At 65.5% G+C, this 56,944-nt stretch carries 50 protein-coding genes, 1 pseudogene and 1 riboswitch (1 of these 52 cut by a window edge); of the genes and pseudogenes, 24 read left to right on the top strand and 27 right to left on the bottom strand.

Translation table 11 applies throughout. The features are described from left to right. Window positions 1–252: 252 nt before the first annotated feature. Both J2T21_RS04855 and J2T21_RS04850 read right to left on the bottom strand, forming a co-directional pair. Window positions 253–426, bottom strand: a complete 174-nt coding sequence (locus tag J2T21_RS04855; protein ID WP_307579049.1) for a hypothetical protein — start codon at window positions 424–426, stop codon at window positions 253–255. Between the two features lie 125 nt (window positions 427–551). Beyond that, the gene (locus J2T21_RS04850) at window positions 552–812 is read right to left on the bottom strand and encodes a hypothetical protein (protein WP_307579047.1); all 261 of its coding nucleotides are present in this window, start codon (window positions 810–812) and stop codon (window positions 552–554) included. 152 nt (window positions 813–964) lie between these two features. Then, a riboswitch (glycine riboswitch) is annotated at window positions 965–1,055 on the top strand. Window positions 1,056–1,225: 170 nt separating this feature from the next. On the opposite strand from J2T21_RS04850, the gene J2T21_RS04845 reads away from it, so the two are divergent. From J2T21_RS04845 to J2T21_RS04825, 5 genes are all read left to right on the top strand, one after another. Next, window positions 1,226–1,975, top strand: a complete 750-nt coding sequence (locus tag J2T21_RS04845) for a DUF5058 family protein (protein ID WP_307579045.1) — start codon at window positions 1,226–1,228, stop codon at window positions 1,973–1,975. Window positions 1,976–2,003: 28 nt separating this feature from the next. After that, on the top strand, window positions 2,004–2,747 hold the full coding sequence (locus J2T21_RS04840) for a hypothetical protein (RefSeq protein WP_307579044.1): 744 nt from the start codon (window positions 2,004–2,006) through the stop codon (window positions 2,745–2,747). A gap of 115 nt (window positions 2,748–2,862) precedes the next feature. Continuing rightward, window positions 2,863–4,095 carry an amidohydrolase gene (locus tag J2T21_RS04835; RefSeq protein ID WP_307579042.1) on the top strand — a complete coding sequence of 411 codons (1,233 nt, stop codon included), beginning with the start codon at window positions 2,863–2,865 and terminating at the stop codon, window positions 4,093–4,095. 228 nt (window positions 4,096–4,323) lie between these two features. Continuing rightward, the gene (locus tag J2T21_RS04830) at window positions 4,324–4,746 is read left to right on the top strand and encodes a hypothetical protein (RefSeq protein ID WP_307579039.1); all 423 of its coding nucleotides are present in this window, start codon (window positions 4,324–4,326) and stop codon (window positions 4,744–4,746) included. After that, on the top strand, window positions 4,724–4,930 hold the full coding sequence (locus tag J2T21_RS04825; protein ID WP_307579037.1) for a hypothetical protein: 207 nt from the start codon (window positions 4,724–4,726) through the stop codon (window positions 4,928–4,930). The genes J2T21_RS04830 and J2T21_RS04825 overlap by 23 nt, the downstream gene beginning before the upstream one ends. 471 nt (window positions 4,931–5,401) lie before the next feature. Here the strand turns inward: J2T21_RS04825 and J2T21_RS04820 are convergent, their stop codons facing one another. Next, complete coding sequence (locus J2T21_RS04820; protein ID WP_307579035.1) at window positions 5,402–6,499, bottom strand: NAD(P)-dependent alcohol dehydrogenase; 1,098 nt, start codon at window positions 6,497–6,499, stop codon at window positions 5,402–5,404. A gap of 267 nt (window positions 6,500–6,766) precedes the next feature. After that, window positions 6,767–7,570, bottom strand: coding sequence for an SDR family oxidoreductase (locus J2T21_RS04815; RefSeq protein WP_307579034.1), 804 nt, complete (start codon window positions 7,568–7,570; stop codon window positions 6,767–6,769). A gap of 81 nt (window positions 7,571–7,651) precedes the next feature. On the opposite strand from J2T21_RS04815, the gene J2T21_RS04810 reads away from it, so the two are divergent. Beyond that, entirely contained in the window at window positions 7,652–8,527 is an 876-nt protein-coding gene (locus J2T21_RS04810; protein WP_307579032.1) for a sigma-70 family RNA polymerase sigma factor, read from the top strand. 132 nt (window positions 8,528–8,659) lie between these two features. Continuing rightward, complete coding sequence (locus J2T21_RS04805; protein WP_307579030.1) at window positions 8,660–9,103, top strand: UPF0158 family protein; 444 nt, start codon at window positions 8,660–8,662, stop codon at window positions 9,101–9,103. A 78-nt stretch (window positions 9,104–9,181) separates the two neighbouring features. On the opposite strand, the gene J2T21_RS04800 is transcribed toward J2T21_RS04805, so the two are convergent. Genes J2T21_RS04800 through J2T21_RS04785 form a run of 4 tightly spaced genes read right to left on the bottom strand, consistent with a single transcriptional unit; the run spans window position 9,182 to window position 12,612 of the window. Further along, window positions 9,182–10,018 carry an MBL fold metallo-hydrolase gene (locus J2T21_RS04800; RefSeq protein ID WP_307579028.1) on the bottom strand — a complete coding sequence of 279 codons (837 nt, stop codon included), beginning with the start codon at window positions 10,016–10,018 and terminating at the stop codon, window positions 9,182–9,184. 31 nt (window positions 10,019–10,049) lie between these two features. After that, complete coding sequence (locus tag J2T21_RS04795) at window positions 10,050–10,817, bottom strand: amino acid ABC transporter ATP-binding protein (protein ID WP_307579026.1); 768 nt, start codon at window positions 10,815–10,817, stop codon at window positions 10,050–10,052. A 2-nt stretch (window positions 10,818–10,819) separates the two neighbouring features. Further along, window positions 10,820–11,704: an amino acid ABC transporter permease gene (locus J2T21_RS04790; protein WP_307579024.1), complete on the bottom strand. Its 885-nt coding sequence runs from the start codon at window positions 11,702–11,704 to the stop codon at window positions 10,820–10,822. Beyond that, window positions 11,701–12,612 carry an ABC transporter substrate-binding protein gene (locus tag J2T21_RS04785; protein ID WP_307579022.1) on the bottom strand — a complete coding sequence of 304 codons (912 nt, stop codon included), beginning with the start codon at window positions 12,610–12,612 and terminating at the stop codon, window positions 11,701–11,703. Before J2T21_RS04785 ends, J2T21_RS04790 begins: the two co-directional genes overlap by 4 nt. A 132-nt stretch (window positions 12,613–12,744) precedes the next feature. Between J2T21_RS04785 and J2T21_RS04780 the strand changes: the two genes are divergently transcribed. Continuing rightward, entirely contained in the window at window positions 12,745–13,506 is a 762-nt protein-coding gene (locus tag J2T21_RS04780) for an IclR family transcriptional regulator domain-containing protein (RefSeq protein WP_307579020.1), read from the top strand. 162 nt (window positions 13,507–13,668) lie between these two features. On the opposite strand, the gene J2T21_RS04775 is transcribed toward J2T21_RS04780, so the two are convergent. From J2T21_RS04775 to J2T21_RS04755, 5 genes are all read right to left on the bottom strand, one after another. Next, window positions 13,669–15,117, bottom strand: a complete 1,449-nt coding sequence (locus tag J2T21_RS04775) for an SLC13 family permease (protein ID WP_307579018.1) — start codon at window positions 15,115–15,117, stop codon at window positions 13,669–13,671. An 11-nt stretch (window positions 15,118–15,128) separates the two neighbouring features. Continuing rightward, window positions 15,129–16,244 (bottom strand): PrpF domain-containing protein, encoded by a 1,116-nt coding sequence (locus tag J2T21_RS04770; RefSeq protein WP_307579016.1) that lies wholly within the window; start codon window positions 16,242–16,244, stop codon window positions 15,129–15,131. Between the two features lie 434 nt (window positions 16,245–16,678). After that, window positions 16,679–17,053, bottom strand: coding sequence for a universal stress protein (locus tag J2T21_RS04765; protein WP_307579014.1), 375 nt, complete (start codon window positions 17,051–17,053; stop codon window positions 16,679–16,681). Window positions 17,054–17,076: 23 nt separating this feature from the next. Continuing rightward, a complete protein-coding gene (locus J2T21_RS04760) occupies window positions 17,077–19,185 on the bottom strand; it encodes a tripartite tricarboxylate transporter permease (RefSeq protein ID WP_307579013.1) in 2,109 nt (702 codons plus the stop codon). Between the two features lie 10 nt (window positions 19,186–19,195). Next, window positions 19,196–21,535 (bottom strand): PrpF domain-containing protein, encoded by a 2,340-nt coding sequence (locus J2T21_RS04755; protein WP_307579011.1) that lies wholly within the window; start codon window positions 21,533–21,535, stop codon window positions 19,196–19,198. A gap of 272 nt (window positions 21,536–21,807) precedes the next feature. Here J2T21_RS04755 and J2T21_RS04750 point away from each other — a divergent pair, with 272 nt between their 5' ends. Further along, window positions 21,808–22,758, top strand: a complete 951-nt coding sequence (locus tag J2T21_RS04750) for a LysR family transcriptional regulator (protein WP_307579009.1) — start codon at window positions 21,808–21,810, stop codon at window positions 22,756–22,758. Window positions 22,759–22,885: 127 nt separating this feature from the next. On the opposite strand, the gene J2T21_RS04745 is transcribed toward J2T21_RS04750, so the two are convergent. Next, window positions 22,886–23,035 (bottom strand): hypothetical protein, encoded by a 150-nt coding sequence (locus tag J2T21_RS04745; RefSeq protein ID WP_307579007.1) that lies wholly within the window; start codon window positions 23,033–23,035, stop codon window positions 22,886–22,888. A 325-nt stretch (window positions 23,036–23,360) separates the two neighbouring features. On the opposite strand from J2T21_RS04745, the gene J2T21_RS04740 reads away from it, so the two are divergent. Continuing rightward, on the top strand, window positions 23,361–25,853 hold the full coding sequence (locus tag J2T21_RS04740) for a DUF5129 domain-containing protein (protein ID WP_307579005.1): 2,493 nt from the start codon (window positions 23,361–23,363) through the stop codon (window positions 25,851–25,853). A 158-nt stretch (window positions 25,854–26,011) separates the two neighbouring features. Here J2T21_RS04740 and J2T21_RS04735 read toward each other — a convergent pair whose 3' ends face one another. Genes J2T21_RS04735 through J2T21_RS04715 form a run of 5 tightly spaced genes read right to left on the bottom strand, consistent with a single transcriptional unit; the run spans window position 26,012 to window position 31,828 of the window. Next, window positions 26,012–27,091: an ABC transporter ATP-binding protein gene (locus tag J2T21_RS04735; RefSeq protein WP_307579003.1), complete on the bottom strand. Its 1,080-nt coding sequence runs from the start codon at window positions 27,089–27,091 to the stop codon at window positions 26,012–26,014. Then, on the bottom strand, window positions 27,088–28,164 hold the full coding sequence (locus tag J2T21_RS04730; RefSeq protein ID WP_307579001.1) for an ABC transporter ATP-binding protein: 1,077 nt from the start codon (window positions 28,162–28,164) through the stop codon (window positions 27,088–27,090). Before J2T21_RS04730 ends, J2T21_RS04735 begins: the two co-directional genes overlap by 4 nt. Further along, the gene (locus J2T21_RS04725; RefSeq protein WP_307578999.1) at window positions 28,164–29,138 is read right to left on the bottom strand and encodes an ABC transporter permease; all 975 of its coding nucleotides are present in this window, start codon (window positions 29,136–29,138) and stop codon (window positions 28,164–28,166) included. The genes J2T21_RS04730 and J2T21_RS04725 overlap by 1 nt, the downstream gene beginning before the upstream one ends. Before the next feature lie 8 nt (window positions 29,139–29,146). Beyond that, the gene (locus tag J2T21_RS04720) at window positions 29,147–30,166 is read right to left on the bottom strand and encodes an ABC transporter permease (protein ID WP_307578998.1); all 1,020 of its coding nucleotides are present in this window, start codon (window positions 30,164–30,166) and stop codon (window positions 29,147–29,149) included. Between the two features lie 60 nt (window positions 30,167–30,226). Then, entirely contained in the window at window positions 30,227–31,828 is a 1,602-nt protein-coding gene (locus J2T21_RS04715; protein WP_307578997.1) for an ABC transporter substrate-binding protein, read from the bottom strand. A 286-nt stretch (window positions 31,829–32,114) separates the two neighbouring features. Here J2T21_RS04715 and J2T21_RS04710 point away from each other — a divergent pair, with 286 nt between their 5' ends. From J2T21_RS04710 to mqo, 5 genes are all read left to right on the top strand, one after another. Further along, window positions 32,115–33,107 carry a 2-hydroxyacid dehydrogenase gene (locus tag J2T21_RS04710; RefSeq protein ID WP_307578995.1) on the top strand — a complete coding sequence of 331 codons (993 nt, stop codon included), beginning with the start codon at window positions 32,115–32,117 and terminating at the stop codon, window positions 33,105–33,107. 374 nt (window positions 33,108–33,481) lie between these two features. Next, entirely contained in the window at window positions 33,482–34,102 is a 621-nt protein-coding gene (locus J2T21_RS04705) for a hypothetical protein (protein ID WP_307578993.1), read from the top strand. A gap of 270 nt (window positions 34,103–34,372) precedes the next feature. After that, complete coding sequence (locus tag J2T21_RS04700) at window positions 34,373–35,506, top strand: L-talarate/galactarate dehydratase (protein WP_307578991.1); 1,134 nt, start codon at window positions 34,373–34,375, stop codon at window positions 35,504–35,506. A 36-nt stretch (window positions 35,507–35,542) separates the two neighbouring features. Further along, window positions 35,543–36,247 (top strand): FadR/GntR family transcriptional regulator, encoded by a 705-nt coding sequence (locus tag J2T21_RS04695; RefSeq protein ID WP_307578989.1) that lies wholly within the window; start codon window positions 35,543–35,545, stop codon window positions 36,245–36,247. Between the two features lie 38 nt (window positions 36,248–36,285). Beyond that, the gene (mqo, locus tag J2T21_RS04690; RefSeq protein ID WP_307578987.1) at window positions 36,286–37,767 is read left to right on the top strand and encodes a malate dehydrogenase (quinone); all 1,482 of its coding nucleotides are present in this window, start codon (window positions 36,286–36,288) and stop codon (window positions 37,765–37,767) included. 122 nt (window positions 37,768–37,889) lie between these two features. On the opposite strand, the gene J2T21_RS04685 is transcribed toward mqo, so the two are convergent. The 4 genes from J2T21_RS04685 to J2T21_RS04670 form a co-directional block, all read right to left on the bottom strand. Continuing rightward, on the bottom strand, window positions 37,890–38,288 hold the full coding sequence (locus J2T21_RS04685; RefSeq protein ID WP_307578984.1) for a universal stress protein: 399 nt from the start codon (window positions 38,286–38,288) through the stop codon (window positions 37,890–37,892). After that, a complete protein-coding gene (locus J2T21_RS04680; RefSeq protein ID WP_307578982.1) occupies window positions 38,285–39,814 on the bottom strand; it encodes a tripartite tricarboxylate transporter permease in 1,530 nt (509 codons plus the stop codon). Before J2T21_RS04680 ends, J2T21_RS04685 begins: the two co-directional genes overlap by 4 nt. Before the next feature lie 23 nt (window positions 39,815–39,837). Further along, complete coding sequence (locus tag J2T21_RS04675) at window positions 39,838–40,398, bottom strand: tripartite tricarboxylate transporter TctB family protein (RefSeq protein ID WP_307578980.1); 561 nt, start codon at window positions 40,396–40,398, stop codon at window positions 39,838–39,840. A gap of 68 nt (window positions 40,399–40,466) precedes the next feature. Next, entirely contained in the window at window positions 40,467–41,468 is a 1,002-nt protein-coding gene (locus J2T21_RS04670) for a Bug family tripartite tricarboxylate transporter substrate binding protein (protein WP_307578978.1), read from the bottom strand. A 152-nt stretch (window positions 41,469–41,620) separates the two neighbouring features. Between J2T21_RS04670 and J2T21_RS04665 the strand changes: the two genes are divergently transcribed. From J2T21_RS04665 to J2T21_RS04645, 5 genes are all read left to right on the top strand, one after another. Further along, entirely contained in the window at window positions 41,621–42,508 is an 888-nt protein-coding gene (locus J2T21_RS04665; protein ID WP_307578976.1) for a LysR family transcriptional regulator, read from the top strand. Between the two features lie 189 nt (window positions 42,509–42,697). Then, window positions 42,698–43,636, top strand: coding sequence for a 5-dehydro-4-deoxyglucarate dehydratase (gene kdgD / locus J2T21_RS04660; protein WP_307578974.1), 939 nt, complete (start codon window positions 42,698–42,700; stop codon window positions 43,634–43,636). Window positions 43,637–43,699: 63 nt separating this feature from the next. Next, window positions 43,700–45,307, top strand: a complete 1,608-nt coding sequence (locus J2T21_RS04655) for an aldehyde dehydrogenase (NADP(+)) (protein WP_307578972.1) — start codon at window positions 43,700–43,702, stop codon at window positions 45,305–45,307. Further along, the gene (locus J2T21_RS04650; RefSeq protein ID WP_307578970.1) at window positions 45,304–46,635 is read left to right on the top strand and encodes an enolase C-terminal domain-like protein; all 1,332 of its coding nucleotides are present in this window, start codon (window positions 45,304–45,306) and stop codon (window positions 46,633–46,635) included. Before J2T21_RS04655 ends, J2T21_RS04650 begins: the two co-directional genes overlap by 4 nt. Window positions 46,636–46,799: 164 nt before the next feature. After that, the gene (locus J2T21_RS04645; RefSeq protein ID WP_307578968.1) at window positions 46,800–47,711 is read left to right on the top strand and encodes an AEC family transporter; all 912 of its coding nucleotides are present in this window, start codon (window positions 46,800–46,802) and stop codon (window positions 47,709–47,711) included. A gap of 14 nt (window positions 47,712–47,725) precedes the next feature. On the opposite strand, the gene J2T21_RS04640 is transcribed toward J2T21_RS04645, so the two are convergent. After that, on the bottom strand, window positions 47,726–48,661 hold the full coding sequence (locus tag J2T21_RS04640) for a LysR family transcriptional regulator (RefSeq protein WP_307578966.1): 936 nt from the start codon (window positions 48,659–48,661) through the stop codon (window positions 47,726–47,728). A 102-nt stretch (window positions 48,662–48,763) separates the two neighbouring features. On the opposite strand from J2T21_RS04640, the gene J2T21_RS04635 reads away from it, so the two are divergent. The 3 genes from J2T21_RS04635 (at window position 48,764) to J2T21_RS04625 (ending at window position 51,786) form a co-directional block, all read left to right on the top strand. Continuing rightward, a complete protein-coding gene (locus J2T21_RS04635; protein WP_307578964.1) occupies window positions 48,764–50,092 on the top strand; it encodes a glucarate dehydratase family protein in 1,329 nt (442 codons plus the stop codon). Between the two features lie 5 nt (window positions 50,093–50,097). Then, window positions 50,098–51,084, top strand: coding sequence for a 2-hydroxyacid dehydrogenase (locus tag J2T21_RS04630; protein WP_307578962.1), 987 nt, complete (start codon window positions 50,098–50,100; stop codon window positions 51,082–51,084). 93 nt (window positions 51,085–51,177) lie between these two features. Beyond that, window positions 51,178–51,786 carry an NADPH-dependent FMN reductase gene (locus tag J2T21_RS04625; protein WP_307578960.1) on the top strand — a complete coding sequence of 203 codons (609 nt, stop codon included), beginning with the start codon at window positions 51,178–51,180 and terminating at the stop codon, window positions 51,784–51,786. A gap of 988 nt (window positions 51,787–52,774) precedes the next feature. Here J2T21_RS04625 and J2T21_RS04615 read toward each other — a convergent pair. After that, entirely contained in the window at window positions 52,775–54,175 is a 1,401-nt protein-coding gene (locus J2T21_RS04615) for an MFS transporter (protein WP_307578958.1), read from the bottom strand. A 195-nt stretch (window positions 54,176–54,370) separates the two neighbouring features. Beyond that, window positions 54,371–54,688 (bottom strand): isochorismatase family protein, encoded by a 318-nt coding sequence (locus J2T21_RS04610; RefSeq protein ID WP_307578956.1) that lies wholly within the window; start codon window positions 54,686–54,688, stop codon window positions 54,371–54,373. A 216-nt stretch (window positions 54,689–54,904) separates the two neighbouring features. Here J2T21_RS04610 and J2T21_RS04605 point away from each other — a divergent pair, with 216 nt between their 5' ends. After that, entirely contained in the window at window positions 54,905–55,717 is an 813-nt protein-coding gene (locus J2T21_RS04605; protein WP_307578955.1) for an IclR family transcriptional regulator, read from the top strand. 142 nt (window positions 55,718–55,859) lie between these two features. Here the strand turns inward: J2T21_RS04605 and J2T21_RS04600 are convergent. Beyond that, window positions 55,860–56,944: pseudogene (locus tag J2T21_RS04600) on the bottom strand (ISL3 family transposase); its annotated part runs 211 nt beyond the window's last position; the annotation flags it as partial.

The following is a 56,944-nucleotide window of genomic DNA, read 5'->3' as shown; positions in this document are numbered from 1 at the left end:
AGCGAGGCGGCAGTTGTGTGTCTAAGTCCATTGAGGCGGATAGATCCTGTTGAGAAATTGGTCATCATCTGAACACCAGCATTCATCGCCCACTCGTTGAAACGAATTTAGCGGCAGCCCAGATAGCTTCAACACTGCTGAAGGGGTACGTTGCTGATAGCAACGCTTGACTGCTCACCCAGGAGGGCATCTGCGATACGAGGCTTGGGAAATATCGTGCCTAGCAAGGCTGAGAGCAGGTTCATCCGGCGCCTATTTGTAGTCGTTCTCGGTCAGTTCGATGACGAAGGTGCGGCGTTCGGCGATCAAGGCACCGCGCATCACAAAGACCTCGCCTATGGCCATGCGTATGACCTCGCCGTTGGCGCAGTGCACCTTGCCGGAGAACTCGGTCATCACCACGTCGTCCCCTTCGACAATGCGCACTATGTGCAGCACCGGTGGTCCGCTGAAATCGGGGCTTGCGATCGCGGGTCGTAGACTTCCTTGCCGTTGAGCCGAAAGTGGCCGAAGACCCTCCACTCAGTGTCGCCGGTCAGGCACGAGAGGATTTAGGCGTGATCCGAATTGTTTAATCCGTCGATGTACTTCTTGGCGGTGTCTTTGTTGACAGACATATTTGAAACCGCCGGGAATCGGGGTGTGGCGCTTCGATGGGCAGCCGGCCCCGGTGTGCGCATCCGGTGATCGATAACAAGTGGACAGGCGAGGCCGCCATGCATTTTTTCAAGGCTAACCACCGGCTCATCTCGAGGGAATGCTTGTCCACCCGAAATCCATTCGATGCGCGAGGCATCTTCCGGCCTGGCCACATTCTCGGCCCCTTAGGCCATCGATGGCCAGACGCAAAAATATCGATTCACGACCGTTCGGTCGGGAGAAACAAAGGAGCCACTGTGACCCGCGTCAAGTATTCTTGATCGCACGCGGACAAGCTTCCGCACACAACCAAATAGTCTTCCGATCACACGTGGCTGGAGAGTCCCGGACACCACTCGGGCACCGAAGGGGCAAGCACCCGCAATCTCTCAGGTACCAGGAACAGCCGCGTGAGGAAATTCTGGAGAGCAGCCGCCGGGATAGGTGGCTCACCGACGAAGCACGCCGCTGCCATGCGCAGCGGCTTATCTTTCAGGTTCAGGACAGAACGGGCACGGTGGCAACCGGGAACACCACGACCCGCACCCTCCGCCTTGAACCCTTCGATGAACGGTAGGCCAGCCCCATGAACTTCCCAGCCGCATTGCCCACAGCTGCGGACAGCAATTCCACCGACATCCTCGCCGTGGCCAATTCACCGGTCCTCTGGGCCTGCGCCATCGGCGTCTTCCTGGTCATCATCGTCCAGTCCGTCATCTACATGAAGGCCGCACGGATCGCCGCACCCCACGTCGGGATGAGCCAGGCCGAACTGAAGACCAGCTTCCGCGCCGGCGCCATCTCAGCACTTGGCCCCTCGCTGGCAGTGGTCATGGTTGCCGTCGCCCTCCTGACGGTCTTTGGCACTCCCGCGGTGCTGGTGCGCATCGGATTGATCGGCTCGGTGTCATACGAGACCGCCGCCGCGGCGATCGCAGCAAACACCGCCGGTGCCGAACTCGGCGGGCCCACCTACACGCAGGCCGTCTTTGGCCTGGCCCTGGCCGCCATGAGCCTGGGCGGGGCCATGTGGATGATTGCCACGCTCATCCTGACCCCGCTGCTCAAGAAGGGCGACTCCGCGCTGCGCAAGGTCAACCCGGCCATCATGCTCGTGGTCCCGGGTGCCGCCATGGTCGCCGCCTTCATGGTGCTGGGCATTGGCGAACTGCCCAAGTCATGGATACATGTGGTCGCCTTCGCCTCCTCGGCCGCGATCATGGCCGCCCTGATGGTCATCGCCAAGAAGGTCAACCGGCCCTGGATCAAGGAATGGGCCCTGGGCATTGCCATCATCCTCTCCCTGGCCATCACCTACGCGGCCACCCGCCTCTAATCGCAGCCAAGATTCCCAGGAGCACATCATGACCCAGGCAGCAGAAATCCACCAGGCGCTCGGCGCCTTCGACAAGACCACCTCGCGCTGGGGCCGGATCACCATGATCATTGGCCTGTTCTTCTCCCTGGCCGCCCCCGCGTACCTGGTCTTCTTCGCCGGCCTCGACATCGAAATCGCCGGCATCATCACAGCCTTCGCCGCCCTGGCCGCGGTCTTCGGCGTCATCTGGATCGTCGAGCCGCTGACCTACTTCCCGATCCTGGGCGCCTCGTCCATGTACCAGGCATTCATGATCGGCAACATCTCCAACAAGTTGCTGCCCGCGGCCATGATCGCCCAGGCCACCATCGGCGTGAAGCCCGGCACCCGCAAGGGCGAGCTGGCCTCGGTCGCCGCGATCTGCGGTGCCGCCACCGTCCACCTGGCCTCGCTGTTCATCTTCGTCGGACTGTTGGGCACCTGGCTGGTCAGCGTGATTCCCACCGACATCGTCCAGACCATCCAGTTCTACATCCTGCCCACCGTCATGGGTGCCGTGGTCGTCCAGGCGATCGTGAGCCAGAAGGCACCGCGCTCGGCGCTGATCGCCTTGGTCGTCTCGGTCATCGTGGTCTCCGTGGCCTTCTTCTTCAAGCCCTTCGGCCTGTTCTCCACCGCTGTCGCCGTCATTGCCACGGCGGTTCTCGCCTGGGTGCTGCGCGACCGCAAGACCCTGGGCACGCCGGAGGACGTACCGGTGGATGCAACCCCCGAGGGCCCGGTCTACTGACCGACGCACTCGGCGGCCCGGACCGACCCGAGACCCCGCGCATCCACACCACATTTACCACCGGCGGCACTCCCGGGTGCCGCCGTCCCACCCAAGAGCAAGGAAACAACGCCCGATGACGAACTCCATCCCGCAGGCCCTGGCACTGACCCAGGACTCGACCGCCGAAATGCACGAGACCTACAAGTACCTGCACGCCAACCCCGAGCTGTCCATGCAGGAACACCGGACCGCCGACTACCTGGCCAAGCGACTGGAAGACCTGGGACTCGAGGTGTTCCGCTGCGGCGGCACCGGGGTCGTGGGCGTGCTGCGCAACGGCGCGGGACCGGTCATCGGCCTGCGCGCCGACACCGACGGGTTGCCGGTGCTCGAAGACACCGGGCTGGACTACGCCAGCACCGCCACGGGCTTCTTGGAGGACGGCACCGAGGTCCCGACCATGCACGCCTGCGGCCACGACACCCACATGGCCACCGCGCTGAAGACCGCCGAACTCTACGCCGGAGCCAAGGACACCTGGGCCGGAACGATCGTGTTCGTGCTCCAGCCGGGTGAGGAAACGGCCGCCGGCGCCAAGGCCATGGTTCAGGACGGGCTGTGGGACAAGGCACCCAAGCCGGAAATCATGTTCGGCCAGCACGTGATGAACGGGCTCACCGGCACCGTGGAGATCATGGGCGGTGCGGCCATGACCACCGCGGATTCCTTCAAGGTCACGGTCTACGGCCAGGGTTCCCACGGTTCGATGCCCGAGCGGTCCATCGACCCCATCGTCTTGGGCGCCTCCATGGTGCTGCGCCTGCAGACGATAGTTTCGCGCCAGGTCGCCCCGCAGTCCGCCGCGGTGGTGACCATCGGGTCCTTCCATGCGGGCCTGAAGGAAAACGTCATTCCCGACCGTGCGGTGTTCACCATCAACGTGCGCACCTTCGATCCCGAGGTCAGGGACATCGTGCTCTCGTCGATCCGGCGCATCATTGCCGCCGAGGCGCAGGCCTCCGGCGCACCCGAGCCACTGATCGAGGACATCTCCAGCTTCCCGCCGCTGTACAACGACCCGACCGAGACCGAGAAGCTTGCCGAGCAGTTCCGTGCCGAGTTCGGCGAGGAACGCGTTCGCCAGGGCTCGCCGGTCATGGGCAGCGAGGACTTCGGCGCCCTCGCCGCGGCGATCGGCGTGCCCTCGGTGTTCTGGTTCTTCGGCGGCAACGACGCGGCGACCCTGGCCGCCGGCCACCCGCCGGCCAACCACTCCCCGTTCTTCGCCCCGGTCATCGAGCCGACGCTGGGCACCGGCGTGCAGGCCGCGGTCCGCGCGCTGTTCTCCAAGGTCGGCAACAAGTAAGGCTTGACGCCACACACAGATTGTGGCCCCAAGGCCTGCCTCGAACACATCCGAGCCAGGCCCCGGGGCCGCATGGCGTTTCCCTCAGGTGCCTTTGGTTCCACGGTCTCGCATGGCTCTCATGTTGACTGAAGTTTCAACGAGGCGCCCGGGGATTTGGTTCGGGGTATTTTTTGGGCCAGCGCCCGTTCTCGGACTTATGTGTGGGAAACCGACCGTGCGGATCAGATGCAACTCTTCATTCCAGCGCAGGGGCCACCGCCGGAACTTTCACATTGGGCCGCCGCGATTGGCGGCTTCGCACCCGTGGCAACCTTCTTGGTCGTTGGAGTTGCTTTCCTTGCTTATCGCCAGAAAACGAAAGCGGACAAGCGTGCGGAATGGTGGAAGCGAGCACAATGGACAATCGATAATTCACTGTCCGAAGATGCACAAAAACAAGATGTCGGCTTGACCGTCTTGCAAACCCTAGGCAAGAGCGGCCTGGCCACAAAAGAAGACTCCGCATTGTTTGAAGAAGTTTCTTCCGCGGTGTATGGGGAGTATCTGGATGAAGAGCTGGATGCAGCTCTAGCCGAAGAAGCGCCAGCAGGGGATAATGACGAGACCAACGGCGAAGGAGGCACCGATGCCAACGATCACGACGGCTGACGAGGCCCTCACCGATAAGTACAAGTTCTTGGAGACTCCTAGCAAACGCCGCACCATCAAAGTGGTTCTGACCTCCGACGGAGGAAAGACGGTGCATGTGTCCGACGCTCGTCGGGCAAAGGTGTTGGAGCGTGCCGACCGCATCATGACCCGCGAGAGAAACCGCCTTCGCGAAAGCGCCTAGAACCGGATAGGCCAGCAGGGAGGCCCCCCAACTTTGGTGGGCCTCCCTGCTCGGTGTACCCCTGGGCTGGATAATCTGATCCCCCGTGTTTGTCCGGCCGCTTGGCTAAATTCACCGTGCAAAGGAATGCCGCGGCAGCCTCCCGAAGAATTGGCCCGCTCTTCTATCCGGATGATTCCCTTTCTCGAAGGACTGCTGGATGCTTCGGTTTTCCCGGAGCGGTTTCAGGCCTCAGCGATTGTTCCTTTTGTCGTCACGAACGCCGGTCCCGTCCAAGCCATTCGCCACACATGTGCGACCCAAACACTGTTGCCGCATTCTCCGTCAAATTCGGGGAAACTGGCGAGCCGTGGCAGCCATCGCCACGTCATCGGCGACGTGCCCGGCGCTACTCCGTGGTCAAGTCGGCGCGGCGCCAGGCACCGCACGCGTGCTTCAGGCGTGTCACCCTGAGACGTGGACGCCCTCGGTCTAAAAGACCACCACCGGCTTGAGTGTGGATCCGTCCGCGGAATCGGCGAAGGCCTGGTTGATGTCCTCGAACTTGTACTTCTTGATCAGCTTGTCGAAGGGGAACATTCCCTGGGCGTGCAGGCTGATCAGTCGTGGAATGAATTCCTTGGGGACCGCGTCGCCCTCGATGACCATGGAAACCTTGATGCCGGTCAGCAGCAGGTTGCCGATGGCAAACGGTGCCTCGGTGCCCAGCTTCGCGGCACCGACGAGGGCGCCGTGGCCGCGGGTGGCCAGCGACTGGGTCATCTGCGAGAACACCGGGGGGACGCCGGTGGTGTCCAACGCGTAGTTGGCCCCGCCTCCGGTGATCTCCTTGATCGCCTCGACCGGGTCCACCTCCTTGGAGTTCACGGTGTGGGTGGCTCCCAGCTCCTTGGCGAATGCGAGGCGTTCGGGCACGATGTCCACCATGATGATGGTCGTGGCGCCGGCGGCCTTCGCGGCAAGCATGCCGGCCATGCCCACGGCCCCGGTGCCGAACACCGCGATGGAGGATCCGGGCTTCGGCCCAAGGACATTCAGGACGGCCCCGGAACCGGTCATGATGCCGCAGCCCAGGGGTCCGAGGATCTCCAGCGGCACGTCGTCGGGAACCTTGACCGCGCCACGGGCCGCGACGTTGGTGTATTCCGCGAAGGAGGACTGGCCGAAGAAGTGCGAGCCGATCGCGCCCTGCGGGTCCGAAAAAGCCGTCGAGCCGTCGGCGCGCTGGACGCCGAAGTTCCGGTCGTAGAAGTTCACGCAGTACATCGGGTGCCCGGCGAGGCATTGCTCGCATTGGCCGCAAAACGCCGGGCCCATGACGACCTTGTCGCCCACGGAGAATCCCTGCACGTCCGAGCCGATGGCCTCGACGATCCCGGCTCCTTCGTGGCCCAGGACCACCGGCAGCGGCACCGGGTACCACTGGTCGCGGATGATCGCGTCGGTGTGGCACACGCCGGAGGCGACGATCTTCACGCGGAGTTCATCGGCACGGGGGTCGTCGACCTCGATCTCGCGAATCTCGAGGTCTGTTTCGGGGGCAATCGCCACTGCTGCTCTGGTCTTCATGTGTCTTCCCTTCAGGTCCTGCGCGTTCGAACGATCCCGCGTACCCGCCGGGGGCACGCGCGTCGCATCCCGCGCGGCTTCGGTGGAACCCTTCACTGGCGCGCAAGCGCCATGGCCCACTGCCCTCATGCTAGTCCTTCGGCAGTGCGAGGCGGCCGGGATGGCCCCGAATCCGGCATCGGCGCCCCCCTCTGCAGTTGCCCTTCCCAGCACGGCAATACCGGCCGGCCTGACGCTGGCCAAGAATGCCGCGGTTCTTCCCGGGACTTAGGCGGTCCGGTGTTGCTCCCGCACCGTGCCCCGGTGGGCGGCAGCGGCCTGCTCGGCGAGGAACTCCCTCCAGCCGAGCCGCCCGCGCTGCGCCCCGGGGGCAGCCAGGTTCTCCCCGTTTCGGTAGGCCCTGCCGATCGCCCCGGGTATCCGGATCGGCAGCCTCGGGTGGCGGTGGCCGAAGACCTCCCAATGGCCCTCCAGCAATTTCTGGACGTCCAGAACCTCGGGCCCAACCAGATCTGCCACGCGCCCGGCCGGTTCCCCGAGGGCCAGCTCGGTCAGGCGGGCCGCGACCTCTTCGACGTGCACCGGTTCGAAGCGCAGGCCTCCCGGCACCGGGACCAGCGGCATCCGGGCAAGCATCCGCACCACGGGCCAGACGAAGTCGTGCAGCTGCGCGGCGCGCAGCACCGTCCAGGGAACCCCGGAGCCGGCGAGGGCTCCCTCGGCCCGGGCCTTGGCCCGGAAGTAGCCAATCGGCATCGCCTCCGCGCCGACGACCGAGATGAGGATGAGGTGGCCGGTTCCCGCAGCCCTGGCCGCGTCCGCCAGGTGGCGTGCGGCGATGTCGTCCCCCTTGGCCCCGCCGGCCAGGTGCAGCACGGTGTCCACCCCGTCCAGTGCCGCTGCCAGCCCGGTGCCCGCGACGGTGTCGCCGAGGACATGTTCGATTCCGGGTTCGTTGGCGCGCGGGTGGCGACTGAGGACGCGGATGTCCTGGCCGGAAGCGCGCAGCCGCCGGAGCACGTGGCTGCCGATGTTTCCGGTGCCCCCGGTCACGAGAATGGGTGTGTTCATGGTTCTTTTCCTTCTTCCTTTGTCACGTCGAGGCCCTGTGCCTCGTCGGTATGATGACGGTCAAGAGGACAAGGAATTGACATGACAGTGAAAGAAGATCTCGCCGCCCGCTTCGAGCGGTCCCGTCCGCGGCTGCTGTCCATCGCCAACCGGCTGCTCTCCTCTGACGCCGATGCCCAGGACGCGGTGCAGGAATCGTGGCTGCGCCTGGAGCGCAGCGATGCCGGGGCGATCGTGAACCTTGAGGCTTGGCTGACAACGGTGGTCTCCCGGGTGAGCCTGGACATGTTGCGGGCTCCCCGCCCCTCGCGCGAATATTCCTGGCAGGTCGAGCCGTGGCGTGATGAACCGGTTGCCCTGGGTGGTGACCCGGCGGAAGAAGCCGAGCGCGGCGACCAGGTGGGCGTGGCCCTGCTGGTTGTCCTCGAGACCCTCAGCCCCGCCGAGCGGGTGGCCTTCATCCTGCACGATGTCTTCGGACAGCCTTTTGACCAGGTGGCCGAGGTGCTGGGGAAATCGGTTCCGGCGTCCCGGCAGCTGGCCTCCCGTGCCCGCCGGCACTTGCGCGGAGCCCCCGATCCCGCACGGCCCGGACCGCACCGTACGCGCGAGCTCGTGGACGCTTGGCTGGTTGCGGCGCAGCAGGGAAACTTTACGGCGCTGCTGGGTCTGTTGGACGAATCCGCGGTGCTGCGCGTCGACTACGGCACCGGCCACCGCGTGGTCGAAGGATCGGCCGCCATCGCGGAGCAGGCGGTGCTCTCGGCGCGGCTTGCCGCCCACTCGACACCGATCCTGGTCGATGGGCGTCCCGGCGTGGCCGCGGTGCTTCACGGACAGGTCGTGTCCATCATGGCGTTCACTTTTCGGGAGGGCAGGATCACCGGCCTCGACGTCCTGGCGGATCCCGGCCGACTGGGCCACCTGGAGGTCGGTGGCCTGGGTGGTGGGCAGTAGCGCCGGAGGCATCGATGCCCTGGTTCGGACCTGCGCCATGCGGGCGGGTTTATGTCCCTTGCAGATCTTGCGCGTACACGGCCCAGGCGCAAGGCTGAAAGGGAACAGTGCACCGACGCGCGGCAAGGAAGCATGATGCTAAAACTCGAGAATCTTAATCTGGAAGAAATTGCCTGGGCGATGCAGAACGACCGCTCAACTGGCCACGAGTACTACCTCAACCTCGATACCGGGGAGGTCATTGTGCCGGGGCTCGACGAAGATCTCACCGAGGATGAAATCGAAGAGGGAAACTACGCTTCCGTCGATCCCCTCGAATCCTACGAGTCCTATCGGCACATGGAGGACTTCACCGTGGGTCTTCCCGACGGCGAGGCACGGAGGAAGCTGGAACAGGCGCTGGTCCGCAGCAAGCCCTTCCGGCATTTCAGGGACGCCCTCGAATACTTCCCCAAGGAACGCGAGGACTGGTTCACGTTCAAGAACGAAGCCATGAACCAGGTCGTGATCGAGTGGCTGGTCGGCATCAAGGCCATCGAGGATCCCGGGCACGGCGCTGATTCACAAAGCCCATAGGTTGCCCCAGGCCGGAGCCGTAGACGGTGGCCGACTCCGGCTGCAAACACGGGACCGCAACGCACCATGCGCTGTGCCCTAGATGACCATGAGGTCCTTGCCGGCCACGATCTTCCCGCCGAAACCCGCACGTGCATCTGCAAGCCAGATCTCCTCGGGGACCGCCGGGCTGCCCGGCACGAAGTGCGAGAGCACCAACTGCCCGACGCCGGCCTGTTCGGCAATGCCGCCGACGTCCGTGGAGGAAGTGTGGGAATTGATGAGGTGTTCGCGCAGCCGGGCCCCGTTGGAACGCTTGAGCAGCGGGTCGATGCTTGGGATGTGCATGACCTCGTGCACCAGCACATCCGCCCCCCGGGCCAGCTCAATGAGGCTTTCGCACGGGGTGGTGTCGCCGGAAATGACGTAGGAGCGGTCCTCGGTGTCCACCCGGTAGGCCAGGGCCGGGATCGGCGGGTGGTTGACCCACGCCGCGGTGATCCGCACGCGGTCGTCCTCGTAGACCACGCCGGGGTCCACCACGTCCTTGGCGGTGACCATGGCGGCGAAATCGGGGCGGCCCTCGTCGACCTTGCGGATCTGGACATCGGTGTCGGCGTAGGCCAGGAAGGATTCCCAGATCTTCGACCAGGGCGCCGGGCCGAAGGTTTCCACCGGGCCCTGCAGGTTGGCGCACCAGGCCAGGTGCAGCAGCGTCCCGGCATCGGCGTTGTGGTCCGAGTGGTGGTGGGTGATTCCCATGGCCCGGATCGAATCGAAGGGCAGTTTCGCGAAGGCCATTTGCCGTGCGATCCCGTTTCCCGCGTCGATGATGTAGGTGGCGTCCCCCACCACAATCGCGTTGCAGGCGGCATTGCGCTCGGACTTGGGGGTGGGTCCGCCGCCGGTGCCCAGCAGGACGAGTGAGCTTTTCACGTGATGTCTTCCTTCTTCTTGGTTCCGGGTCTCAGCGCACGTGGCGCAGGAAGTCCCTGGTGCGTTCCTGTTGCGGGTTGTCAAAGATCTCCGCCGGTGTCCCGGATTCGATGATGATCCCGGCATCCATGACGACCACGGAGTCGGCCACTTCGCGGGCGAAGGACATTTCGTGGGTCACCACGATCATGGTCATCCCGCCGGCGGCCAGGTCCTTCATCACCTTGAGCACCTCGCCGACCAGCTCGGGGTCCAGGGCGGAAGTCGGCTCGTCGAAGAGCATGACCTTGGGTTCCATGGCCAGGGCCCGGGCGATCGCCACGCGCTGCTGCTGCCCGCCGGAGAGGGATGAGGGGTAGGCGTTGCGCTTGTCGGCCAGCCCGACCTTCTCCAGCAGTTCCAGGGCCCGTACGGTGGCCTTGGCCTTGGAGGTTTTCTTCAGCAGGCTCGGGGCCAGGGTGATGTTTTGCAGCACGGTGTAGTGCGGGAACAGGTTGAAGTGCTGGAACACCATGCCGATGTCCTGGCGCTGCCGGTCCACCGTGGTCCGCGGGCGCTGGTGCATCTGCCCGTTGCGTTCCTCGTAGGCCAGGGTGGTGCCGTCCATGGTGATGCGGCCGGCGTCGATGGATTCGAGGTGGTTGATGCAGCGCAGCAGCGTGGATTTGCCGGAGCCGGAGGGGCCCAGCAGGCAGGCCACCGTGCCCTCGGGCACCTGGAGGCTCACCCCCTTGAGCACATGGTGGCTGGCGTAGAACTTGTGGACCTCGGAGATGTCCAGCAATGTGGTCGGTGCCATGATCAGATCGATACCCTTCTCTGGCCGCGCTCAAGGCGGTGTTCGAGGATGGACTGGCCGATGGTCGCGATCCCGGTGACCAGCAGGTACCAGGCGGAGGCGATCACCAGCAGTTCGAGCGTGCGCAGGTTGGTGGCCGCGATGTTCTGGGCCTCGGTCAGCAGGTCGCCACCGGCGATCACCGAGACCAGCGAGGTCATCTTGATCATGGTCACGAATTGGCTGCCGGCCGGTGGCAGGATCACCCGCATGGCCTGGGGCAGGATGACCTTGGACATGGTGTGCCGCGAGCCCAGGCCCAGGGCGGTGGCGGCCTCGCGCTGGCCCTGGTCCACCGAGCGCAGGCCCGAACGGATGACCTCACCCATGTAGGCGGCCTCGTTGATGGCCAGCGCCAGGATCGAGGCGATGAACGGGGTGACCAGGTCGTTCATATCCCAGCCGGCCCAGACCTCGGCGTGGTTGAACGGGTTCACGATGTCCACCCGCGACCAGAAGAGCGCCAGGTTGCCCATGAACAGGATCAGCACCAGCAGCGGGATGCTGCGGATCAACGCGACATATCCGAAGCCGATGGCCCGCAGCACGGGGTTGTGGGACAGCCGCATCACGGCGACCAGGTAGCCGCCCACTGTGCCGATCACCATGGCGATGACCGCCAGCACGATGGTGTTCTTCACGCCGGTGAGGATCGACTCGGCGGTGAGGTACTTCAGGATGGTGCCGTGGTCCAGGGCCGGGTTGAGCCAGAGGTTCAGCGCACCCCACACCACCACGGCGGCGGCCAGCAGCCCGAAGACGATGCGCCAGGGGTGGCGCTTGGCAGCCACCCGGTCGGTGGCCCCGGCCAGTGCGGTCTGGCGTTGGGACAGCAATGCGTTGGTCATTTGGTTTCCTTTGCGGGTGCGTCCAGGGCGAGGTCCTCGGTGCGCCATTCCTTCAGGATCGCGGCGATGGTGCCGTCGGCCTGCATCAGGTCCAGGGCCGACTGGATCGAGTCGTGGACTTCGCGGTTGCCCTTGGAGGTGATGATCCCGATGGGCTGCAGCTGGTAGGTCGCCTCGCCGCCCATTTCGAAGACGGAGCGGGTGGCTTCCTGTTCGGAGATGTAGCGCATCACCGGGGTGTTGCCCAGGAAGGCCGCGTCGCGGCCCGCCTGCACCGAAAGCCGGGCGTCGCCCGGAGCGCCGTACTGGTTGATTTCCACCGGCTTCTTGCCCTCGGCCACGCATTTCGTGCTGGTTTCCTCGGCCAGATCAAGCTGGACCCCGCCGCGGACGATGGCCACGGGTAGGCCGCAGAGGTCCGCCGCCGAGTTGATGTCATGCGGGTTGCCGCGGCGCACCAGCGGGGAGGTCGCCTGGTTCATGTAGTTGGCGAAGTCCACGGCGGCCCGGCGCTTGTCGGTGTCGCCGATCAAATCCATGCCCGCGTCCACCTGTCCGGACTGCACGGCGGGGATCAGCCCGGCGAAGGGGAACTGCTTCCATTCGATCTTCACGCCCAGGCGCTTGCCGACCTCGTCGGCGATGTCCTTGTTGATGCCCTGGATCTTGTTGCCGCCCTCGCGCTGGAAGATCAGCGGCGGGGAGGCGAGCTGGGATCCGATGACCAGCGTCCCCCGGTCGCGCACCGATTCCGGGAGCTCGACGATTTGGGTATGTGCTTCGACCTGTTCCGCGCCCGCCTCGTTGGCGGAGGCACCGGGACGCAGGACCACGCAGCCGCCCAGTGCCAGGGTCGCAGCCAGGCACAGCGAGACGGATGCGGTGACCGTGAACAATTTGCGGCGCATCTCTTCACCTTTCGGTTTCGTTGTGCGAAAATGATATTCGCTACACGAAACAGTATTGGTGTGACGCAGCTCTCCCGTCAAGGGTTGTGTCCCCCGAGATCGCGACTATTAAGCCACTTGAAGGACAACACCATGGATGCAGGGTCCCCCCGCAACGAGTACGTCCAGGCGTTCGAACGCGGATTGGCGGTGATTTCCGCATTTGACGGTTCCCCACTGACCCTCTCCGAGGTTGCCGAGCGGGTGGGCATGTCCCCCGCGGCCGCCCGGCGCTACCTAAGCACGCTGACCGAGCTGGGGTACTTCACCCACCACGGTGGACGCTTTTCGGCCCAGGCCAAGCTGCTCGAGCTCTCGGATCCCTTCCTGGCCGCAAACGACCCCACGCTGCGGGCCCGTCCCGTCCTGGAGGAACTGACCCGCCGCATCAACGAGACCAGCACGCTCACCCTGCTCAAGGGCCAGGAGGTGCTCAACGTCCTGGACATCCAAACGGACCACGAGCTGGCCATCCAGGTCCAGCGCGGCCGGCTGCTGCCGGCCTATTGCACGGCCATGGGCCGGGCCATGCTCTCCCTGCTCCCGGGCGACGGCGCCACCAGGCTGCTGGAGGCAACGGCGCCCGAACCCCGCACGAAGCACACGCTAACCGACCCCGGGCAGATCCTGAAACAGGTCCAGCTGGCCCGGACACGCGGATATGCATTGGTGGAGGAGGAGCACACCGCCGGGATCCGGACGATGTCCATGGCCTTTGAGCTTCCCCGCGGACAGCTGGCCGCCTTCAGCGCCCCAACCCCGATGGCACGCGAGTCCCGGCAGGAATATGTTGCCCGCGTCGAGGAACCGCTGCGCGACGCGGTGCGGGCCATGACGGGCGCCGCCGCGCCCTAGCACGGCGATTTCATGAAGCAGTTGCCATTGGCTAGAAGTTAAACCACCTTCTCCTTCAGAGGACTCTCACCTCCAAGCAAATGTCCATGCTGGGCGTACACGAAGAGTAGGCAGGCGCCCGGTCTCGGGCTCCTGCCTACTCGTCGACATTGACTCGGGTGTTTACATGATCCCGGTGGGGACCAGCAATGCCCAGGCCAGTGCGGGGGCCACCAGGACGATCCCACCTGCGTAGTACATCAGCTGCTTGTAGACGCGCTGGCGGTCATCTTCCCTCGCGTTGGCAACCACCAGGGCGCCGGCGGTGGAGAAGGGTGAAACGTCCACGACGGTTGCGGCGATCGCGATGGCCGCGACCGTGCCGGAGGCGCTCAGCGAGCTCACTGCCAGCAGCGGACCGGCCAGCGGGATGAACGCTGCCAGCAGGGCGGTGGAGGAGGCGAAGGCCGAGCCGACGCCGATCACGTAACACAGCACCAGCGCGATCAGGATGGGTGCGCCCAGGGCCAGGGCCTTGTGGGCCAGGGTGTCGATGACGCCAACATGCGTGAGCAGCGAGACGTAGGTGATCATGCCCGCCACCAGCAGCACGGTCGACCAGGAGATCCCGGCGACGAACTTTTGCTGCGCCTTGATGTTAAAAAGGGCCAGCAGCAAGCCGGCGGTCAGGGCGACAAAGCCGATGGGCAGACCGAAGCCCAGGGCGCAAACGAGCATCGCGCCGATCAGCAGGAGCGTGAAGATCTGCTGTCCCCGGGGACGGATGCTGGCCGCAGCTTCCTCGGCGATGTGCTTGATGCCGTCGCCGTCGCGCAGCTTGCCCAGGAGTGCGAACACCACGAGGGTCAGCACGGAAAGAATGAGGTTGATGACGAAGCTGGCGACAAAGAGTGCACCGGGAGAGATCGGGAAGCCGTTTTCCAGGGCAATGTCGTGCACCAGCACGCCGGCCACGGACAGCGGCGAGAATCCGCCGGCGTGGGCGCCGTTGATGATGAAGGCGCCCATGAGCACCGGATGGATCCGGGATTCGTAGGCGAAGCCGATGGCGGCGGGGGCCAGCAGGGCCACCGCGGCCGGGGAGAAGGTGCCCAGGGAGGTCAGTGCGGCGGCGACCAGGAAGAACACCCATGGCAGCAGCATCGTCTTGCCGCGCACCATGCGCACGCAGCTGCGGACGATGATGTCGATGGTCCCGTTGTGCTGGGCCATGCTGAAGAAGTAGGTGACGCCGATGATGGTCAGCACGATGCTGGCCGGGAAGTCCGCCAGGATCTCCTTGTCGCTCATGCCGAGCATGAAGTAGCCGACGCCAAAGGAGGCGACCAGCCCCATCACGCCGATGTTCACGGGCCATTTCGTCGCAACGATAAACATCACGACGAGGATGACCAGGGGGATGATCTGCGTGGAAGTCATGGGCGGCTCCGAATCAGCGGCGGCCGCCGGGGAGAAAATGGCACGCCCCATGACGAGGGCGAGCAGACCGAGGAATGCGATCGCGGCAACCGCAATAAGCATGACACGGCGGTTGCGGTCCGGTCGCACGGATGACGGCGCGCGAACGTCGGCCTCGGCCGGCGGGGCGGGCTTCAATGCTGTCTTGGTCATGGTGTGGCTCCTCAGTAACTGGCGCTTGCTAGTGAGGCTTCGGCGGCGCTGCCGATGGCCTCGGGGAGGTGAATGGTGGCACTGGCGATGGTGCGGGCCGTTCGGTCGACGCCGACCAGCAGCGAACCGTCTCGCTCCTCGCTCCACGTCTCGATCACGCCCGCGGGGGTGCGCAGCCGCAACGTGGCATGCGGCGTGGTGCCGGTGATGTCGCTCAGCACGGTTCCGGGGGTCCGTGCGGCAAGAGTCAGTGCAATGCTTCCGGTAATGGCCAGCGCCGGGTGGGGTTTGCCCATCGAGAGCATCATGACGTTCACGTCGCAATTCGCGTCGGAGGCCGGGGCACCGACGATCGCGACCTTGGGGATGGCCCGGGCGGCCTCGGAGGAGGTGGCCGCGAGCCCCATGAGCACGGCTGCCTGCCGGCGGATTTTTTCCAGGGTGTCCAGTTGCAGTTCGACTCCGCCGACCCACGTGTCGTACCGGGCAACGTCCAATCCCAGGTCCTCGGCACGGACGATGACCACGGGGGCTCCCGCGTCCACCATGGACACGGTCCACTGTGTTCCGTCAGCGGTGAGCGAGTCGTTGGCCGCGCCCGAGGGCAGCAGGCTTCCCGTGGTCATGCCCGCCGGATCCCGGAATCCGAGTCCGACCTTGTACCCGGGAAACACGACGCCGGGCATGTGCGCATCCGGGACGATGGGCAGGGCCCCTCCGGGGGTGGGCACCCGCTGGATAATGACCTGCCCGGTGTTCGTGTTGCGGGTGGTGATCCGGGTTGCGTCTGTCTGCGGGAGCACCCACCCCTTCTCGATTGCATACAGCCCCACGACCGCGGAGCAATTTCCGCAGTTGCTTCCCCAGTCCACCGTGGCCTCTTCGATGCCGACCTGGGCAAAGGTGAATTCCACATCGATCTCGGGATCGGATGACCGGTGGAGGATCACCGCCTTGCTGGTTGTCGAGGTTGCCCCGCCGACGCCGTCAATCTGTCGCTGGTCGGGGCTGCCGAACATCCGCGGAAGCAGTTCATCCAAACCGGTTGTGGTCGTGTCCAGGTGATCGGTTTCGAAGACCCAGCATTTGCTGGTACCTCCGCGCATCCACTCAGCTTGTATCTTCATTGCAATTCCTACATCTCGTCGTGCCGCTCATATGAGCCGGGTCATATGAGCCGGGCGTCACAAAACCATAGGCTGGATCACAAATGAAGACCATGTGAATCTGATGAAGGGGTATGTAGCTTTGCTTCATACACTGATAACTCAACACAAAGGAGCTCGCGTTCGGACTGATATCGAGAATAGCGGTGGCTCATTGTCGCTAATGCGCACCAAGATTCCAGAGAATGAACCAAAAGTACACATAGTTGAAGCGTTGCTTATCTGCGGACCGACCCACGGGGTCCGTGTCCCTCGTCACGTTCATGGATGTGGCGCACCGCGGGGACGGGAAACCGGGCGCGCCGAAGGAAAAGGTCCGTCCGGCAGCTGCCGGACGGACCTCCCTATCCCCAACGACGGCTAGCTCTGCCGATGTGTCGTTGGGAGCCTGGTGTTTAGACTGCCTTCAAGGTGAGAACCGGGCAGTCTGCCTCGATGAGGATTCGCTGGGCGTGGCTGCCCATGATCAGCTTCCCCACCCTGGACCGGCGCCGCAGTCCGAGGACGATCAGGGTGGCGTTGAGTTCCTGCTGGGTCTGCAGGACCAGGTCGGCTGCATCATGGATGGATGGTGACGGCGGCAGCACCCTGACACGGGACGTCCCGGTGCCGGTGAGGTCAAGCCCGCTGGCTTCGGTCCCGATGCCGGATCCGTTGCTGTCGATGTTGACGACCACCAGTTCCTCCCCCAGCCGGGACGATTCCTGGTGGGCCCTCGCAACGGCGGCGTGCCCCTCGGGGGTGTTGGTGTAGCAAGCCACGATGGCCATGTTCTTCTCCTTCTTGAAAGAGGTCAGGAAACGAGCTGGCCGAGCCAGCCCTGGGGCAGGTCGATGGGCAGCAGGGTTGGCAGCAACATCAACACCAGGAAGAGGATGCCGGTATAGATCACCGTGGTCTTGATCCGCGCCCTGGCCACGATGAGCAGGAAGGCCGGGACGAAGATCATCACCGCGGCGAGGTATCCCAAAACGGCGGTCAGCACCAGGAATCCGGCCATCCACGCGAAGGTCTTGAATGCGAAGGGCGTGTCCGCACTCGGCTTTGCCGAGTCCACCGCCGTCGCCGTGGCGAGGTGCTGCGGTGAACTTCCCGGCGAGGACGCTCCCTGCGCGAGGACAGCGACACCCCCTGGGGTGGCATCGTCGCCCGGCAATCTTCCACCACCATCCGCGCCCACCGGCTGAAGCGAGCGCTTCTTGCTCCACACCCGGATTTCCTGGACCAGCAGCGCCACCGTGAGCAGGAGGCCGCCCCACCCGACCAGTTGCGGCACCAACCGCGCCTCGGAGGAGAACTGCGAGGACAGGGCAATGGAACCGATGAAAACGATGAGGGCGCCGACGCCCGCACCGAGCGACCACGAGCTGTTTTTCAACGGCGCATCGGCGTCTGCAGCGGACTCAAAGCTCGCATCGTCGTCATTGTCCAGGCTGCGACGGGCACGGAACCACTTGAAGATGTTCCAGAGGCTCGGCAACACCAGGATCGCGATGAAGACCATGGTCCCCGGGCGCAGCATCCATTCGAAGCCCTCGTAGAGGCTGTCGGTCAAGAAGTAGTAGCGCTCCAGGGGAATGGCCAGCACGAAGCCGATGAGGAACGGTGCGCGGGGGAAGCCCGTGGACTTCAGGACCCAGCCGGCAACGCCGAGCAGGACCATGACCCACAGGTCGCCGAGCTGGCCGCCTTCCTGGAAGGCGCCCAGGAGCATGATGGCGATGAGTCCGGCGGAAAGCACCGCGAACGGGACCTTGGTGAGGGAAGAGAGCGGACGGACGGCCAGGAAGCAGAACAACGCGCCGAGCACCGAGGCGATCGCGAACGACCAGACGATCAGGTACATCAGGTCAAGGTGCTCGTTGATGATGGCCGGGCCCGGCTGGATGCCGTAGGTCAGCAGCATTCCCAGGAGCATGGCCGAGGGCACGCCGCCGGGAATGCCGAAGAGCAGGGTCGGGATCAGGTCGCCGGCCTCGACGGAGTTGTTGGCGCTTTCCGGTCCGACGATTCCGCGGGGGTCGCCCTTGCCGAATTTGCGCTTGTCCTTGGCGGTGGCCACGGCCTGGCCGTAGGCCAGCCAGGTTCCCGCGGTGGCCCCGACGCCGGGGAGGATGCCGGCCCAGATGCCGATCAGTGATCCGCGGATGACCTGGGACCAGTGGGTGAACCATTCACGGATGCCCGAGCCCCAACCACCGGTGACCTCAATAGGTGCGTCCTCGCCGCGGCGCTGGCTGGCCCGCGAGGCAATCTCGGCCAGGCCGAAGATGCCCAGGGCCACGGCGACCAGTGAGAGCCCGTCGCCAAGGAAGAGGCTGCCGAAGGTGAAGCGTTCCTCGGCCGTGGTGGGTGAGGTGCCCATCATGCCGAGCAGCAGGCCGAGCATGCCGGCCACGAGTCCCTTGACGACGTTGCCGCGGGAGAGCACGGCCGCGAGGGCCACGCCGAGAACCGTGAGCATGAACAGCTCGGGGCTGGCGAAGGAGAGGACCAACGGACGTGCCAGCGGGATGGCGAGCGTGAGGCCCACCGCACCGATGACACCGCCGGCCATGGAGGAAAGGAACGCCAGGCTCAACGCGCGTTTTGCCTGGCCCTTCCGCGCCATGGAGTAGCCGTCGAGCATGGTGACGGAGGCCGATGCCGACCCCGGGGCACCCAGCAGCACGGCCGAGACGGTGTCCGAGGTATGGACGACGGCCAGCGCACCGATGAGCAGGGCCAGCGCGGAGGCGGGTTCCATGCCGAAGGTGACGGGCAGGAGGATGGCGACGGCACCGGTGCCGCCGAGTCCCGGGATGAGACCCATGACCAGTCCCGCCACGACTCCGATGAGGAGCATTAACAGCAACGAGGGGTCCGCCAGGGAGGCCAGTGCGGCCATGGCTGATTCGAGCATGATGGGTCCCTTACTCGACAGTGATGTCGTAGGTGTCGTGCAGCAGGCGCTGCACATATTGGCGGGTGCTGTCGGTCACCGTGTAGGCCTCGGCGACACGCTGCGGAAGCTGTGCGTCCGCACTGATCGGATAGCCACCCAGGATCGTGTCGGCCTTGTCGTTGAACGCGGCGTCCTCGGACATCTTGTGGGCGGATTCGCGCAGCAGTTCCACGGCCTTGTCGGGGGTTCCCGCCGGGGCCCACAGTCCCTTTTGGTAGGTGTAGGTCAGGCCCAGAAGCGTCTTGTAGGCCTCGAGCTTCTCCCCGGCCGGTTCGGTTCCATGGATTTCCTTGTAGGCCTCCACGACGGTGAGGACATCGGGGAAGTTCGGGTCCCTGGCGACGTTGCCCTGGGCGTCAAGCTGTCCGAAGGACATCAGCACGGTGGCCTTGTCCTCCTCGACGATGCCCTTCACTGCCGAAGCGTAGGAGCTGGTGGTCGTGTAGTCGATGTCCACCTCTCCGCGCTGGAGCGCCAGGTTGACCGGGCCGCGGCCCTCGAACCCGAACGTGGCGGTGGTCTCGGCCTCCAGCAGGTCGAAGGCCACCAACGTGGTCAGGTCCAGTCCGGTGGCGCTGATGCCGCCGAAGACCAGCGGCTTGTCACGATCCACCAGGTCGGACAGGCCCTGGACGCCGGCGCCGGTGCCGGTGCGGCCGTAGATGACCCCGCCGGTGCCGTTGACCAGGATGGGCGTGAGCTCGTCGAAGGAGTACTTCACCGCATCGCGGCCGAGCACCCACGGAACAACGGTGCTGGCGGTGCTGACCAGCAACTCCGTGCCGTTGTCACGCGCGGAGCTCGCGAAGTGGTTCGAACCGGTGATCCCCTCGCCACCGGACTCGTTCGTCGGGGCGAACCCGGGGACGCCGGGGATGAAGTGCACCATCTCCGAACCGATGAAGCGTGCCCAGGTATCGGTGCCGCCCCCCTCGGCCAACGGAATGGTGAGCGCGATCGTCTCGCCGGCAAAGTCGCCGTCCTCGGTGGTTGCCGGCGGATTCAACAGGCTTCCGCCGAAGATGGTGGTGCCCAGGCCGATCGCGGCAAAAAGTCCGACGGCCGAGAGCACCGAGCGCCGCGCGTGCCGTGGCGGATCGGGAAGCGGGACGTGCCGTGTCAGCGGTGCCTCGACGTCGAGCTCGGGCTCTGGAGGGGTGGGCATGATGTACTCCTTCGATGTGGACAGGGCGGCCGGTGCGTCGGATCCGCGGGCGGGAATGGGCAGGGAGGCCCGGGCCAGCATCCGGGCGGTGCGCGTGGAGCCGACGACGTCGCTGCCGTCGATGGTGCGCCGCCAGGTGGACACGACGCCCGCCGGGGTGCGGATCCCCAGCTCGTCCCCCGCCGGGGCGGCGAGGGCGCGAAAGACGACGGTGTCCGGCGTACCGGCGGCAATGGTCAGCCCCACGCTGCCGGTGATGGCCAGGGCGGGGTGCGGATTGCCCATCGAGAGCATCATGATCTGCACGGCGGCACCCTCGGACGGATCTGCCGACGCATCGACGGGACCGGCGATGGCCAACTTCGGGACGGCCCGCGGGGCGTCCCCGGGCGTTTCGGCCAATCCCATGGCCACGGCGCCGGCCCGGCGGATCCCCTCGAGGCGCTCCAGCTCGGGAAGGACCTCCAGCTGCCAGCCGGCAAACGGGATCCCGGCAAGTCCGGCGGTTGCCGGGGAAACGATCACCAGCGGGGCCCCGGCGTCCAACAACGTGGCTTCGACCCTCTGGCCCGCCACCTCCAGGAAATCAACGGCGTTGCCGGTTGGCAGGAGGGTTCCGGTGGTGCGCCCGGCCGGGTCGACGAATCCGAGACCGACCGCGGTGCCCGGGAACGGAACACCCGGGATGCGGGTGTCCAGTTGCGGGTCCCAGCGGCCGTCCGGGGTGGAGACTCGCTGCAGGATCCGCTGGCCGGTGTTGGTGTTGCGGGTCCGCACGAGCGTCTCGCCCGGTTGGGCCTGGACCCATCCCTGGTCCAACGCGTACGGGGCCACGACGGCCGAGCAATTGCCGCAGTTGCTCCCCCAATCGACGGTGCCTTCGTCGATGCCGACCTGGGCGAATGTGTAGTCCACGTCCACGTCGGGATCGGACGAGGGCGAAAGGATGACGGCCTTGCTGGTCGTCGAGGTGCCGCCGCCCACGCCGTCGACCTGCCGGGGATCCGGGCTGCCGTAGAGGCGCAGCAGGGTTTGGTCGAGCGTGTAGCCGGGGACATCGAGAAGCTGGCGCTCAAAGACCCAGCATTTGCTGGTTCCTCCCCGCATCCACACCGCGGACACCATATGGGTCGTGGTTTTCATCTGCCGTCCAAATCGATACGAGTGGAGCGCCGGTGTGATGACCGGCACATGTTCAGTACCCAATAGTGGGCCGCATGTGCTTGAATTACTATGTGCAATAAATGTTGGATCCTGTAGGAACGCTTCATTCGGCGCATCCATCTGGATGCAACCGCCATCGGGTCCCCCGAGCATGCGGGCTGCGATTCCTCTCGCGGGGCGAACCATGGCACCCTTCAAGCTAAACTCGGCACAACTACATGGATATGAAGCACTGCTACAAGGAGATGACGATGCTGGATGTAAAGAGACTCCAGGTTTTGCTGCGAGTCGTTGAAACGGGCTCGGTGAGCGCCGCCGCCGACGAGCTCTTCTACACGCCTTCGGCCGTCTCCCAGCAGCTGCGGAAACTGGAGGAGGAAGTCGGCCAGCCGTTGCTGCGGCGCCGCTCGCGCGGAATGGTCCCCACGGACGCGGGCCACGTGCTCGCCGGCCATGCCCGGACGATCCTGCACCAGATGGACGCGGCGATGGCCGACCTGGCCCAACTGGCCAGCGTGGGCGGGGGCAGTCTCAACCTGGGCACCTTCCCCACCCTGGGGGGCTCGTTCCTGCCCCTGGTCATCAGCCGGTTCCGCAGCCAGTACCCGGCGATCAAGCTGAATGTGACCAGCAGCCGCCTGGACGGCCTGCTCGAACTGCTGGCACGCGGGGAATTGGGCCTCAGCCTGCTGTGGGAGTACGCATGGAACCCCCTGGACCCCAAGAAATTCGACCTCCTGCCGGTATTCGAGGAGCCGACTGTGCTCCTGGTCGGAGCGGAGCACGCGCTGGCGCAGCGGGGCGAGGTGTCAATGGCGGAGCTCGGCGCGGAGCAGTGGATCGTGCGGGCACACAACCATCCGGTGGGCGAGGTCCTGCAGCGCTCGGCCAACGCCGCCGGATTCTCCCCGCGCATCTCCTTCCAGGCCAACGACTACCAGGAGGCCCAGGCCATGGTCAGCGTCGGACTGGGCATCGCCTTGGCGCCCCTGAGTGCTGTCGTGATCAAGCACCCCGGGGTCCAGGTCCTGCGCCTGGGTGACAGTGCCCCGTCCCGGCGGGTCCTACTGGCGCAACGTCACGACCGTGTGCGTGCACCGGCCGAGGTGGCATTCCAGGCCTTGCTCCTTCGCGTTGCGGAGGAATGGGAGCATGACTTCGTTTTGCCGGCGGACACGGAAGCCGGGCAAGCACAGCAATAGGCGCCCGCCTTCCCGCGGTTCCCCCACGACATCCCCGTCGGCCGAAAGAGGCCCCGCCTTTGGCCGACCGGAGGGCACGCACCGTGGCAGCGTCGGCAAGTCTCCGAGCCGCCCTGGGATGTTCGGGCTACCCGAAGGGCGGGAAACCCCGTCCGGGAACCAAGGGTTCCACGGCCGCGGCGACGCGGAACGCCATTGCCTCGTCAAAGGGGTGCCCGACGTGGGCGAAGGTCGTTTCGGTGATCCGCGCGGTGGTCCACGGCATTTCAACCGGCACAACCGCAGCTCCCGCGGCTTCCGGTGCCCGTCGGCGCGCACCTCCCCGTTCCGTTCGCTGGCGAAGTCGGAGGAAAGCGTTGGCCGGGTGACATTCAGTACGGCCGGCGCCGCTGTCATGTTCTCCCGCCGGGCCACCGCTCCGAAGCAGCGCAGCTGCACCAGCGTGAAGGATGTGCCCATGACAGCATGATGGTCCCGCAGGGTGCCCTGCCGTCGGCAGGCTACCGGGAGGCGGGCAATACTACCCAAGGCCACACAAACAGGCGGCGGCCAATGCGGCTTCGGGGACGCCGTTAGTCAATAGACGTTAGAATCAGGTCGATGTGCCACCTACCGATTCAAGCGAGCCGATGACCCGCCAATTGATCCATGCCAGACGCAAACCACGCTTCGGCCTTCCGTGGCTGGCCATGCTGTTGGGAATCGGCACCATCGTCTTCGCCGGAACCGGAATCCACGCCGTCACCGAGCGGCCTGCGGCACCAGTGGAAATCATCGTGGACGGTGAACATCCCTGGAACATCTCCCAGGCCACCGTCGACGCGGTGGTCACCGAGCCGATCCTCGCGTGGCGACCGCTGACGATCAGGGTCACCAACCGCCTGCTCAGCTACGACGAGCTCCAGGGAAAGACGGATCCGGGCGCCGACGTCATCCTGAGCACCGCGATCGTCGACGACACCAAGGACTTCGGCAAGGATGCACGCTTCACGGGTGTCGGCATCTACCCGGAGCTGGCCGATCGCCAGGAGCATTCGGCCAGCCGGTTCGCAATCCACAAGGCCTACATGGGCAACCTGGGTCTGGGCCACGGACCGACGGCGATCGCCGCCACCGCGCAGCGGGCGGCGGAGGTTCTCGACGACGGTCCCGTCCGAACCCCCGTGTTCTGGGTGGCGGGCACGGCGTTCGGGCTTCTGCTCACCATGCTTGGCCTCGGCTATTCCCTGTCCCGGCGCATGCGCAGGGAATCACGCTTTCGCCGGCTCACGGCCGCCCAGCGCCAGCTTGCCCGCGTGGTTCTCGACCTCGAGGCCTTGGAAGTCACCTATCAGGCCACGGAGAAGGCCGACCGGCCGGCGGGGTTCAACGCCGCCTGGAACAAGATACGCACCTCTTCCCTGGATTTGGCGCGTACCGAGGATGCCGTGATCGACGCGGTCCATGCGTCCAGGGATGCGTTGAAGCCACGCACCGAAACCCTCCTTGCGGAATTCGAGGCGGGCGCCCGTAGCCTTGCGGCCTCCGCGGACGCCTTGATGGGTGCGGGATCGGTGCTTGGCCGGTCCGTCAACAGCGGGCGGACCCTCGACCGGCTGGCCGCGCCGCTGGCCTTTGCCACGCGTGAATTGCTGGCACGCCTGCACGCCGCTCCCCCGGGCGCCGTGGCCCCAAGGCGTATCCGCCGGCTCGAAAGCGCGCTTGCCACGCTGCTCACCGCCGGCACCACGGAGCAGGATCCTGCAGCGGCCGTGCGGGCCTGGGAGAAGGCCGAGCACGCACTGGAGCGCAGCGCAACGATCGTCAACAGGTCGCTGCGCCGCAAACGTGAAGGCCGGGTCCGAGGCACCGCTCCTGTCCGCGATGACTTGTCAACGTTGCGTGCGGGCATGGGGCTTTCGCCCCGTGGCTCGCTGCGGGCGCTGCATGTCTTGGACGGCGCCAACGCCGCGTCCAAGGCGCTGTTCGGCCCGTTGCCGGAAGCCATGGGATACCGGGAGCCCGCCGCCCCGCGCCGCCGCTGGAAATTGTCGCTGCCGCGCATTCGCCACCGGGGAGCGTGGATCGGCATCGGTGCCGTGATTATGGTGGTGTCGCTCATCGCCGGCGGCGTGGCCAGCGACAAGCTGACGATGCGACCCTCGTGGACGCTGGAGGGTACCCAGCCTCTGCGTTCCCTGGCCATTGACGGACACTCCGCGGTGATCACCGAAGCAGGAATCCGCAAATACCTGGAGGACAAGTTCACCGAGCAGGTAGATGTCACCCTCGCCGTGCGCGATGCGAAGGAATACCTGCAGGTACGCCCCGAGCCGGACACGGACGACGAAGCCACCAGACAGAAGATCGATCCAACGGTGCTGGTCGATGCCTTGTGGAAAATCAAGGGCGAACTCCCGGCCCTGGTCGATCCCACCACTGGCGAGCTTTTCCCCGACCAAAACATCATCCCCGTGTGGACCTTCCCCGACGGGACAGTGACCATACCGGTCCAGATCACCGGCGCGGTGGGACTGGGCGGCAACAGCAGGCTGGTCGACACCTCATGGAAGTACGGCAGCTACTACGTCTCGACCTACCCCGAGATCAAGGTCGCCAACAGCATCGAGGAACTCGCCCGCGGCTTGCAGGGCAACGGTTTCACGAAGCAACCGCTCAACGAATCACTGCTCTACTGGCTGCTGACGCTGACCTTTGCCCTCGCGCTGATCACTCTCACCCAGGTCGTCGCCTACGGCGGCACCGTCTCGATGCGGCTGGGCCGTTTTGGGCGCAACGCCAAGACGCTGCGCAGGCTGCGCCGCCGGTTGGACGACCTTGCGCTCGGCTTGGATGATTCACGGCTCAACACCGTTGCGGTGCTTGGCGCCGGCCCGGCGGCCAGCAGCGCGGACGCCGACCAGCGGATCTTTGAACGGGCCCTGGCCGTGGCCTGGCGGATGGCTGACGACCTCGCTGCCCGTCCGCTGTCCCAGCGGCTCGGCGCCGATTACCTGCAGCAGATCGACAAGTTGCAGAACCTGGTGGACAAGCTGGGCATACGCGACGCCCAGGCCCGGCGCCGCACCCATGAATTGCTCGATGCCGCGAGGTAGGGAAGTTCCGGCTTGGCGCCTGGGCCACGCCCAGTTGGGGTGGAACGGCCTACCCGAGACCCGGCGCTGGACCTCTGCCCTGCCACGCGGTTGGCAGGTGCGTTGGCCGCACCCATGAACCATCGGGTGCGGCCACGGCTGCCATCCGCTCAAGTTTCCTACCCGGCCGGCACCAACCCGGCCTCGGCCGGGGTGGAGACCGGGAAGTGGCATTCGGCCACGTGCACCGACTGGCCGGGCCCGATGGCAGGGATGCCCAGGGAGACCGTCCCGTCCGCATTGCGGCCGGCGGCTTCGGGTGGCAGGGAGGCGCAGATGTCTTGGGCCTTCCAGCAGCGGGTGCGAAACCTGCAGCCGCTGGGCGGATCCAGCGGCGAGGGCAGCTCACCATTCAGCACAATCCGCTTGGCCGGGCGCATCGCCGGGTCCAGCTTCGGCGAGGCGGACATCAACGCGGCGGTGTAGGGATGCAGCGGCCGGTCAAAGACGTCCTCGGTGACGCCCGATTCGATGATGCGGCCCAGGTACATCACCGCGACCCGATCGGTCACGTGGCGGACCACCGACAAATCGTGGGAGATGAAGATGTAGCTGACGCCCAGCTGCTGCTGCAGTTCGTTGAGCAGGTTCAGCACCTGCGCCTGCACCGAGAGGTCCAGCGCGGAAACCGGCTCATCCAGGATGACCAGGTCCGGATCCAGCGCCAGGGCGCGGGCGATGCCGATGCGTTGGCGCTGCCCGCCGGAGAACTCCTGCGGGGTTTTGTGCGCGTCGGTGCTGCGCAACCCCACCAGGTCAAGCAGCTCGTTGAGCCGCTTGCTCCGGGCCGCCGTGCCGCGGTGCAGGTCCTTGTGCGTGGCGAAGGGTTCGGAGATGATCTGCCCGGCGGTCATCCGCGCGTTCAGCGAGGCGAAGGGGTCCTGGAAGACCATCTGCACCCGCCGGCGCCAGGCCAGCAGCTCCTTGCCCTTGAGCGCAAACGGGTCCTGCCCGTCGAAGCGCACCGTGCCGGAGTCCGGGGTCTCGAGCATCATCAGGGTGCGGGCGAGCGTGGACTTGCCGCAGCCCGACTCCCCCACCAGGCCCAGGGTCTCCCCCTTGCCCACCGACAGGGAGATCCCGTCAAGGGCCTTCAGTTTCCGCGAGCCCCCGGATCCGGCCGAGACGGTGAAGGACTTGGAGAGGTCCTGGACCTCAAGGACGTTGTGCCGGGTGGATTCGGCGATGTTGGTGCTCATGGGGTTTCCTCATGCTGTGTCGAGGCAACGGCCTGGCCTGCCGGTGCCGTGGCCGGATCCGCGCGCAGGGATTCGGAGAAGTGGCAGGCGGAGAACTGGTTCTCCCCGCTCGGGCGCAGTTCGGGGCGGACCTCGCGGCAGATCGCCGCGGCCATGGGGCAGCGGTCCGCATAGACGCAGCCGGCGGGGATATTCTTGAGCTCCGGCGGACTGCCGGGGATCGAGGACAGGTCATCCCCGCGCACCGCGTGGGTGGGAACCGATTCGAGCAGGCCCTTGGTGTAGGGGTGGGTGGGGGTGGAGAACACCGTGGCCACCGGCCCGCTTTCGACCACGTTGCCGGCGTACATGATGCAGACGTCGTCGGCTTCCTCGGCGACCACCGCGAGGTCGTGGGTGATCAGCACGACGGCCATGTCCTCTTCCTCGCGCAGCCGGCGCAGCAGCTCCATGATCTGCGCCTGCACCGTGACATCCAGCGCCGTGGTCGGCTCATCGGCGATCAGCAGCCGCGGGCCCAGGGCCACGGCCATGGCGATGAGGATGCGCTGGCGCATGCCGCCGGAGAACTGGTGGGGGTAGGCCGAGACCCGCACCTCGGGCTCGGGGATGCCGACCCGGCGCATCAGCTCGATGGCCTGGGCGCGGGCCTGCTTCTTGTTCATGCCGCGGTGGATCCGGAAGGCCTCCCCGAGCTGCGTGCCGACGGTGTAGACGGGGTTCAGCGCGGTCAGCGCGTCCTGGAAGACGATGCCCAGGCCCGGGCCGGCGACCTCGCGCCGCTGCCGGGGGCTCATGGAGTTCAGGTCCCGCCCCTCGAGCTGAACGGTTCCCCCGGCGACCGAGGCCACCGGGTCCAGCAGGCCGGCGATGGCCTTGGCCGTCATCGACTTTCCGCAGCCGGATTCGCCCAGCAGCGCCAGGGTCTGGCCCTGGTAGGCGGTGAAGGAAACGTTGCCGACCACCCGCACGGTGCCGGAGGGGGTGCGGATGTCCACGTCCAGCCCGTCAACGGCCAATACGGCCTTGGCGGTGGATGTGTCCCGGGTTTGGCGATCAAGTACTTCCATCATCACTTTGCCTCCTTCGATGCGGTCTTGGATGCCGTGCGTGCCGGCTTCTGCAGGGTCAGGCGCCAGCGCTGGGCCGGATCCGTGGCAATGCGCAGCCAGGCGGCCAGCATGTTCGCCGCGATCGCGGTGATGACGATGGCCAGGCCCGGCAGGATCGAGAGCCACCAGGCGGTCTGCAGGTATTGGCGGCCCTGGGCCACCATCAGCCCCCAGCTCACATCCGGGGGCTGGATGCCGATGCCCAGGAAGGACAGCGAGGATTCGGCGAGCATCACGTAGCAGAACTCCAGCGTGGCCAGCGTCAGCAGGGTCGGGGTGACCACCGGGATCACGTGCATCGCGATGATCGAGTTGGGCTTGGTGCCGAAGGTCCGCGCCGCGTCCACGAAGGTGCGCGACTGCAGCTCGGCGGATTCGGCCCGGGCGGTGCGCATGTAGATCGGGATGCGGGTCACGGCCAGGATCAGCACGATGTTGGCCACCGAGGGGCTGAAGACATAGAGGACCACGACGGCCAGCAGCAGGGAGGGGAAGGACATGATGATGTCGGCGATGCGCATGGAGATGTTTTCGCGCTTGCCCCGGTGGTATCCGGCCCAGACTCCCCAGAGGGAGCCGATGAACAGGGCCACGGCAACGGCGGGCACCGCGACCAGCAGGGTCGTGCGGGTGGCGACGATGAGGCGGGCGAGCACCGAGCGGCCCAGCGAATCCGAGCCCAGGAAGTACGCCCACCCGTTTTCCGGATTGAAGGGAGATTTGTTCATGAACATCAGGTTCTGCTTGGTGGCCAGTTCACCCATCAGCACGGGCCCGAAGATCGCGGTAAGGACCACCAGGCCCAGGATCACCGCGCCGACGGAAGCGAACTTGTCGCGCAGCAGCATGGCGAACATGCTCGGTCCGCCCAGCGCCGCCTTCGTGGGCCGTGTGGAGCGTTTGCCCTGCACCGGGGCGTTCATTGTCTGTGTCATGTCTCTTCCTAGACGTTCGCGCCGGCGGCGGCGGGGACGGGGGTCTCGTTCGGTGCGGCCGGTGGGCTGTCGATTGACGCCGTGCGCGCCTTGCGGCGGGCCCGGGCCCCGGCGGTGGGACGGACCCGCGGGTCAAGCAGCGCGTATCCCACATCGATCACGATGTTCAGCACGAAGATGGCCAGGGCCGTGAGCAGCACGCAGGCCTGGAGGACCGCGAAGTCGCGCTGCAGGATCGAGTCGATCATCAGCTTGCCGATGCCCGGCCAGCCGAAGATGGTCTCGACGACCACTGCACCGTTGATCAGCCCGACCGTGAGGTCCCCGGCGACCGTCAGGGCCGGGGCCGCGGCGTTGCGCAGGGCGTGGGAGGTGACCACGCGGTATTCGGTGGCGCCCTTGGAGCGGGCGAGCTTGATATAGGGCTCGGACAGGGAGGTGACCATGGCCCCGCGGATGACCTGGACCAGCGCCCCGAAGGGCCGCATCACCAGTGTCGCCACCGGCAGCACCCAGGCCGCGGCGCCCATGACCCCGGAGGTGGGCAGCCAGCCCAGGTAGATGGCGAAGACCCAGATGCCCACGATCGCCAGCCAGAAGTCGGGAATCGAGGCCGCGGCCATGGAGACGAAGGACGCGAAGCGGTCCAGCACCCCGTTGGGTTTCAGGGCGGCCGCGGAGCCCACGATGATCGCCAGCACGATGGCGATCACCATGGTCATCGCGGCCAGTTGCAGCGTGGCCGGGAAGGCGCGCAGCGCCATGGCTGCGGCGTCCTCCCCGGTGCGCAGCGAGGTTCCGAAGTCCAGCCGGAGCAGGCCCCCGAAGTAGTCGGCCATCTGGATGATGACCGGCTGGTCCAGTCCGTTCTTGGCAATGAAGTCGGCGCGCATGGCCTCGGTGGCGTTCAGCGGCAGGTAGAGGCTTGCCGGGTTGCCGGTCATCCGGGCCAGGGCGAAGACCCCCACCACCACGACCACCAGCGGCAGTGCGGAGGAGATGATCCTTTTACGCAGATAGGTGAGCATGATCCTTGGTGCTTTCCGTCGATTTCTTGGTTGCCTTGCGTGCGGACTGGAGCGAGCGGCCTACTTGGCCGTGGTGACCTCGGCCAGGCGCAGTTCGTCGCCCGAGGAGGAGTTCGGCGTGTATCCCACGGTCTTGGCGATGCCGAGCATGCCGGTCTGGTGGGCGATGTGGGCGAACTGGACGACGTTGTCGTTCTGGTAGGAGAAGACCTTCTCGAAGGCTCCCTGGCGGTCCTCGCCGGTGGCAGCGTCCGCTTCTGCGATGAGCTTGTCGAGCTCCGGGGTGCCGAAGGCGGACTGGGCGCCCTTGGTCGTCATGTACTGGTCCACAGTGAAGGCCGCGTCGCCGGCCTGGTTGCCGTGCTGGGTCATCAGCATGATGGCGCCCTCGTCATCGGTGGGGAACGGGCGGACCTGATAGGTCAGGTGCTGGCTGGTCTCGAGCATCTTCAGCTTCACGTTCAGCCCGGCCTGCGTCAGCTGTTCCTGCAGCACCTGGCCCAGTTCCTCGATCTTGGGGAACTGCGCGGTGCGCACGATCATGCTGATCTGCGCGGAGGTGTCCACCCCGTCGGCCTTGGCCTCGTCCACCAGGGACTTGGCCTTTTCCGGGTCGTAGGGCCAGACGGCCAGCGAGTCGCTGTGCCCCACGACGCCCTCGGGCACCAGCTGGGCTGCTGCCTTGTCGCGTCCGCCATAGAGCGAGGCGACGATGGCTTCCTTGTCGATGGCGTAGTTCACGGCCTGGCGAACCCGGATGTCGGTGAACGGGGCCTTGTCGGCGTGCATGCGCAGGGCGACGGTCTCGTTGTTGGGGTAGGAGACGCCCAGGTCCCCGATGTTGTCTTCCGGGCTCAGGCCGGTGGCAATGTCCGCCTCGCCGGAGGTGATCATGGCGGCGCGGACGCTGCCCTCGCTACGCCACTGGTAGTTGGCCTTCGGGAAGGCGGGGGCCTCGCCCCAGTAGTCGGCGAAGGCGGAGACATCGATGCGCTGCCCGGCTTCCCATTTGTCCAGCTTGTAGGGCCCGGTGCCGATCGGTTCGCGCACCTTTTCGGTCTTCGAGGTTTCGGAGGGCACGACCTCCAGGAAGGAGAGGCGCAGCGGGAGGATCGGGTCGGCCTTGGGTGCGGTGACCGTCAGCGTGGTGGCGTCAACGACCTTGAGCTTCAGGTCGTCGTCGCCGAAGACGTAGCCCTCGACGTTGCAGCCGAGCTTGCCGTTGACCGCGCGATCGATGGTGGCAGCGGCATCCTCGGCGGTGAATTCGGAGCCGTCGTGGAATTTCACGCCCTCGCGCAGCTTCAGGGTCCATGTGGTGTCGTCGCTGCTGGTCCATTCGGTGGCGAGCTTGGGCTCGAGCTCACCGGTGGTGGGGTTGCGTTCGATCAACGGCTCGGTGATGGTCGAGCGCACCACCACGCCGGTGCTGGTGAGGTTCGATTCGCAGGCCTCGAGGGTCGGCGGTTCCTGCTGCAGGACCACGCGCAGGGTGTCGCCGGCGGCCGGTCCACCGGCCCCGGAGGATCCGGTGGCGCCTTCGGAGTTGGCCACGGAGCAGCCTGCGAGCACGGTGGTGCCCAGCAGGGCGCCGGCAGCCACGGCCATCGAGAGTCGTCGGGTGCGGGTCACGGGGGTCCCGGGCTTGTTGGCAAAAAACATCGTTGTTTCCTCTGGGAGTGAGCGAATGAGATGAGTTCGAACGACCTGGAGGAGCAAGCGATCTGCCGGTCGTGTTTGAACAGCTTCGGCGGCACCGGCGCAACCCGTCAAGGGCCAACAACCGCATGAAGACGCGGTTGCCGACGCATACGGACCCAAGCACCCGGGGCAAGGATTGTGACTTCCGCTACATCCCGCGGCTGTCGGCCTATCAATGCCTCAACGGTATTGATCCATGCAATCTCCGTGTTGGACGCGCATCCTTGCCGCTTCCTAGGATTCAGGTATGTCAACAGAAACCAGCGCCATCACGCGGCGCGATCCCAGCCCCATTTCCGGGAACGCCATCCTGCGCGTCGGCCCGGTCAACCCAACGGTCGCTCAGGCGCTGGTGGACGATTACGACTCGCTGGTACTGCCGGAAGCGGGCCCGGCCCGCGATCAATTCCTGAACGAGCACGGCGAAGCGATCCGCATCGCGGTGTGCTCCGGGAAGATCGGCGTGGACACCGAACTCATGAAGCGCCTGCCAAACCTCGAAGCCATCGTGAACTTCGGTGTCGGCTACGACGCCTCCGACGTCGCACAGGCGAACGAGCGCAACATCCCGATCAGCAACACCCCGGACGTCCTCACCGACTGCGTCGCCGACACCGCGCTGGGCCTCTACCTGAACACCCTGCGCTCGCTGGGCGCAGCCGAGCGCTTCGTGCGCGCCGGAACCTGGGCCACCGGCACGAACTTCCCGCTGGCCACCCGCGCCAGTTCCAAGCGCGTGGGAATCCTGGGCCTAGGCCGCATCGGCGCGGCAATCGCCAAGCGCCTTGAGGCCTTCGGCTGCGAAATCCACTATCACAACCGCTCGGAAATCAGCGGCAGCCCGTACACGTACCACCCCTCTGCCGCCGCACTGGCTGAGGCCACCGACGTGCTCGTCGTGGCCGCTGCGGGCGGCCCGGCCTCCGCCGGACTGGTTGACGCGAACGTCCTGGAGGCGATCGGCCCGAAAGGGTTCCTGATCAACATTGCCCGTGGCAGCGTGGTTGACGAGCCGGCCCTGGTCGCGGCCCTGCAGAGCGGCACCATCGCAGGTGCCGGGCTGGACGTATTCGTCAACGAGCCCCACGCTCCCGAAGAGCTCTTCGCGCTGGAGAACGTGGTCCTGCTGCCGCACCTGGGCAGCGGCACGCACGAGACCCGCGCGGACATGGCAGCGCTTGTGCTGGATAACCTGCGCAGCTACATCGACTCGGGGAAGCTCATCACGCCCGTCTCGTAGGCAGCCAGAACGCTTGTGGCCCGTCCGGTGATCCGGGCGGGCCACAATGCGTCGCGTTGGAGACACCACAACCGTGCACGGTCCGACCGTACCGTGAGCAGAAAAGCACTGCCTGCGAATCCCAGTTGGAGACTTCCAAGTTAAATGAAGAAGGTCTGGTTTCGCAAAGGAAACCAAACCTTCCACAATCCTGTGACGGAGAGACCTGCCTCCGCTTTCATTAGCTACTCTACAGAGCATGAATCCCGCTGTCCAACACCTATCTCCGCTGTTCGAGGCCGCCATTATGGCGATTTCCGACGACAGATTTGGCTCCTACCTTCGGGCCGCCGGGGGGGAACCGAAGCAAGGGGTTACATCTCTATCACTGGAACATGCGCGCTTCTGCCGCCATTTACGAGACATTGCACATCGTCGAGATCGCACTTCGCAACACGATAGATGAACAATTTTCGATCTGGAACCAGACCCAAACCAATCGCACGACGGGCGAGAGGCGATCCGCACATTGGCTATTGGACCCAGCTCCACTTCTGGAACGCATCGTTCGAAAAGACAAGATTGCAGAAGCGACCGAACGGGCTCGCAAGCACATACAACGGCGCCGCGTTAGCCACAGGTCAGGCCAAACTCCAGAACACTGCGACATCCTGGCACAGCTTATGTTTGGCACTTGGCGATTCGCCCTTAAGGCACCAGCCGGGCGTCGCCCCGACCCGGGAAGCGCCCTGCTGTGGAGGGATGTACTCCCCAACGCGTTTCCCAACATGACCCGGACACCGCGAGAACTCGTTGTCGACGTCACTCGAATCTACGAGGCTCGAAACCGAATCGCCCACCTAGAACCAATGCTCGATAGCCAGCAGGTTCAAGAGGTTTACGACGCAGTGGAACGAGTTCTTGGTGACATCGGCGCGTTTCTACCTTCGTGGCTCAGGAACCAAGAAACCATATCTGAAGCCTTGGCAAAGCACCCCCTCTATCCAATTCCCTGATCATCGCATTCAAGACATCCCGAATCGCCATTGGTTGCGGAAGACCGCCATAGGTTCGCAGGACTCCAGAAAAAATCCATACCCGGACCCACTGACACCCGAGCCTTCTCGGTGCTCCACAGGTACCGCATGGTTGTCAGTTGAATGCGGAAAATCCACGGTTGAAAGGCCTTGCCCGAAATCACTTGTATTACAAGTGTTGAACTTATACGATAAGTTGTGTTCGCTGACACAATCCCGCCTTTCCCTTCCCAGGAGCACAGACCCGCCATGAGCTACTCCCCCGATGCCATTCGCCACGTCAAGCTGTCCACCGCGCGCTTGCCACTGGCCACCCCGATCTCCGATGCCAAGGTCTTCACCGGCCGCCAAAAGCCGATGACCGAGGTCGTCTTCCTCTTCGCGGAGATCAAGACCGAGCAGGGCCACGAAGGTGTCGGTTTTTCCTACTCGAAGCGCGCCGGCGGGCCTGCACAGTTCGCCCACGCCAAGGAAGTCGCCGAGACCATGATCGGCGAGGACCCCAACGACATTGCCAAGCTCTACACCAAACTCCTGTGGGCCGGCGCCTCCGTGGGCCGCTCCGGTGTCGCCACCCAGGCACTCGCCGCCCTCGACATTGCCCTCTACGACCTGAAGTCCAAGCGCGCGGGCCTGCCGCTGGCCAAGTTCCTCGGATCCCACCGGGACTCGGTACGCACCTACAACACCTCCGGCGGCTTCCTCAACGCCTCCATCTCCGAGGTCAAGGACCGCGCCAGCCAGTCCATCGAAGAAGGAATCGGCGGCATCAAGATCAAGGTCGGCCTGCCCGATTCCTCCGAGGACCTGCGCCGCGTCGCCGCGGTGCGCGAACACATCGGCCCCAACGTGCCGTTGATGGTGGATGCCAACCAGCAGTGGGACCGCGCCACCGCGCTGCGCATGGGTCGCAAGCTCGAGGAATTCGACCTGGTTTGGATCGAGGAACCGCTCGACGCCTACGACGCCGAGGGACACGCGGCCCTCGCCGCGGCCCTTGACACCCCGATTGCCACCGGCGAGATGCTCGCATCCGTCGCCGAGCACGAACGACTGATCGCCACCCGTGCCTGCGACATCATCCAGCCCGATGCCCCGCGCATCGGCGGCATCACCCAGTTCCTGCGCCTGGCCACGCTTGCGGACCAGGCCGGCTTGGACCTTGCGCCGCACTTCGCCATGGAGATTCACCTGCACCTCGCCGCCGCCTACCCGCGCGAACCATGGGTGGAGCACTTCGACTGGCTCGACCCGCTGTTCAACGAGCGTCTTGAGACCAAGGACGGACGCATGATCGTCCCGAACCGGCCCGGACTCGGCTTCACCTTCAGCGACCAGGCCCGCGCCTGGACGACCGACACCGTCGAGTTCGGCCGAGCTTAAGCCTCCTGCCGCGGCGCGCGTGAAAGCATTCATTCTATGAAACCCAATCTGACGGCCGGCCTGATTGAGCACCTGCGCGAGCAGATCAGCTCCGGAGCAATCGCCCCGGGAGACAAGCTCCCGAGCGAAAATGCCCTGATCGCAGAGCACGGAGTCTCCCGCACCGTGGTGCGTGAGGCCGTGACCCGGCTGCAGGCTGAGGGGTTGGTCCACACGCGCCGCGGTGCCGGAAGTTTTGCCCTCACTCCCCCGGCACCCGAAACCGGTGCGCAGCCGCGGGTCCCCAGAACCCTGGCCGAGCGCCGGCAATTGCTCGAGTTCCGCATGGGACTCGAATCCGAGGCTGCAGCTGCGGCAGCGGTTGCATCGAGCGCCGACACCCTGCCCGCCCTCGATGCGGCGCTCGCGGCATTCCGGCAGGCCGGAACCAACGCCTCGCGCTCGATGAGCTGCGACTTCGAGTTCCACTCGGCCGTTGCAGCAGGCAGCGGGAACCCCTACTTCCTTGATGCGGTGCGCCACCTCGGTCCGGCGATGATTGCCATGCCACGCCAACGCCTGGAATCCAAGGACTCCATCCCCGACGCCCGCCTGGAGCAGGTTGCGACCGAGCACCTGGGCATCCGCAATGCCATCGCCTCGGGCAACGCCATGGCCGCAGCCGCAGCCATGCGCGTTCACCTGGCAAATTCCCTGCAGCGGCTCGAGGTCGAAGCAGGAGTCGCGCCGCCCACCCACTGAGCGGGTCAGGCCCGCCAACACGCGAAGGAAACACCCCCGTGAAGCATCCCGGCACCACCGAACACTACGACGTCCTCATCATTGGAGCCGGGATCATGGGCTCCACCGCCGCCGGACTGCTGGCCACCCTGGAACCCGGATGGCGCATCGGCGTGCTCGAGGCCCTGGAAGTCGCCGGGGCCGAGAGCTCGAATGGCTGGAACAACGCCGGAACCGGACATGCAGGCCTGTGCGAATTCAACTACACCCCCGCCGCGCCCGACGGCAGCATCGATCCGGCCGATGCCTTGGCCATCCACGAGCAGTTCCTCGTCTCGGTGCAGTATTGGGCACACCTTTCTGCGAGGGGCCGCCTGGGCGAGCCAACCGAATTCATCCGCAGCGTCCCGCACTGCAGCTTTGCCCGCGGCCGATGGACCGCGATCCTGCGCACCCGGCACACCGAGCTCAGCGCCCACCCGCTCTTCGACTCCATGGAATACACGCATGACCCCGAAACCCTGCGCCACTGGCTTCCCCTGATGTTCCAGGGCCGCGAGGCGACCGAGGAGGTTGCAGCAACCCGCAGCCCGCTGGGTACCGACGTGGATTACGGATCATTGACCTCCAAGCTCATGGCCGATGCCGCGGCCTCCGGTGCCGAGCTGCAGCTGGAAACCCGGGTGCGCTCACTGTGCCAGGATACGCACACCAATCTCTGGCACATCCGCGCACGGCACGCCGCGGCCGAACGCGGACTGACCGCACGGTACGTCTTCGTTGCGGCCGGCGGCGGAACCCTGCCCCTGCTGCAATCGGCGCGCCTGCCCGAAACCGCAACGGTGGGCGGCTTCCCGATCAGCGGCTTGTTCCTGCGCACCGACAACCCGGAACTCATCGCCGGGCACCGGGCCAAGGTCTACGGACACCCGGCCGATGGCGAACCGGCCATCTCCGTTCCCCATCTGGATCTGAGAGTTCTCGACGGCAAGGAATACCTCATGTTTGGGCCCTTCGGTGCCTCCTCCCCGCGCTTCCTCAAGCGCGGCAGACTGCTGGACCTGGCCAGGTCGGTGACCCGCGGAAACCTGGGAACCCTGCTCTCGGCCGCACGCACCAACCTTGACTTCGTGCGCTACCTAGTGACCCAGATCCTCACCACCCCGGCACAACGCCTCAAGGCACTGCGGGTGTTCGTCCCCCACGCGCGGGCCGAGGACTGGGAGCTGGTAACGGCCGGGCAACGCGTCCAAGTCATCAAGCGGGTCGACGGTGCCGGCACGATTGCCGGGTTCGGCACCGAGGTCGTGCTCACCGCGGACCGTTCCCTGGCGGGACTACTGGGCGCTTCCCCCGGCGCGTCCGCCTCGGTGGGCTTGGTCCTGGAGCTGCTGGCACGCAGCTTCCCGGAACGCTACCCCGGCTGGTTGTCGACGCTGCGTCGGGACATGCCTCATCTGGGCACGAAGCTGAATGACGACCCCGCGGCGCTGGCAGGCGTGCGCGAACAGGTTGGAGAGCACTTGTTGCTGGATTGGTGATCGCCCTCCCAAGCGAATCATGCCGTGGTTCCCAAGGGGCCAGGACCACCGCGATAAGCAGGCAGGGTCCCTGAACCGCACGCGGTTCAGGGACCCTGCCTTGGTCTGCGGAAGAAATCCTTCTAGACCTGGTCCGCCTTGACTGCGAGCACCGGGTGCTCGGCCTGCAACAGGATGCGCTGGGCGTGGGAGCCCATGATGAACTTGCCCACCTGGGAGCGCTGGCGCAACCCAATGACGATCAGTGAGACGTCGTGCTTCTCGGCCAGGTCCAGGATCTCCTCGGCGAGGTCGTCGCGGTGGATGGATTCCAGGATCCGCGCCTTGATGCCCGCATCCACGGTGGAGGCCTTGATGCGCTCGATGTCCTCGGCGCTCGCCACCGACTTGTCCACCAGTGCACCTTCGCGCACCGAGTTCACGATCAGCAGCTCCTCGTTGCGAAGCTTGGCCTCGCTGATCGCGGCGCGCACCGCGGCCTCACCGACCTTGGTCGGAACGTATCCAACTAGGATGCTCATACCTTTTCCTTAACCTTGGGGTCGGACAAGACGGCGTTTGCCTTCTTGCGTTTGTCGAGAACTGTCTTGATCATGGGCCAGACGGCCACGATCACGAATGTCACCAGCAGCGTGGCGGAGATCGGCCGGGTGAAGAACCCGGTCGGGTCGCCCTCAAGCACCAGCAGCGAGCGGCGCAGCGAGGACTCGAGGAGGCTTCCGAGCACGAATGCCAGCACCAGCGGGCCGGGCTCGAAGCCGAACTTCTTCATCAGGTAGCCCAGTGCGCCGAAGAGGACCACGAGCATGACGTCGAACATCGAGTTGCGGATCGTGTAGGCGCCGAGCATTGTGATCAGCGCCGTGATCGGGGCAAGGATCGCTGCACGGATCCGCAGGATCTTCACGAACAGTCCCACCAGCGGGATCGACATGATCAGCAGCAGGATGTTGCCGATGTACATCGAGTTCACCACGCCCCAGAACAGGTCCGGGTGCTCGGTGATCAGCTGCGGGCCAGGGGTCACGCCCTGGATCAGCAGCGCACCGAAGATGATGGCCATGGTGGCGTTGGCGGGGATGCCCAGGGTCAGCAGCGGGATGAAGGAGCTGGTGGCCGCCGCATTGTTCGCGGTTTCCGGTCCGGCCACGCCCTCGATGGCGCCCTTGCCGAAACGTGAGGGGTCCTTGGCCCGCTTCTTTTCCACGGCGTAGGCGGCCAGCGAGGCGATGGTGGCTCCGCCGCCGGGCAGGATGCCCAGGAAGAATCCGAGCACCGAGCCGCGTCCGATGGCGCCGGAGGCTTGCTTGAGGTCCTTGCGCGAGGGCCAGACGTTGGCGACCGTGGCGGGCGCGGAGGCAGCACGGTGCCGTTCCTCGAGGTTGTAGAGGATCTCTCCCACACCGAACAGGCCCATGGCGATGGGCACGAAGTCGATGCCGTCTGCCATCGAGAGGTTTCCGAAGGTGAAGCGCTCGGCACCGGTGAAGATATCGCGTCCCACCGTGGCCAGGAACAGTCCGAAGGCCGCGGCAATCAAGGCCTTGATCTTCGATCCGCCGGAAATGGTGGCGACCAGCAGGATGCCCAGCAGGGCCAGTGCCGTGTACTCCGGCGGGCCGAAGTCCAGGGCGAAGCTCGCGACCACCGGGGCCAGGAAGGTCAATCCGATGATGCCCACGGTGCCGCCGATGAAGGAACCGATGGCGGCGATGCCCAGTGCGGTGCCAGCCCGCCCCTGCTTGGCCAGGACGTAGCCGTCAAAGACGGTCACCACGGAACTGGCCTCGCCGGGAATGCGCAGCAACACGGAGGTGATGGTGCCGCCGTACTGGGCGCCGTAGAAGATGCCCGCGAGCATGATGATCGCGGTGACCGGCTCCACCCCGTAGGTCAGGGGAAGCAGGATGGCGATGGTTGCTGCCGGGCCCAGGCCCGGCAGCACGCCGATCAGCATGCCAATGGCGACGCCGAGCAGGCAGTACAGAAGATTGGTTGGGTCCAGGACAACACCAAAGCCGTCCAAGACCGGGCCGAAGAAATCCATGCCGTTTTACCTTTGGTCTTGACTTAGAAAAGTCGGGGGATGGTGGTTCCGAGTGCGGCAATGAAGATCGCGTAGAACGCTGCAACAATCAGGATCGAATACATGGTGGCCGAGCGCCAGCGCTCGCCGCCGAGCCACCGCATCCAGACGAAGCACAACAGCAGCGACGGGATCTCGAAGCCCACCACCGGCATGAGCAGCACCATGCCCACGAGCGTGGCAAAACCGATTCCGGCGTACCAGGAGTAGGACGAGAACTTTTCCCCGTCCTTGCCGCCGGCGCGGCCGATGACGACCTGGACCACCGACAGCACGGCAACGACGAGGCTGACGATGAACGGCCACATGCCCGGCCGTGGTTCGGCCGGAGTTCCCAATCCCAGTTTCAGCGAGAGCAGCAACCCTGCGATGCCCAGGGCCATGGCCACCAGTGAGGAAACCAGGTTGGCCACGGGCCCGGCCGGTTCCGGAGCCTCGGCTGCCCATGCAGCAGCGAGTTGCTCGGGGGTCAGGATCTCTTCGTCCGTCTCCGGGAGGTCCGTTTCCGGGGCGTCTTCGACGTGCGGCGCTTTATCGGCTCGCATAGCGTGCTTCCTTTGGGTCTAGCGTGCGCCACCTGCGGTGGCGCCTGGGATTGGGAACGGGCGAGGTGTTACTTGGAAGCCAGCGAGATGTTGTACTGCTCGGTCAGCTTCTTGTACTTGGCGGCCAGTTCGTTCCATTCGGTGACAACTTCCTCACCGGAGATTTCCTTCGGGCTGAGCATGTTGGACTCGTTGAAGGACTTGTAGGAGTCGCGGGCCGTTGCTGCCTTGAGTGCGTCGACCAAGGCGGTCTTGGTCTCGGCACTCAGGCCCTTGGGTGCGGCAATGGCGCGGTACTGCGAGACCGGGACGTCGTAGCCTTCTTCAACGGCGGTGGGAACATCCGGCAGGAAGCTGTTGCGTTCGGAGGAGAAGACGACCAGCGGGACCACGGTGCCGGCATCGATCTGCGGCTTGGCCTCGCCGAGCTGGACGGTGGAAACCTGCACCTGGTTGCCCATGACGGCGGTCAGCGCCGGGGAGCCGGAGTCGAAGGGAACGATGGTCCCCTTGATGTCGCCCTGGGCCAGCAGCAAGGCCTGGGCCAGCTGCGATCCGGTGCCGACGCCCGTGGTGCCGAAGGAAAGCTTCGATTCGCTCTTCTTCAAATCCGCAACGGACTTGACGCCCGACTTGGTGCTGGCAACCATGACGTAGTCGTCCTGGGACAGGCCACCGATGACATCGAGCTCGTCCAGGGTGACGGCTTCGGATGCGGAGACCGCCAGCGGGGTGATGGTGATCAGCGACGCGTTGAGCAGGACCAGGTTCTGGCCGTCTGCCTTCATTGCTGCGACTTCCTGGGTGGCCAGGGCACCGTTGGCGCCGGGCTTGTTGACGACCGGCATGGCCACGCCGAGCTTTTCCGCCATGCCCTCGGCCGCTGCGCGGGCGATCAGGTCGGTGGAACCACCCGGGGCCTGGCCGACGGTGAGGGTCACCGGGCCGCTGGGGAAGGTGGCTCCCTCGGCGGCACCGCCACCGACGTTGCCGCCGCAGGCAGCAAGCGAAAGAGCCGCGGTGGCCGCGGCCATGGACAGCATTGCGCGGCGTGTGAATTGCTTCTTCATTGCGAGATCTCCTTGTTTTCGACACGTGTTGCTCGGGGGCTCCCACCTGCGAGTGAGTCACAACACGTTTCTTACTTCTGCTTGAGCCTAGAAATAGTTATGATGCTTGTCCAACCCCATCTATGCATGGAGTGATTCCCGAAAGGTATCAATTGTTCACATTGGACCAAGCGCGAAGCTTTGTGGCCGTGGCCGAAGAGCTGCACTTCGGCCGCGCCGCCGAGCGGCTGAATATGACCCAACCCCCGCTGAGCCGGCAAATCCAGAAGCTCGAGCGAAGCGTTGGCGTCGAGCTGCTCGAACGCGACAACCGCAAGGTGTCTCTCACCGCGGCCGGGCACGCTTTTCTCATCGATGCCCGGCGCCTGGTGATTTCCGCCGAGCGCGCGCCGCTGAACGCGCGCCGGATTGCCTCGGGGCAATTCGGGGAGCTGCGCATCGGATTCACCGCAGCCTCGGGGTTCAGCCTGCTCGGACCCCTGCTCTCCGAAATCTCGACGCGGCTTCCCAATGTCCACCTTGAGCTCTTCGAGATGGTGACCGGGGAACAGATCACCGCGCTGCAAGACGGGGACATCGACCTGGGCCTGGCGCGACCACCCTTCGACGAAAAAACGTTTGAATCGCAAATGCTCTTTTCCGAGTCCCTCTACGTTGCGGTGCCCACGGGGCACCGGCTTGACCTGTTGCCGCGCGAGCTCATGGTCGAAGACCTGGCCGGCGAACCATTAATCATGCACTCGGCAACCAAGGCCCGCTATTTTTATGACCTCGTTGTGCGCGAGATCGACATCGAGCACCAAAACGTCGTCCACTCGGTCAGCCAGATCCTGACCATGATCACCCTGGTGGCCGCGGGGCGCGGCATCGCCTTTGTCCCCGAAAGCGCCAAGCTGCTCGGCGTTGACGGGGTCAGCTACCACCGGCTCGAGGACGTCACCCCGGACGCGGTCGAGCTGCACGCAATCTGGAATCGGGACTACAAGAATCCCGCGCTGGCCAAATTGGTGCAGATCGTTCGTGACTCCATGCAGGCCTAAGTCACGGCAAAGACCACCCGGGCCGCGTACCCCCAAACTGGCGATACCCGACGGGTATCAAACAATACAAATATGGGCTTGGACAGGCATCGTTGGTGCTCCCTAGGCTGGGGTCAACGAACATCACCATCGTCCACCGCCACTGAATCCACTTCGTCGTGGAGGCGCCCCACTTTTAGGAGTATCCCCATGGCCACCTACACCCCAGCCGAACTTGCCGCCAAGCTCAAGGACGGGCTCCTCTCCTTCCCGGTGACCGCATTCGATGCGCAGCTGGAAATCGACGAGGCCGCCTACCGCAGCCACCTCGACTGGCAGTCAAGCTTCGGCGTCGCCGGCCTCTTTGCCGCCGGCGGCACCGGCGAGGGCTTCACCCTCACCCCCGAAGAAGCAGCCCGCGTGGTCCGCATGGCCGTCGAGGAAGCCGGCACGCGCGTTCCGGTGCTCGGCTCGGCCGGAGGCTCCACCAAGCAGGCGATCCAGAACGCCCAGGACTCCGAGGCCGCCGGCGCCGAGGGACTGCTGCTGCTGCCGCCCTACCTGACCGAATGCGACCAGGAAGGCCTCTTCCAGCACGCCTCGGCCGTCTGCAAGGCCACCACCACCGGCGTCATCGTCTACAACCGCGCCAACGCCATCTACTCGGCCGACACCGTGGCCCGCCTGGCCGACACCCACGAAAACTTCATCGGGTTCAAGGACGCCACCGGCGACATCGAGCACCTGACCAAGGTCTACACCAAGAACGGCGACCGCCTGTTCTACCTCGGTGGCCTGCCCACCGCAGAGACCTTCGCGCTGCCGCTGCTGCAGCTGGGCATGAGCACATACTCCTCGGCCATGTACAACTTCGTCCCCGAGTTCGCCTTGGACTTCTACAAGGACGTGCGCAATCAGGACCACGCGGCGGTCACCGAGAAGCTCAAGCGCTTCGTGCTTCCGTACCTGGACATCCGCGACCGCGTGGCAGGCTACGGCGTCTCCATCGTCAAGGGCGGACTGAAGGCCATCGGCCGCGACGCCGGTTCGGTGCGCCCGCCGCTGCAGAACCTCACCGAGGCCGACCTGGCCGACCTCGGCGCCCTGATCCAGAAGGCCGGACTGATGCCGGCCGCCGCAGCCGTCTAACCGACAGCCCGGACGCACCAAACATCACCACCGCAACACCCACCTTCCGACGCAGGAGCAGCAATGTCCACGGATACCCAGCAACTCACCGGCCAGTCCATCCTGGCCGGGATCAACACCCCCGGCAACGGGGCCGAGGTACGGGGCTTCAATCCCGCCACCAACCAGCCGCTCGACCCGGCCTACAGCCTGATCGACGCCGCGCAGTTGGAGCTGGCCACCGCCGCGGCCGAGGACGCCTTTGCCTCCTTCCGTTCCCTTGACCCCGAGACCCACGCACGGTTCCTCGAATCCATAGCGGAGAACATCGAGGCCGTGGGAACCGAGCTGGTGCAAAGGGCCATGGCGGAGACCGGGCTTCCCGAGGCACGGCTCACCGGCGAGCGCGGGCGCACCTGCAACCAGTTGCGCATCTTCGCGCAGGTGGTGCGCCAGGGCGACCACCACGGGGTGCGGATCGATCCGGCATTGCCGGAGCGCGCGCCGATGCCGCGGGTGGACATCCGCCAGCGCAAGATCCCGGTGGGCCCGGTAGCGGTGTTTGGTGCGTCCAACTTCCCCCTGGCATTCTCCACCGCCGGCGGGGACACGGCCTCGGCCCTGGCCGCCGGATGCCCGGTGGTCTTCAAGGCCCACAACGCCCACCCGGGCACCAGCGAGATCGTGGGCCGGGCCATCACCGCGGCCATCTCGGAGGCGAATCTGCACCCGGGGATCTTCTCGCTGGTCTACGGGCCGGGCGCCAGCATCGGCCAGGCGCTGGTCTCGGACCCGCGCATCAAGGCCGTGGGCTTCACCGGTTCCCGCGGCGGCGGCACCGCGCTGATGGCCACCGCCGCCGCACGTCCCGAGCCGATCCCGGTCTACGCGGAAATGAGCTCCATCAACCCGGTCATCTTCTTCTCCGGCGCGCTTTCCGATGACGCCGCCGGCCACGCCAAGGCCTACCTGGGTTCGGTCACCGGCTCCAGCGGCCAGCTCTGCACAGCCCCGGGCCTGGTGTTCGTCCCGGCCGGCGAGGCAGGCGACACGTTCGCCGCGGCGCTGCGCACCGAGACCGCCACCGCGGCCGGGCAGACCATGCTGACCCAGGGCATCTACAACTCCTGGGTCCAGGGCGTTCAAAACCTTGGCTCCCAGCCCGGCGTGGAGCTCTTGGCCCAGGGCAACAAGGGTGAAACCGAGAACGCCCCGGCACCGTCCATCTTCTCCACCGGGGTTGCGCAGTTACTGGGCAACCCGGTGCTGCACGAGGAAATCTTCGGTGCCGCCTCCCTGGTCATCCGCTACACGGATGCCGCGGACCTGGCCACCGCCCTGTCCAAGCTTGAGGGCCAGCTCACCGCCACCTTGCAGCTGAACGATTCGGACCACGAGGCCGTCGCCGCGGTGCTGCCCATCCTGGAGCGCAAGGCCGGACGCATCCTGGTCAACGGCTGGCCCACCGGGGTCGAGGTGGGGCACGCCATGGTCCACGGCGGGCCGTTCCCCGCAACCTCGGACACCCGCACCACCTCGGTCGGCACGCTGGCCATCGAGCGTTTCCTGCGCCCGGTCGCCTACCAGAACATCCCCGATTCCCTGCTTCCGGCCCCGCTGCAGCAGTCCAACCCGTGGAAGCTGACCCGCCGCATCGACGGCACCCTGAAGAACGCCGGAGAACAAGCATGAGTGCAGCCCAACCCACCATTGCCTCCATCGAGGTCGTCCCGGTGGCCGGGCACGACTCGATGCTGCTGAACCTCTCCGGGGCCCACGGGCCGTTCTTCACCCGCAACATCACCATCATCACCGATTCCGAGGGCCGCACGGGCCTCGGCGAGGTCCCGGGCGGGGAACCCATCCGGCGCACCATCGAGGAAGCCGGTGAAATGCTCGTCGGTGCCCCGGTGGCACGGTTCCGCACGCTGCTGCGCGCGGTTGCCAGCAGGTTCGCGGACCGGGATTCCGGCGGGCGCGGGGCCCAGACCTTTGACCTGCGCACCACGGTGCACGCGGTCACCGCGATCGAGTCGGCGCTGCTTGATCTGCACGGCCAATTCCTCGGCGTCCCGGTGGCGGAGCTGCTGGGCGAGGGCCAGCAGCGCGATGCGGTGCCGATGCTTGGCTACCTCTTCTATGTGGGCAACCCGGATGACACCGATCTTCCCTACCTGCGCGAGCCGGGCGGCACCGACGACTGGGAGAAGGTGCGCCGCGAAGAGGCCATGACGCCGGATGCCATCGTCAGGCTGGCCGAGGCCGCGCAAAAGCGCTACGGGTTCAAGGACTTCAAGCTCAAGGGCGGCGTGCAGGAAGGCGACGTGGAGGTCGATGCGGTCATCGCCCTGAAGGAGCGCTTCCCCGAAGCCCGCATCACCCTGGATCCCAACGGCGGCTGGTTGCTCAAGGACGCGATCCGGCTGGGCAAGCGCATGCGCGGGATCGTGGCGTACGCCGAGGATCCGTGCGGCGCCGAGGGCAAGTTCTCCGGCCGCGAGGTGGTTGCAGAGTTCCGGCGTGCCACCGGCCTGGCGACCGCCACCAACATGATCGCCACCGACTGGCGCGAAATGTCCCACGCGGTGCGCACCAATGCCGTGGACATCCCGCTGGCCGACCCGCACTTCTGGACCATGGCAGGTTCGGTGCGCGTGGCCCAGCTCTGCGACGAGTTCGGGCTGACGTGGGGTTCACACTCGAACAACCACTTCGACATCTCCCTGGCCATGTTCACGCAGGTCGGTGCCGCCGCACCGGGCGAGATCACGGCGCTGGACACGCACTGGATCTGGCAGGACGGCCAGGGACTGACCGAGGAGCCGCTGCTGATCCGCAATGGCGAGATCAAGGTCCCGGAACGTTCGGGCCTGGGCGTCACCCTGGACCGCACGCGGCTGGCCGAGGCCCACGAGCTATACCTGAAGCACGGGCTGGGCTCGCGCGACGACGCCGCCTCGATGCAGTACCTGATTCCCGGGTGGGAATTCGACGCCAAGTCCCCGGCACTGGTGCGCTGAGACGGCTCTTGGAAACAATGAAATAAGGCAAGGGACGGTGGGGATGGTTCGTTCGGACTCCCCCACCGTCCCTTGCCTTGCCTGGTAAACACCGGTTCACCACAACGATCACCAACGCCTATTCGGGAGGCCATGTGCAAGGAGTGCTCCAGGGGTTCTCGATCGTGCTGATCTTGATTGGCATTGGTTTGGTCACCGCAAGGTTGTTGCCGCGCAAGCGCGAGTCCATTGCCACCGGGCTGACACCGTTGATCTACTACATCACCAATCCGGCGCTGATGTTCATGCTGCTCTCGGAGACCGACCTGCGCTCGGTGATCGGCGTGTACACCCCGATTGCGCTGATCACCGCCGCACTCACCGGCGGGCTGTATGCGCTAAGCGCCAAGCTGTTCTTCAAGGTCCCGGCCACCCGGCTTCCGGGCGCGGCCATGTCCACCAGCTACGTCAACGCCGGGAACATCGGTGTGCCGCTGGCGCTCTACGCCGTGGGAAGCACCAACCCGGTGGTCTCGGTTCTCATTGCCCAGCTGCTGATGATCGCCCCGGTCTACCTGTGCATCTTTGCCTTGGCCTCCCGGGCCAGCGGCAACCAGAAAAACAAGACCCCGCTGGGCAAGACCATCCTTCGTTCCATCGCCAACCCGGTCACCATCGCCACATTCATTGGCGCCCTGTTCGCGGCCTTCGACCTGCACCTGCCCGAAGTCATCAACATCCCCATCGACATGCTGGGCCAAGCCTCCATTCCGCTACTCTTGATGGCCTTCGGCATGTCGCTTTTTGGTCAGCGCCCGCTGGCAGACAAGGCGTTGCGCGGCGAGGTTTTCCTGGCCACCTTTTTCAAGATGCTTTTCATGCCGTTGGTGGCCTGGGCCTTAGCCTCGCTGGTGTTCAAGCTGGAAGGCACGGACCTGCTCGGGGTCGTGATCATGGCCGCCCTGCCCACGGCCCAAAACGTGCTGCTCTTCTCCCAGCAGTTCAGGCTCGAAACCACGGTGGTGCGCGAGGTCATCCTGTGCAGCACGCTGCTGGCCCTGCCGGTGACGCTGGTGATCACGCTCTTTCTGGGCTGAGTCGCGGCCCTGGCCTACGGGGCCGTTGGCCCGTTGGTTTCCGAGGTTTCCTCAGTGAGAGATTCCAGGTAGATCTTGCGGAGCATCTCAGCGGCGGGGTTGCTGGAGGATTCGTCCCAGGCCAGGTACATGTCCGAGTGGTTCAGGTTGGACAGCCCGTTGGGACCGGTGATCTCCTCGAAGACCACTCCGCGCGGGGTGAATTCCATGGCCGTGGCCGGCACCAGCGTGACGCCCAGTCCGGCGGCCACCAACGCCAAAAGCGCCGGGATCTGGCTTGCGATCTGGGCAATGTTCGGGCGGGCGCCAACCGAGTCGAAGAGCCGCAGGACCAGGTCATAGAAATACCGTGCCTCGCCCGTCGAGTACATCATCAGGGGCAGGCCCGCCAGCTCCTTGATGAGGACCCCCTTGCCCGTGGCCAGGTCGTGGCCCTCCGGAAGCGCCACCACCAGGCGGTCCTTCTTGATCAACTGGGTATGCACGCCGGGCCGGGTGACGATGGGACGCAGGATTCCCATGTCGATCGCTCCCTTGCTCAAGGCATCCAATTGCTCAACGGACACCGCCTCGCGCAACACCAGCGTGACATGCGGCAGGTGCTTGGAGGCCTGGCCCAGCAGGTCCGGCAGCACCGCCTGGCCCGCAACGGCCGTGTAGCCGATGACCACCGTTCCGGCATCCCCGGTGGCCACCCGGGAAACCTCAAGGCTGGTCTTGGCGCTCAGGTCCAGGATGCGTCTGGCGTTGGGCAGCAGCACCCGTCCGGCGGCGGTGAGTTCCACGCGCCGGGAGTTGCGGATGAACAACTGCGCCTGGAGTTCGCGCTCAAGGAGCTGGATCTGTCGGCTCAACGGAGGCTGCGTCATGTTCAGCCGGTCTGCAGCAGCACCGAAGTGCAATTCCTCGGCCACCGCCACGAATGATTCGAGTTGGATCAACGAAAACATCGATTCACTCCTTGAATGATTGGTTGCCAATTTTAGCTTGGACATGCATCGATGCACTCTCCTAGGGTGAGTCTAACCACCCCATTGATACGGAGCCCCAACATGTCGGAATCTGACGCAGACCGCTCGCTCGCCACCCTTTCACCACGCGCAACAGACACCAATCGGGCCATCATCACCGAGGTCACAGTGACTCCCGTGGCGTTCGCCGATCCCCCGCTGCTGAACTCCGTGGGAGTTCACGAACCCTTCGCGCTGCGCGCCATCGTGGTCATCCGCACCCAGGACGGCACCTACGGGTTGGGGGAAACCTACGGGGACGAGGCACACGTGGCCAGGCTGGACCGGGCCGGTGCCCTGCTGGTGGGTGCGGACGCCTTCAACATCAACCAGGTCGCCACGCTGGTTTCCGAATCACTGCGCGAAGACTCGGGAATCGGCGGGCACGGCACCGGGGGCATGGTCACCACCACTTCCCTGGAAGACCGGGTGCTCTCGGCATTCGACGTGGCCTGCTTGGACATCCAGGGCAAGGTTCTGGGCGTGCCGGTCAGCACGCTGTTGGGCGGTGCGGTGCGGGACGAGGTCGCGTTCAGCGGCTACCTCTTCTACAAGTGGGCCGGGCACCCGGGCCAGGACCCCGATGCCTGGGGCGAGGCCCTGGACCCGTCCGGCATCGTGGCCCAGGCCCGCAAGATGGTGGACGAATACGGATTCACCGCGCTCAAGCTCAAGGGCGGTGTCTTCGAGCCGGAAATCGAGGCGGCCACCATCGAGGCCCTTCGCGAGGCATTCCCCGGGCTGCCGTTGCGCATCGATCCCAACGGGGTGTGGACCGTCGAGACCGCCATCAAGGTCGGGCGCCGGCTGGAGCCGGTGCTGGAATACCTCGAGGACCCCTGCCTGTCGATTGCCGACAACGCCGCGGTGCGCAAGGAAATCAACCTGCCCATCGCCACCAACATGTGCGTGGTCTCGTTCAACGACGTCCCGCCGGCCATCGCCGCCGGCGCGGTGGATGTTGTCCTCTCGGACCACCACTTCTGGGGAGGGCTGCGGCGCTCGCAAGCACTGGCCGGCATTGCCGAAACGTTCGGGCTGGCCCTGTCCATGCACTCGAATTCGCACCTGGGCATCAGCTTCGCCGCGATGATCCAGCTGGCCGCAGCCACCAGGAACATCGACTACGCCTGCGACACCCACTGGCCCTGGAAACCGGCAGGCGATGACGTGATCCTCCCGGGTGCCCTGGAAATCAGGGACGGCTCGGTCAACGTTTCCACCAAGCCGGGGCTTGGCATCGAACTCGACGAAGACGCGCTGGCCCGGTTGCACCAGCAGTACCTTGATTGCGGGCTGACCAAGCGCGATGACACCGGCTACATGCAGAGCATCCACCCGGACTTCCAGCTCACCACCCCTCGCTGGTGAACGGCATGCGCATCGTTGTCACCGACCCCATCATCTCCAGGTTCGCGGACCTGCTGCGGGAAAAGGCCCCGAACAATCACTGGGAATTCGTGGCCGGCCGACCCGCGAAAGAGCAATCCGCCGCCATTGCCCGCGCCGAGGTGCTGGTGTGCGCAAGGCTAAGCCCCGAGGACGCCGCCGCCTGCCCCGCGGGACTGGTGCACATCACCGGCTCCGGTGCCGACCGGGTCGCCGTCGCGGACCTCCGGGAAGGGACAGTGGTCTTGCGGACCGCACACCACGAGCGCTCGATCGCCGAACACATCCTCATGGTCGTGCTGGCGCACCAGCGGCGGCTGCTCGGCGTGAGCGCGGAAATGCGATCGGGTACGTGGCGCTCGGTGGCCACCGAGCTGGAGACGCCACTGCACCGCACCCTGGATGAACTGACCATCGGGTTCGTGGGGCTCGGCGGCATCGGCTCCGAGACGGTACGCCTGTGCACGGGATTGGGCATGAAGGCGGTTGCGGTGCGCCGCAACCCCGGGGACGGATCGGATCGGAACGCGGGCCTCGAGTGGGTCAGACCCATGGAGGACCTTCCCGAGTTGCTGGGAGTCAGCGACGTAGTGGTGCTTTGCCTTCCGTTGACCGATGAAACCCGCGGGCTGATGGGAGCCAGGCAATTCACGCAGATGCGCGATGACGCGCTGCTGGTCAATGTCTCCCGTGGAGCCATCGTTGACGAGGAAGCGCTGTACGCGGCGCTTCGGGACGGAACCATCGGCGGTGCGGCCCTGGATGTCTGGTGGGACGCACCAGTCGGCACTGCGGCACCGGAATCGGTATCCCGTTTCACGTCCCTTCCGAACGTCATTGCCACGCCGCACCATTCGGGGCACGCCGCCCAGACTTTCGTGCGACGGACCACCGAAATTGCCGGCAACATCAATGCCTTCAGGGATGGCAAGGAACTCGACAGTCACCAGCCCTTGGGCATGCAGGTTTCCTGACAACCTCCGCCCCACCCCGGGGTGTTGTGAGTTCGCCAAGAGTTCGGCCTTGGACTCTGGACGTCCAAGGCCCCCAGGTGCTGAACTGGCCCCATGGCTCAATACAACATCGGGTATTTCATCGGGTCCTTGGCGACCAAGTCCATCAACCGCACCCTGTCCAAGGCCCTGATCAAGTTGGCCCCGGATTCGTTGTCCTTCACCGAGATCCCCATCAAGGATCTTCCCTTGTACAGCTACGACTACGATGCCAACTACCCGCCGGAGGGCACTGCACTGAAGCAGTCCATCGAGGCATCCGACGGCTTGCTGTTCGTCTCCCCCGAATACAATCGTTCCATCCCGGGCGCCCTAAAGAACGCCATCGACTGGGGCTCACGGCCCTGGGGAACCAACTCCTTTTCGCGCAAGCCCACCGGCATCATCGGGGCTTCCTCAGGGGTCATCGGGACCGCTGTCATGCAGTCCAACATGCGCAGCGTCCTCAGCTTTCTCGACGCCCCGCAGCTGAACTCCCCCGAGGCCTACATCAACTTCAAGCCCGGGCTCATCGACGCCGACGGCAACGTCTCCGACGCTTCGACCGCCGAATTCCTCACCCACTACATGAACGAATTTGCAGCATTCGTCGAGCGCGTTTTGGACGCCAGCGCCCAGGGGCACATCGGGGACCCCGAGCCGGTCGAAAAGGCCGAGAAGTAACTTCCACCCCATAGATGCTGGGATCAGGCTTCGGCCCGAGCCCAGCACCTTGTCATTCGCGCGCCTCCCGGCCGGTCCAAGAAGAAACCACGCGCAGCGTGGCGTCACTTCGTCCATCCGGCCCCGGACGCGTGCTGGCAACTGGACGCCACCGAATAGGTCCTGACCGGTGGACGCAAGTGCGTGGTCTTCCAGCTCCACGATGACCATTCCCGGCTGGCTGTCGCCATCCTGGCCGCTTCGGGGAAACCAGCGAATTGGCCACAGCGGTCGTGAAGCAAGGCATCGCGGCATGCGGGGTGCCCAGCGCCTCCTGACAACGGGACAGCCCCAATCCCAAGCAGGCGGGGAGCGGTGCGCCGCGCGGTAACCCACATGCCGTCCCTGAGTGTCAGCATGATCACGGGCAAACCGTACAAGCCCACACCCCAGGGCAAGACCGAGAGCTTCCAGTGGGCCACGAGGCGCGTTGCCATATCCCCGACGCAGCCGGGACGAACTCGAAGGGAGGTTTGATGGGCCTGATGGCTTACCCGGATACCAGAAGGTGATGGGGACTGGAGCATGCCAGTAAACCAGTGACCCTGCCCAGGTGTTGGGCGCGGTGCTGCGACAATGAAAGCCCTGCTGGAACTATTCCGGGGCTGGCGCTATCCACTGGCGGGAAGCCCAACACCAGACCGTTTTGCTCTGTGACCAACCCAGCTGCACTCAGGGCGCCATGATAGGGAGCTGGAGAACTTTTTGACCGGTCTCACGGGCTGGTCTCGAGCTGCCGCAACACCGCAGGTCACCCCCGATTGCACGGTCCCCCCAGCACCAAAAACCGCCTCATGGCAAGGACATGCGGGTTGTGGATCACTGAGTCGGGACGAATATCCACGTCCAGGAACCCTGACACGGCAAGGCAGCCGACCCCGCGTTCGGGGTTGGCTGCCGTGCCTGCGTTCGGGGTCGGCTGCCGTGCCTGCGCACCGGGCGGCGGGAACTAGCGCGGGCCAGGCTCCGCAGCCGTGGTGATGGAGCCTTCGTCCACGCCGGCACCCAGGCGGCGTCCGGAGGTTTCGGGCAGGAGCATGGCCGCGACAAAGGCGCCCACTGCGATGGCCGTCAGGTACACCGCCGGGGCCATGGGCGAGCCGGTCAGGTCAATCAGCAAGGTGGCAATGAACGGGGCGGTGCCGCCGAACAGCGCGTAGCTGATGTTGTAGGTGATTCCGGCCGCGGTGTAGCGCACCCGGGTTGGGAAGACCTCGGTAAGCAGCACCGCGGTGACCACATTCGCGCTCACGGTACCCAGCATGATCATGATTTGGCCGCCCAGTGCTCCACCGAAGGTCCCCGAGGAAGCGAGCAGGTAGCCGGGATAGGCGGTGAGGATCAGCAGGAACACCGAGGCAAACATGGTCCGCCGCCGTCCGATCCGGTCGCACAGGATCCCAACGAAGGGCGCCAGCACTGCGGCACACGACAGCGCGATCACGTTCGACAGCAGCACGGAGGTGGCGTCCATCCCCACGACATTGCGAAGGAATGTGGTCATGTAGGTGGAGAAGATGTAGAACGACAGCGCGGTCAGGGAGATGTACCCGCCCAGGATGAGCATGGGTTTGCCCTGTTCGGCCAGGGTGGTGCGCAGGGGCGCATGCTCCGGGGCCGCGGTCGAATCCTTGATCTCCTGGAAGAGCGGGGACTCATCCAAATGCCGGCGGATCCAGAAGGCCACCAAGCCCAGGGGCGCGGCCACCAGGAATGGTATGCGCCAGCCCCACTGTTCCATGGCGCTTTGCCCCAACCCGGCGGAGAGCAGGAAGCTCAGCAGGGCAGCCACCGCGAAGGCAAAGAATGTGGCGGTGGGCATCGCCGATCCCCACCGGGCCCGTTGATGCGCCGGGGCATGCTCGATGACATAGGTGACCGCCCCGGCATACTCGCCGCCGGCCGACAGGCCCTGGGCGCAGCGCGCCAGCGTGAGCAGGACCGCCGCCCACACGCCGATCTGCTGGTAGCCGGGCAACAGCCCGATGACGGCAGTGGATCCTGACATGAGCAGGACCGTGGTGATCAGCACCTGCTTGCGACCCAGCCGGTCCCCCAGCATGCCGAACAAGGCTCCACCCACCGGGCGAAGGGCAAAGGCCACGGCGAAAACCGCGAAGGTCTGCAACAGGGACACTACGACGCTTTCCGAGGCGAAGAACGTCTGGGCGATGATCGGTGCCATGAAACCATAGACAGCGAAATCAAACCATTCCACCACGGTGCCCGCGAAGCCGGCAAGGGTCGCCCGGCGCAGCGTTTCCGGCTTGACCCCGTAGTCTTCGGGAGGCGAAGGATCGGGGCCCAAACTGGCCGGGGAAGGTTCGGTGCCGTGCTGGTGCTGCTTCATGGTTGACTCGCCTCATTTTCAATCGGGGAAAATACCGCATCTCTGCGGGCGATAGCTTTACTTGGGGCTCCCACCACTGGGGGCGGCAGCCTCTTGCCGGTATGCAAAGCGGGCCGTATCCACCGCGCACCATTATGCACGGTTGACGTGACCAGCTTCTGCACAGAACACTGATGGGACGTTTTGCGACCTCGACTAGCTGTTGACCGGTACCTTGTTGTTTACCGACAACGAGGTGGTGGTGGTGAAGATGACCGGGACGCCCTTGGCGCGTGCTGCGGCGTTCAGGTCCTGGCAGGCCGGGATGATGACATCCATGTTCTTGCAGGTGAAGTTGTGGCCCGGGCGGGTCAAGGCGTTGGCCATGTCGATGTGGATGATGGCCGGGCGGGTTCCGTAACCAACGCGGCGCTTGAATCCGCGCTTGTTGCACTCTTCGGCGCCTGCCGCAAAGACCTTCTCGGGCAGCGCTTCCAGCTGGGCTTCGAGTACTGCGTGGGAGTTTTCCGACATCTTGCCCCCTGTGGTCGGGATTTACATTCGCAAGTTTGTTGCTTTCATATCAACATAGTTCCCGGCTCAGCAACAAGCAAGAGTTTTTGGAAAGTTTTTGTGACGTACTGCACATGAGCGGCTTCCGTGGTCCCTTATGGGAACATTGAGTACGCCGAACGCTGCGAACCGGCAGGACCGCAACAACTCCAAACCCACAGATGAGGAGCCACACCGATGACCGAACGCGTTGGCACGCAACCACAGGGGGCAGCTGCCTCACTGCTCAACGGGCTGGCGGTGCTCGAGGCCTTCACCACCGCCCACCCGGTTCTTGGAGTCACCGAAGTTTCCGACCGGGTCGGTCTGCACAAGTCCACGGTGTCGCGCATGCTCAACGGATTGGCCGAGGCCGGCTACGTCCAGCGCGACGAGGGCAGCGGGCGTTTCCGCCTGGGGCTCGGCTTACTGGGACTGGCCGCACCGCTGCTCGCGGAACTGGATGTGCGCCGTGCCGCGCTTCCCCATCTGGAGGACCTGACGGCACGCACCAGCGAAACCTCGGCAATTTCACTGTGGAACGGCAACGAGGCCGTGGTCATTGAGCAGGTTGCCAGCCCGCACCAGGTCAAGCACTCGGCCCACATCGGTACGCGCTACACGCGCTGGGCTTCCTCGTCGGTGCGGATATTCCTCTCCACCCTGGACATGGGGACCGTGGAACAACTGGTGGATTCCGGGAGCATTGAAGTCACCGAGCAGGACCGTATTGATGGCGGCTATGCGGACGCAGCAGCCCATTTGGCCATGATCCGGGAGGCGGGCCTGGCCGTCAACGACGGCCAGACAACCTATGAGGAATTCGGGGTTTCGGCCGCCATCCGGGACTACCGTGGCAGGATCGCCGGTTGCATCACCGTCAGCGCCCCCCGCTCCCGCGTACAGCATCTGGGACTCGGAGACGAGCTGGCGGAGGCGACCAAGGAGACTGCCCGTGCGGTGTCGGCTCGCCTCGGTCTTCAGCAAGGGAACGGCGACAACGTAGCCTGATTCCCATCCGCCGGCTGGGTTTGGCCCACGACGCCTGGCGACGACGCAAGCCGGGCCAAAGGCCGCGGGTATCAACGAATCGTTGCCTAGTTAAGTTTTCCTGCCCGTTTTGTGGCTCTACTGACATATCCGTGGGTAATTCCCGTCCCGGGAGCACCGGTTTCTGGCCTCCGAGGCTGAGCATGGCCAGGCCGATCAAGGCTTCCGGAGATTTGAATCCGAATGCGACCCGGGTGATGAGCCGGATCTTCGTATTCATTGATTCGATCCGCCCGTTGCTGAGCCCGTGCTCGATCGAGGCCAGGATGCTGTCGCGGTGCTTGACGATGCTCTTTTGCAGCTTCACGAACGCGGGAATCCGGCAGCGCCTGGCCCAGGCCACCCACCTGTCCAGGGCCACCACCGCATCCGCATGGGGAAGCTTGAAGACGGTGCGCAGGCCCTCCTTGAGGTAGTAGGCCCGGCCCAGCCTCGGGTCGGTCTTCACGATCCAACCGAGCTTCACCTCCTGCTTGTCGGTGAGGTTCTCGGGGTTCTTCCACAGGGCCATGCGGGAGTCCTTCAGCTTCCTGGCCTTCTCGCTGTCCGGCCGGGAGGGCGCGTCCTTGGCCGGGCGTCCCGGGCCGCGGGCCGGCTCGTTCTGCCGGGCCGCGGCCCGGGCCCGGTTCCAGGATGCGCGGCGTTCCTCGTCCAGGGCGTCGGTGGCCCACATGACGACATGGAACGGATCGGCCACGCGGACGGCGCCGGGGCAGCGTTCGGCCACAACGGTGGAGATCCAGTTCGCGGCATCGGCGGAAACATGCGTAATCTGGGCGGATCGTTCCTCCCCGAGGGCATCAAAGAATTTCCGCAGCGTGGCCTTGTCCCGGCCCGGGGACGCCCAGATTAGTCTGCCGGAGTCGTGGTCCACGACCACGGTGATGTACTTGTGGCCGCGCTTGTAGGAGATCTCGTCAATGCCGATGCGCCTGAGGTTCTTGAACGGGTCGAAGGCCTTGGCGGTGTCCTTCCAGACCCGGTCGATGATGGAGCCCACGGTGCGCCAGGCGATGCGCATCAGCACGGTCACCGCGAACTTGGAGCACTGGGTGGCCAGCCAGGAGACCTGCTGGTCAAAGACGCGGGTGTGTCCGGCCTGGTGGCGGGCCCAGGGCACGGCGGCAACGGTGACCCCGTGCTCGGGGCAGTTCACGCGCGGGGACTCGGCGACCAGGTAGGTTTCGG

It is taken from the genome of Paeniglutamicibacter psychrophenolicus (assembly GCF_030812255.1).
In the GTDB taxonomy this organism is placed as follows: Bacteria; Actinomycetota; Actinomycetes; order Actinomycetales; family Micrococcaceae; genus Paeniglutamicibacter; species Paeniglutamicibacter psychrophenolicus_A.
This window is presented reverse-complemented; position numbering and strand designations above follow the sequence as displayed.

Bases quoted from the DNA above. Each gene is read 5' to 3' on its own strand.
- J2T21_RS04845 (WP_307579045.1), top strand. From the start codon at position 1,226: ATGAACTTCCCAGCCGCATTGCCCACAGCTGCGGACAGCAATTCCACC.
- J2T21_RS04840 (WP_307579044.1), top strand. From the start codon at position 2,004: ATGACCCAGGCAGCAGAAATCCACCAGGCGCTCGGCGCCTTCGACAAG.
- J2T21_RS04835 (WP_307579042.1), top strand. From the start codon at position 2,863: ATGACGAACTCCATCCCGCAGGCCCTGGCACTGACCCAGGACTCGACC.
- J2T21_RS04830 (WP_307579039.1), top strand. From the start codon at position 4,324: ATGCAACTCTTCATTCCAGCGCAGGGGCCACCGCCGGAACTTTCACAT.
- J2T21_RS04825 (WP_307579037.1), top strand. From the start codon at position 4,724: ATGCCAACGATCACGACGGCTGACGAGGCCCTCACCGATAAGTACAAG.
- J2T21_RS04820 (WP_307579035.1), bottom strand. From the start codon at position 6,499: ATGAAGACCAGAGCAGCAGTGGCGATTGCCCCCGAAACAGACCTCGAG.
- J2T21_RS04815 (WP_307579034.1), bottom strand. From the start codon at position 7,570: ATGAACACACCCATTCTCGTGACCGGGGGCACCGGAAACATCGGCAGC.
- J2T21_RS04810 (WP_307579032.1), top strand. From the start codon at position 7,652: ATGACAGTGAAAGAAGATCTCGCCGCCCGCTTCGAGCGGTCCCGTCCG.
- J2T21_RS04805 (WP_307579030.1), top strand. From the start codon at position 8,660: ATGATGCTAAAACTCGAGAATCTTAATCTGGAAGAAATTGCCTGGGCG.
- J2T21_RS04795 (WP_307579026.1), bottom strand. From the start codon at position 10,817: ATGGCACCGACCACATTGCTGGACATCTCCGAGGTCCACAAGTTCTAC.
- J2T21_RS04790 (WP_307579024.1), bottom strand. From the start codon at position 11,704: ATGACCAACGCATTGCTGTCCCAACGCCAGACCGCACTGGCCGGGGCC.
- J2T21_RS04785 (WP_307579022.1), bottom strand. From the start codon at position 12,612: ATGCGCCGCAAATTGTTCACGGTCACCGCATCCGTCTCGCTGTGCCTG.
- J2T21_RS04780 (WP_307579020.1), top strand. From the start codon at position 12,745: ATGGATGCAGGGTCCCCCCGCAACGAGTACGTCCAGGCGTTCGAACGC.
- J2T21_RS04775 (WP_307579018.1), bottom strand. From the start codon at position 15,117: ATGACCAAGACAGCATTGAAGCCCGCCCCGCCGGCCGAGGCCGACGTT.
- J2T21_RS04770 (WP_307579016.1), bottom strand. From the start codon at position 16,244: ATGAAGATACAAGCTGAGTGGATGCGCGGAGGTACCAGCAAATGCTGG.
- J2T21_RS04765 (WP_307579014.1), bottom strand. From the start codon at position 17,053: ATGGCCATCGTGGCTTGCTACACCAACACCCCCGAGGGGCACGCCGCC.
- J2T21_RS04760 (WP_307579013.1), bottom strand. From the start codon at position 19,185: ATGCTCGAATCAGCCATGGCCGCACTGGCCTCCCTGGCGGACCCCTCG.
- J2T21_RS04755 (WP_307579011.1), bottom strand. From the start codon at position 21,535: ATGAAAACCACGACCCATATGGTGTCCGCGGTGTGGATGCGGGGAGGA.
- J2T21_RS04750 (WP_307579009.1), top strand. From the start codon at position 21,808: ATGCTGGATGTAAAGAGACTCCAGGTTTTGCTGCGAGTCGTTGAAACG.
- J2T21_RS04735 (WP_307579003.1), bottom strand. From the start codon at position 27,091: ATGAGCACCAACATCGCCGAATCCACCCGGCACAACGTCCTTGAGGTC.
- J2T21_RS04730 (WP_307579001.1), bottom strand. From the start codon at position 28,164: ATGATGGAAGTACTTGATCGCCAAACCCGGGACACATCCACCGCCAAG.
- J2T21_RS04725 (WP_307578999.1), bottom strand. From the start codon at position 29,138: ATGACACAGACAATGAACGCCCCGGTGCAGGGCAAACGCTCCACACGG.
- J2T21_RS04720 (WP_307578998.1), bottom strand. From the start codon at position 30,166: ATGCTCACCTATCTGCGTAAAAGGATCATCTCCTCCGCACTGCCGCTG.
- J2T21_RS04715 (WP_307578997.1), bottom strand. From the start codon at position 31,828: ATGTTTTTTGCCAACAAGCCCGGGACCCCCGTGACCCGCACCCGACGA.
- J2T21_RS04710 (WP_307578995.1), top strand. From the start codon at position 32,115: ATGTCAACAGAAACCAGCGCCATCACGCGGCGCGATCCCAGCCCCATT.
- J2T21_RS04705 (WP_307578993.1), top strand. From the start codon at position 33,482: ATGCGCGCTTCTGCCGCCATTTACGAGACATTGCACATCGTCGAGATC.
- J2T21_RS04700 (WP_307578991.1), top strand. From the start codon at position 34,373: ATGAGCTACTCCCCCGATGCCATTCGCCACGTCAAGCTGTCCACCGCG.
- J2T21_RS04695 (WP_307578989.1), top strand. From the start codon at position 35,543: ATGAAACCCAATCTGACGGCCGGCCTGATTGAGCACCTGCGCGAGCAG.
- J2T21_RS04685 (WP_307578984.1), bottom strand. From the start codon at position 38,288: ATGAGCATCCTAGTTGGATACGTTCCGACCAAGGTCGGTGAGGCCGCG.
- J2T21_RS04680 (WP_307578982.1), bottom strand. From the start codon at position 39,814: ATGGATTTCTTCGGCCCGGTCTTGGACGGCTTTGGTGTTGTCCTGGAC.
- J2T21_RS04675 (WP_307578980.1), bottom strand. From the start codon at position 40,398: ATGCGAGCCGATAAAGCGCCGCACGTCGAAGACGCCCCGGAAACGGAC.
- J2T21_RS04670 (WP_307578978.1), bottom strand. From the start codon at position 41,468: ATGAAGAAGCAATTCACACGCCGCGCAATGCTGTCCATGGCCGCGGCC.
- kdgD (WP_307578974.1), top strand. From the start codon at position 42,698: ATGGCCACCTACACCCCAGCCGAACTTGCCGCCAAGCTCAAGGACGGG.
- J2T21_RS04655 (WP_307578972.1), top strand. From the start codon at position 43,700: ATGTCCACGGATACCCAGCAACTCACCGGCCAGTCCATCCTGGCCGGG.
- J2T21_RS04650 (WP_307578970.1), top strand. From the start codon at position 45,304: ATGAGTGCAGCCCAACCCACCATTGCCTCCATCGAGGTCGTCCCGGTG.
- J2T21_RS04640 (WP_307578966.1), bottom strand. From the start codon at position 48,661: ATGTTTTCGTTGATCCAACTCGAATCATTCGTGGCGGTGGCCGAGGAA.
- J2T21_RS04635 (WP_307578964.1), top strand. From the start codon at position 48,764: ATGTCGGAATCTGACGCAGACCGCTCGCTCGCCACCCTTTCACCACGC.
- J2T21_RS04630 (WP_307578962.1), top strand. From the start codon at position 50,098: ATGCGCATCGTTGTCACCGACCCCATCATCTCCAGGTTCGCGGACCTG.
- J2T21_RS04625 (WP_307578960.1), top strand. From the start codon at position 51,178: ATGGCTCAATACAACATCGGGTATTTCATCGGGTCCTTGGCGACCAAG.
- J2T21_RS04615 (WP_307578958.1), bottom strand. From the start codon at position 54,175: ATGAAGCAGCACCAGCACGGCACCGAACCTTCCCCGGCCAGTTTGGGC.
- J2T21_RS04610 (WP_307578956.1), bottom strand. From the start codon at position 54,688: ATGTCGGAAAACTCCCACGCAGTACTCGAAGCCCAGCTGGAAGCGCTG.
- J2T21_RS04605 (WP_307578955.1), top strand. From the start codon at position 54,905: ATGACCGAACGCGTTGGCACGCAACCACAGGGGGCAGCTGCCTCACTG.